Here is a 57,671-nt window from a genome sequence, read left to right as displayed (position 1 = left end):
CTTTGATGTCAAAAAAGAGGATCAACATTACGGCCACCACCATAGCCAGGACTCCCGCCTGGAAGGAGCCGCTCCATTGCTGGAAGGTGGCCCCGCTCCCCGCCACCATGACCAGGGTGCTGGTCAGGAGGAAGAAGAGTACCAGCACATCAAAAATTTTCGCTAGCTTGGGCCCGATCACCACATCGAGGACTTCGGAATAATGGCTCGTCTTCTTTTCCCAACTGATTAGTAAAATCACCACACTGGCAGCGAAAAAAAGCAGCATCGCCAACAGTATGCTTCCATTACTCCCTTCTCCATAAGAACCGAAGAACTCCCAGATTTCCCGGCCGGAGGCGAAGCCGGCCCCAATTGTCGTTCCGACGATCGTCATACTGATCTTGACGGACTGCCACAGGTTGAACCGCATATCGATCCCCCTTGTCCGGGTTGTCCCTACATGTATATTTCTTCGTTCGTTTCCGTATACTGGTAAGGATCTTATTTCCTTTCGGAGGTCGACTGCCATGCACGAGCCGATTCCCCCCTCGGGTGCCCTTTTTTCCACACCGCCAAGGGTTAAGTTTACCCATCCCAGTGCTGAACACCAATGTGCCGATTGGTTATCCCAAGCGATTCATCTTTTTCCGACGACCCGTGAACTGGCTGTAATTTGTATCGGAACAGATCGATCGACGGGGGATTCCCTGGGGCCTCTAGTCGGATCTCAATTGGAACAGGACGCTCACTCCCATTTGAGGATTTATGGAACCTTGGACGAGCCCGTACATGCCGTCAACCTCCGCAATACCCTGCTCAAGATGCAGAAAGAGTTGAAGAACCCCCGGGTGATTGCTGTCGACGCCTGTCTAGGCCAACTCTCCAGTGTCGGCTGGATCCAGGTGGGAACCGGACCTCTGAAGCCTGGAGCCGGTGTCAACAAACAACTTCCGGAAGTAGGCCAAATCCATATCACCGGCATTGTGAATGTCTCCGGATTTATGGAATATTTCGTTCTCCAAAACACCCGGCTTAGCATTGTCATGAAAATGGCGACCATCATCTCCTCCGCCCTTGCTAGAGCGGCACACGCCTGTGCAGTAAAGCAAGGCTCGTAGGTTCCTTGAAAAGAGGGCTGAGTTCCGATGAAGTCCTATTTGTACATAGAGTACAAGTCGTGCCGAGGATTTTTTCACTCTCCGGTCATGCTATGACTCCCACTTAGCGAAGCTCCAAAGGCACCGGTCCTTGAGTAGAAAACCCGCTTTACCCTTTTGTCCGTTGGCCCTCACCCCATCCATAGCCCTTCAGTCGGTTCTCTGATACAGGGAGCCGGCTTTTTCCTGTTTACAGAAAATGATTCTAAAATGTCATGTTCGACTCGAGGGGGCATCGAACACAGAAAACCGGCTCCCCATAGAGAGCCGGTTCGGGTGAAATCCCATTTTCAAAAGATCCCTGCTAACAACGGATTGTAAACGGTAGAATCATACCTGGGCGGGTTCTTCTTCGGGTTCCACTGTCGGTTTCAATGCTTGATCGATCGCTTTTTCCTCCTCTTTGGACAATCGGTAGGAAGACTCTCCTTTTGCCACAGGTTTGGCGTATATGTAGGACTGCCCCTGGTTGCTAAAGAGACTGCTGATTACCACCCCATCCTTTCCTTCGTCGAGGATCGCGAGGGAAAAGCTCATCTCCGTAGCCCGTTCCCCCATGGCGTTGTAACGCACCAGTCCAATTCGCCCTTTCAATTGTTCCAGGTTTTCATTTAAACCCCGGAGATAAGTAATCAGCTTCTCCCCGTCAACTTCCTCCGATTCCAGCAGAGACTTTAGCCGATCACCGTCTCCCAACTTTTCCGTTAGGCTACAGATCGCTCTTTTTTGCCGCCCGAGCCGAATTTGGGCTGTTATCCATAAGAGCAGCAAACCTACTTGAATCCCCACGCACCCGAGAATAACCTCCGAGGTATAGAGGTTCAACATTTTATACACGTATTCCACTGTGACAACCTCGTTTCTGCCTATGTTTGTCTCCACATGAATCGGAGTGTTAAAAATCAATCCAACAGCAAGGAGGTGCAACCACTTGAATATTCGTTCCGTCCCTCCGAACACTCCGCTGGGTATGTCGGTACCAACAGGCACTTTGCCGGAAACCGGTCTACCTTCGTGGTATGGAAGGAGCTTGCCAGCAATCTCCACATCTGTTGAATATCTTTACCCCATCCGTTATTGGCAGCTTCCAGTCATTCGGGACATCCCCAGCTGACCCTTTTGGTTTTCCTTCCATTACAAAAGAGGCCCGGCAGAGCCGGACCGTAGCGACCGTTCCGTCGGTAAGATTGTATGCGGCCATTACGGCCTTCCCCTTACCATCCTGAAAACGCACCGGCTATCTCGTCCACCGCTTGCAGAAAGGTTTGAATCTCTTTATCGGTATTGTAATATCCTGGACTGACACGGAGCGTCCCTGATCCTGCTGTCTCGTTGGTGCGATGGGCAAGAGCCGCGCAGTGATACCCTCCCCGTACGGCAATTTCGAAGTGCTGATCCAAGAGGACTGCCGCTTCTGTGGATTCGATTCCTTCGATATTAAAGGAGAGAACCGGCAGTTCGAAGCGAAGCGGCGGGTAGAGACGTACCCTTTCCATCGACTCCAAGCCGGACCGGATCGCTTCCGCATGTACCATTTCTCTTTGGTGGATGGATTCCAGGCCGGTCCCTTCAAGGAAACGGATTCCCTCCCCCAAACCAGCAATACCGGGTGTGTTCAATGTTCCGCTCTCAAACCCTTCTGGCCGTGTGACGGGATGCTCCAGCTCTTCCGACTTACTCCCTGTACCTCCCTGGAACAAGGGTTTCAGCGGGAATTCCGGACTCACATAGAGTCCGCCCGTTCCTTGGGGGCCAAACAGTCCCTTATGGCCAGGAAAGGCTAGCAGATCGATTCCCCATTCCTGGACATCGATGGGAAGAATACCCGCCGTCTGAGCGGCATCCACCAGTGATGGAACTCCATGCCTCCGAGCGATTTCTGCCACTTCTTTTACCGGAATGACCGCTCCCGTTACATTAGAAGCATGGGTAATTGCGATCAAGCGGGTAGAGGGTCGGATCGCCGCCTCCAGCTGATCCAGATCGATGCTCCCCCGCTCCCCCGGAAAAATCCGGGTCACCTCAATTCCCGCCTCCCGCTTTAGATATTCCAGTGGGCGGGCGACAGCATGATGTTCCCAACTCGTCGTTATCACATGGTCTCCGCGGGAAAGCCAACCCTTTAGTGCCTGGTTCACCGCATGGGTTCCGTTATGACAGAAGAAAACATGTTTTGGATCTTCCGCATGAAAAAAACGGGCCAGTAAGCGTCGGGTCTCTTCCACGACTCCACTCGCTTCCCGGGCCATCCGGTGTCCTCCCCTGCCCGGGTTGGCTCCCAGGTCCTCGACCATTCGTTTCATCGCCTTGGCCACACCCGGTGGTTTAGGCCAAGTAGTCGCTGCATTATCCAGGTAAATCATCCGACCCCTCCGTCAATCCAGGATCCGGTCATTCTGTAGCATTTCAATTAATCGTTCCAGTTCCCGTTGGGAGAAATACTCGATCTCAATACGGCCTTTTCGTCGTCCCTGCCGAATTCGCACCGGAGTGCTGAAAGCTTCCTGTAGCATATCTTCATATCGTTTATAGGCTGGGTTACTTTCTTCCTTGGCCTTTGGTTTTTTCTTTTTTTGCTGAACCTGATTGATTTGTTGCACCCATTCTTCCAACTGACGGACACTGGCTCCTTCTTTTTCTACCTTCTTCGCAAGCTTCAACAATATCTCTTGATCCTTGATGCCTCGTAAAGCTCGGGCATGTCCCATGGAGAATGTTCCACGTGAAACATTCTCCTGAACTTCCGGAGGAAGTTGCAGCAATCTTAGATAATTAGTGACATGGGGCCGGCTCTTCCCTACACGTGCCGCCAAGTCCTCCTGAGTAATCGAGAAATGATCCATTAACTTTTTATAAGCTTGAGCAATTTCAATCGAGTTAAGATCTTCCCGTTGGAGATTTTCAATGAGAGCAATCTCCATCATCTGTTCATCGGTGAAATCCTTTACCACTACTGGAACATAGGAGAAGTTCGCTTCCTTCGCTGCACGGAAGCGACGCTCTCCAGCCACGATTTCAAACCCGCGAATGCTTTTCCGCACAACCAGTGGTTGGACAATCCCATGTTCTTTGATGGAGGAGACCAGTTCCTCCAAAGCTTCAGGGTCGAAATGTTTGCGTGGTTGATAAGGATTGGGTCTCAATTCGGCCAGGGGAACCTCATTCACTACATCCGCTTCATTAACTTCTGCCGTCGGAAACAATGCTCCCAGACCTTTTCCCAACCCTTTATTGGCCATGTTGGATCACTTCCTTCGCCAATTCTACATAGCACTCTGCACCGCGGGATCGTGCATCATAAGTCAAGATGGGCTTTCCATGACTAGGCGCCTCGCTGAGTCGGACATTCCGGGGAATAACGGTATGGTAAACCTTCTGCTGAAAATATTTCTTCACTTCATCCATCACTTGAATAGATAGGTTAGTCCGCCCGTCATACATGGTTAGAAGAACTCCCTCGATTTCCAACCGTTTATTCAGGTGCTTCTGTACAATGCGCACCGTATTTAACAATTGTCCCAGCCCTTCCAGTGCGTAAAATTCGCACTGGATGGGAATCAAAACTGCGTCCGCCGCCGTCAGGGAGTTAATGGTCAACACACCCAGAGACGGGGGGCAGTCGATCAGAATATAGTCATACTGATCCCGAACGGATTGTAACGAACGTTTCAGTCGGTGTTCGCGGGATAACGTTTGCACCAATTCGATCTCCGCCCCCGCCAGTTCAATCGTCGCAGGCACCAGATCCAAATGGCCTACAGATGTTGGGTAAATCACGTCAGCAACCGGAAGCTCATTGATAAGAACATCATAAATACATTGTTTCACGTCGGCTTTGTTAATTCCCAGACCCGAAGTCGTATTTCCTTGTGGGTCAATATCAACGATCAGCGTTTTTTTCCCTTGGCTGGCCAAGCTGGCACCGAGATTAATGGAAGTGGTCGTTTTGCCGACTCCTCCCTTTTGGTTGGCAATCGCTACTACTCGACTCATCTTTTGCACCTCAATTCAGTCGCTGTGATATCGCATGGATGGGTTGAAGTTATATCAGACAAGGCTCACTGTTTCACAAATGATTGTACACCCTTTATTTTGGAATGCGAATAACGACTTCGTAAAAATCATCAAATTCCTGTTCATCGGCGGAAACGGACATCCCCGTTTGCTTCACCATATCGACGGATTGGCGGATCGTATTCATCGCAATTCGTATATCCCGTGAAAAAGATTTACGACGCGGTTTCGGTGACTTTTTCCGCTTTTCCAACAGATTACGGATTCGTTCCTCTGTCTGCTTAACATTTAGCTCTTTCTCGATAACCTCACCCAAAATCTTGATCTGAGTTTCCTGATCCTTCAGGGAAAGGAGTGCCCTAGCATGACGTTCCGTAATCATCCGCTTCATTAACGCTTGGCACACCTTTTCCGGTAACTGAAGAAGCCGAAGCTTATTAGCAACCGTTGACTGCCCTTTCCCCAATCGTTGAGCCAGGCTTTCTTGTGTCAAACCGTGAAGATCGATCAGTTTCTGGTAGGCGACCGCTTCTTCAATAGCGGTCAATCCTTCCCGTTGAAGATTCTCAATCAATGAAGCGGAAGCCGCTTCTGTGTCGTTCATATTTCGGATAATCGCCGGGATGGTTTCCAAACCCAATTTTTTGACAGCACGGAGGCGCCGTTCTCCGGCGATTAATTCATACCCTCCGCGAACCTGCCGTACAACAACCGGCTGGATGACACCGTGGGTCCGGATGGATTGGCAAAGCTCTCCAATCCGCTCATCTTCAAAAACAGAGCGCGGTTGATAGGGGCTAGGCTGGATCAGATGAACGGCTAACTGTTTGACTTCATCCTGTTCTTCCTTGTCTACCATGCCGAACAGACGAGTGAACGGCTCTTTCATTCTCATGGACACCACCTAGATTGATATAAAAAAATGTCTCTCAGACTGCTGACAAAGCAGTAGTGTGTCAGAAAAAAGGGATCGATTTTCGGTGGGGTGCTGCCTTGACGATCCGCCCCCCGGTCACGCTATGCACTCAAAACACCACAAATCGTGCCTTGGGTCGCTTTTCTCCCCGGTCATATGTACTCGTTTAACGGAGGGGTTATGGGAGCCCGGGGGTTATCCGCTTGTCGGAGCCGGAACGGACAGTTTGTCCTTCATACTATATTACATATTCGCCCTTTTACCTAATCTACCTGCTGATTCCCCAGTGAACATCTGTACAACACAGGAAGGTTTCACGTGGAACATTTGTCGATCAGACTGCTTCCCCACAGGTTTTAACCCCGTAAAAAGCCCTCCCTGAGGTTGCCAGCATACCCCGATCAGAGGCGCGTGTCCGGATTTTAGACTCCATGACAGATGTTCCTCTCGCAGATTTCAGGCTTATCCGCTCCGTCTACATATCCAAACAGCGGCCAAAGAAAATCGTCTGTGGCCGCAAAACGATTGGAGCCTCCGAGAACTTCGTTGGGGTTCGGTGCCAACAGGCGCTGTCCCGAAAACCGGCCCACCTTCATGGTAGAAGGATTTTATCAACAATCTGTTCCTTCTGTTTCCACGTTTATCTTTCTTGATCTTCTTGGTGAATAACGGAAGATCTTTCAGGAACGAAAGAACTTGGTCATGGAAAGATACGGTTTTTTCTGTCAAGGGAAACATCCTCCAGGCCCCAATCGTTGAACAAGTGGGACAAGATTTGATGGGCGTTTCCACAAAAATCGTCATTTCACGTTTAGTAGGTGTCAAAACTCGTCGGAATCGCTGAAAGGTTGCTTCCTTTTTATTGACCCCCCTTACAAAGCCCTGATAGAATCAAGGAAGGAGCTATCTGACACCCTTCGACAACAAATGGGAGGAACGACGAATGAGCACACCGATTTACATAGGAAATGACCAAGGTTACTATGGTACCAAAGTGGTTAGCCGCAATGGAGACAAGTTCCTGAAAATGTTCATCCGCAATATGGTTGTTCCCAACCGGGTAGGGGAAATCACTTATAACAACGACCCCCACAATATTATGTACCGGGACAAAGAGGGCGACCGGGAATGGTTCGTCGGAAAGCTGGCCATCGAGCAATCGGCTGACGACGAGTTGTTTGATTCCCATGAACGCCGTTTGTTCAGCCCCACATGGTTCCGTGAACAGGAATACCTGGTGATGTTTCGGGTCAGCACCGGTCTGATGCTACAAGGAAACCCGGACTGTGAACCGGTTGTCTCCGTTGCCTTGCCCACGGATAGTTATATTGACTACAAAGAGGAATTGAAGCGCCGCCTCGTAGGTAAACACAGCTTCGAGGTAAAACAAGGAAACCTACCTTACCGGAAGATCGAATTTGAAATTAAGCGTGAAAACTTGTATGTCATCAGCCAACCGATGGCCACCCTCTTCCACATCGCTCTTGATCGGGAAGGCCAGCTCCTTAACGAAGACCTTTTTATCCAGAAAGTAAGCATCAACGATCTTGGTTTCGGAACCTCGGACGTGGAGACCCTTCATGGCGAAACAATCATCAAACGGCAAAGCTTCACCTCTCGCCACGCCATGATCAACGTCTACCATCTCCTCTCTAAACGGCTGACCGACTTTTCCCGAGACGTCGATCCGGACAGCACTGGTAAGGAATACCCCATCTGGAGTTTGAACCGGGTTATCCGCTCTGGTGAGATCAGCTTTAAAGGTAAAGTATACGATGTATCCGAAATCGTCAAAAACGCCATTCAGGAAGTGGGTATTTCTCTGGTAGATGAGGTGTGGAATCGACTGGACTATGCCGACGATATCACCTATATCATCCTCACCGGCGGGTCATCCATCCCATTCAAGCCTCACTATCGGGATCGCTTCGGGGACAAGCTGATCTTCGCGGAGGATTACGGGATCGATGCTCAGTTCGCCAATGCCTTCGGTCTATGCAAGTTCACCCAATCCAAATCCAAATCTGTACCGCTTAAGTCCCAACAAGAAGTCGCATCGACCATCCAGGAAGAGTTCTCCGTTCCGGCTTCCGCCGAAAAACCGGTTAGCCGTGACAAACGAAACAATAAAAAATAAACCGCTGCATCTAGATACTTCCCCCCAGAGTGGTTGCTCTGGGGGGTTCCATAGCGAACCTCCGTTTTTCATAACGGCTATCGAGGGATCGCTTTTTTTATCCGACCGTTCCCTCCCCGATGAGGGAATTGTTCGTCCGGGATCAATCAATCCACGAAAAAGGAGGGGACACCATGGCTTATTCGGGCGGAGATTATGACGTCATCGTCATTAGTACCGATCCGGCGGGCAGCCAGGCGGCCAAAGAAGCCGCCCGTTCAGGCAAAACCGCTCTCCTGCTCCAACTGAACCCGGGGTCGGTCGCATCCGTGATGTGCAGCACGCCTGTCCACGGCTCGATCGATCCGAAGCAACCTGTGGAAGGTGTGGACGCCTATCTGATTCACCCCGGGGATCCGGGAGATGACGAATGGTCTGAGGTGCGGACAACTCAACAAGAAACAGATTCCCACCATTCCGTCTACATCTTGCAGTCTTTGCTGACTCAGTCGGAGCACGCAGCCGAGGACCCGGGAGACTCGTCTGTGACGGAAGTGGAAAAAGGTGTCGCCCCGGAAGAATCAGAGGAATCGGAAGAGGAATACCCGTATACAAGGACTGTGTGGAACAATGAAGGTTTGCAGGAGGAGGAAAGGGAACCATTTACAGCGGCAGACATCCGACGGGAAAGAGATCTAAAAGCTCGTCGACGGTTGCTTCACCGCCCGGTGCCCCCTTCCCCCACTTCGGAAAAACGGCTGGAGACCGAACAGGAAGAAGATCAAATGGAAGCCCCCCAACCTGTCTTACGGGAACGGGATATCGATCTCCGTAGACGCCTTAACGGCGCTTATCGGCGTCCTGTGGACAATTTCCGGCCGAAGCAGGAAGAACGTCAACCTTCTCCTCCCCCGGAAGAAAAGGATTCCTTTCTTTCCTCCTCTTTTACAAACAACCAACCTTTCTTTCAAGGAAAAGAAGAGGAGGAAGCGGTTCAAGAAGAACCGTTCCAGGGAGAACGCCACGGAGGCGACCACACCGACAGAGGCTATTCCTCATCCGTCATTCCCATGAACCAAGGCCGATTAAAATCCAAGCGGCAAGGGCGACCGAAAGAAACCTCTTCGCCAAAAGAGGCCTCTTCTCAACCAGTGAATAATAAATTAGAACCCTTCTCCCAAAAGCAACGGCAATCAGCCAAGCAAACGGAGGAGGAGATTCCGGGCCCCATGGTCTGGGAAGCCAAGCGACCCCGATCCAAAACCGAGAAGCCCGCCCCACCGAAAAAAGAAGAAACTGCTGAAGAAAGAGCCCCTTTCAGCGGCATGACTTATGAGCCTTTCTCTCGTAATCGCCGAAGCGGAGAATCACAACAGACCGAACGGAAGGAAGCTACCTCAAAAGGGCCGCTATCCTACCAACCTCCGACATCCGGAAAAAATGACGGAATCCGTCTCCGCTCCCATGAGTCGATTTCGGAAAAAGGGCCATTCTCCCAACGTCAAAAAAAACAAATAACTCCCAGGGAACCCGCCAAAGAGACTCCTCCGCAGCGGCAACCCGTTCGTCAAAACGAGGAAAGTCAACGGGATAACCGCTCCTTTATGAGAGAAGAAGCGGCCCGGAATATCCTGCAGAACACTTCGGACCACCAGGGAGGTCTGAAGCGGGATAACATAGATATCGAAGATCCCTATGGCCAATCCTATGAGGATTTCCTTGAGCCCTTTGCCCATAACAATCCTCAGACCGAGCAACTGGAGAGGCGAAAACTCGCCTTACGAGGGTTACACAACCTGATTAATAACCTAGGATGATGACCTTCTCCCGGGTAAAAGAAACAAATCCTGCAAAACCCTGAGAATGCAAGCATTTCCCCGGAAATATTGGCGGTATTTCCCGCCGTAAATAAAAGCCCGAATCCTAGACAAGTAGGATTCGGGCCCGTTTATTTTTCAAAAGGAAGTTAAATAGGTTTTCGGAGGGGGGTTCCTGGCTTCCGTGGATAGGCTTTCGGAGTCGACACCTTTTTCTCGATCAGGATGAGGTGGCGTTCTCCCATGCCTTCCGGCAAGGACAGCGAACGCTCCTCTATTTCTTGCCCCCCCAGTTTCTCCACTGCTCTTTTCCCTTCTTTCATTTCCTCTCGGAGGCCGGGCCCCTTCATCGCCGCAAAGCACCCCCCCACGCGGACAAAAGGCAGACAATACTCAGCCAGTACATTGAGCTTGGCAACAGCTCGGGCCGTCGCTAGATCGAAGCGCTCCCGGTATTCCGATAAACGTGCTGTCTCCTCCGCCCGACCATGAATCGTCTCCACCCCGGCAAGATCCAATTCCTCCGCCAATTCCCGCAGAAAAACTACCCGTTTGTTAAGGGAATCCAACAAAGCCAGTCGGATATCAGGGAAAGCAATTTTGAGGGCTAATCCGGGGAACCCCGCTCCTGTGCCCACATCGATGAGGGATTTTAGCTCATGGAAGGGAAGGTAATGGGCCAAAGTAAGGGAATCGTAAAAGTGCTTAGCGAACACCTCTTTCTCTTCGGTGATCGCCGTCAAGTTCATCTGTTGATTGATCTCCACCAACCGGCGGTAATATCGGTGAAACTGATCCAGTTGGGCACCGCTCAATTCCACACCCAGATCCTCAGCCGCCCGTTCCTGCAACCACTCCCGGTAATCCATTTACATCCCCTTCCTTATAACGAGTCTTGCCTCTCTGTAGCCACCATGATTCCCTTTTTCCGGCCATGGCCAACCAGCTCGGTAAAAATCCGGCCACAGCTGACCGGATCGATCATCATGGGTTTTGGACACCGGCCTTTGATTTCCCTCCCTGCTCGATAAATACCAGCAAGATCGAGATATCCGCCGGGTTTACTCCCGAGATACGAGAGGCCTGCCCCAAAGAAAGAGGACGAATCCGTGCTAGTTTTTCCCGGGCTTCGGAAGAGAGGCCGGTCACCCGGTCGTAATCCACCCATTCCGGGATGCGCTTGTTCTCCATTTTTCGCATCTTTTCTACCTGTTGCAGCGATTTCTTGATATAACCCTCATATTTTAATTGAATTTCCACCTGCTCCCCCACCTCGGGAGAGACCAGTGTCTCAGGAGGAGCTATCTGTTCAATATGCTCGTATTTGATCTCCGGTCGCTTGATCAGTTTGGCCAGTTCCACTGCGTTATCCACTGAACTGGAACCCTGCTCACTCAGGAGTGTTTGCAGTTCTTCCGTCGGCTTAACCTTGGTGTTCCGCAGGCGGTTGATCTCCACTTCGATCGCTTCCCGCTTGGTGGTAAAACGGCGATAGCGTTCTTCGGAGATCAGCCCGATTTCATAGCCGAGGTCCGTCAATCGGAGGTCCGCATTGTCATGACGAAGAAGCAATCGGTATTCCGCCCGGGAAGTGAGCAATCGATAGGGTTCATTCGTCCCTTTCGTCACAAGGTCATCGATCAGAACGCCAATATATGCCTGAGACCGATCTAAAACAACCGGATTTAATCCCTGTACTTTCCGCGCAGCATTGATTCCGGCCATAATTCCTTGAGCCGCCGCCTCTTCATAACCGGAAGTGCCGTTGATCTGGCCAGCGGTAAACAAGCCTTCCACCCGCTTCGTCTCCAGGCTGGGCCACAGCTGGGTAGGAACGATCGCATCATACTCGATGGCATACCCGGTTCGCATCATCTCTACCTTTTCCAGGCCGGGAATCGTCCGCATCAGGGGTTGTTGCACGTCTTCAGGCAAGCTGGTGGACAACCCCTGAACATACATCTCCAGCGTGTCCCTTCCCTCAGGTTCCAGGAAAATCTGGTGGCGGTTCTTATCTGCGAACCGGACGATTTTATCTTCAATCGATGGGCAGTAGCGGGGCCCCTGGCCTTCAATTTGCCCGGAGTACATCGGGGCCCGGTGCAAGTTATCCCGGATATATTCGTGGGTTTTCTCATTGGTATAGGTCAGCCAGCAAGGAAGCTGATCCATTCGATACTCCCTCGTCTCGTAGGAGAAGGCCCGGGGTTCCTCATCCCCCGGCTGAATCTCCATCTTGTCCGTATCCACGGTCAGCTTGTTCACCCGCGGAGGAGTCCCCGTTTTAAAACGGACGGTATCAAAACCTAATTCTTGGAGATTCCGGGCCAAGTTAATAGCGGGCTGCTGGTTGTTGGGGCCGCTTTCGTAGGAGAGGTCCCCAATGATGATCTTGCCGCGCAAATAAGTACCGGTGGTCAAAACGACTGTGCGGCTGTGGTACTCCGCCCCTGTCCGGGTGACGACGCCCTTGCAGACGCCTTCTTCCACAATCAGTTTCTCCACCATATTCTGATGGAGTGTGAGGTTGGGCTCGCTCTCCAGCGCTTTTTTCATCTCTTTTTGATAAAGCACCTTATCTGCCTGGGCACGGAGAGCGTAAACCGCAGGTCCCTTTCCGGTGTTGAGCATCCGCATTTGAATATGGGTCTTGTCGATGTTCTTCCCCATCTCTCCACCAAGGGCATCCACTTCCCGAACCACATGCCCTTTGGCCGGTCCCCCCACCGAAGGGTTACAGGGCATATACGCGATCGTATCCAGGCTGAGCGTCAACAACAGCGTGGAGCACCCCATCCGGGCCGAAGCTAGGGCCGCTTCACAACCCGCATGACCGGCACCGATGACGATTACATCATAATGTTGTCCCGATACGGGCATCTCGTTTCCCTCCTCACTTACCCAGACAGAACTGGGAAAAAATCTGATCGATCAAATCCTCCGCCACGGCATCCCCGATGATTTCCCCGAGGGACTCCCATGCATTCTTCAGGTCGATTTCCACCATATCCAAGGGCATTCCGCTTTCAATCCCTTCGATGGCGTCATGGACGTGCTTGCGGGCTTCTTTCAGGAGATGGACATGGCGCGTATTACTGACATAGGTGGCATCCGCCGTCTGAGTCCGGCCCTCCATAAACAGATCAGCGATTGCCTGCTCCAACTCATCCAGCCCCTTCTCTTCTTTCACCGAGGTCGTCACCAGTGGAAGCCCTCCGATCAGGGAAGTTACTTCTTCCAAGTCAAGGCGGGAAGGCAGATCCGTCTTGTTAACGATCACGATGGTCGTATGTTCTCTGGCCAGCTTCAGCAGTTTTCGATCATCCTCGCCCAATTCCTCGGCGTGGTTGAGGAGGAGCAATACCAGATCCGCTTCCGCCAGGGCCTGGTGAGAACGCTCCACCCCGATCTTTTCCACCAAGTCTTCCGTCTCCCGGATTCCGGCCGTATCCACTAAACGGAGGGGGATCCCCCGCACATTGACATACTCCTCGATCACGTCCCGAGTCGTTCCCGGGATGTCCGTCACAATCGCTTTGTTTTCATGAGCAAGAGCATTCAAGAGGGAAGATTTCCCCACATTGGGTCGTCCGACGATCACCGTGGCGATCCCTTCCCGCAAAATTTTCCCCTGGCGAGCCGTGACCAGCAAATGATCGATTTCTTGCTCCACCTGCCGGGATTTTTCCAGCATCTTTTGCCCCGTCAACTGCTCCGCATCATACTCGGGATAATCCACATTGACAGCCAAGTGAGCCAGGCTCTCCAAGATCTCCTGCCGGAGGCGTTGAATGAGGCGGGACAAACGTCCCTCCGCCTGGTTAACAGCCACCCGGGCCGCCCGATCCGTCTTGGAACGGATCAGATCCATGACCGCCTCCGCTTGGGAGAGGTCGATCCGGCCGTTGAGGAAAGCACGCTTCGTAAACTCTCCCGGTTCCGCCAATCGCGCCTCAGAAGCAAGCAAAGCCTCCAGAACAGCCTGGACAGGAATCATGCCCCCGTGACAACTGATTTCCACCACATCTTCCCGGGTGAAGGTCCGGGGAGCCCGCATGACCGTCACCAACACCTCATCGAGGACTTTCCCTTCCGCAGGATCTAGGATTCGCCCGTAATGCACCGTATGGGTGGGGACTGCGTCAAGGGGTTGCTTTCCTTTATATAGACGATCCACGATTGCGATCGATTCCGGGCCGCTGACCCGGATCACCGCAATCCCCGCCTCTCCCATCGTCGTGGAGATGGCTGCAATCGTGTCCGTTTCCATCTCGGTTCACCTCAAACCTTCACAGCTGATCCTCTGACAGCCCAACCCGCCCAGCATTCCGCCTCGGGTCTCGGGACTACCGATTCAACAGGGTTCTGACAACTAATGATAGCATACGGTTATTGGAATACAAAACAAACCGCTTCATGTAAAAAAACTCCCCAAATGGGAGTTTTCTCGTGATACCGCAACGGTTTTCAGCGTGAAGCCTTCCACAGGACCACCACTTTGCGGTGAGGGTCTTCCCCTTCGCTGGTGGTGGTCAACTCCTTATATTTCTGGATCTGCGTGTGGATCACTTTCCGCTCCATCGGGTTCATCGGTTCCAGTGTGACTGGCTTTTTGGTCCGGATCACCTGTTTAGCGATCCGGTCTGCCAACGCCAACAGGGTGTCCCTGCGCCGGTTGCGATACCCTTGGGCATCCAGAATAAACCGGACGTAGGCGCCTTCCGCCTTATTGGCGATGATGTTGGTCAGATACTGGAGGGCATCCAAGGTCTGGCCTCGGCGTCCGATCAGGATCCCCAGCTGGTCCCCATGGAAATTGATGCGGACATGGTCGGACTCCTCGGTCGTTTCCAGGTCAATCCCCTGCAGGCCCATCGTGTCCAGCACTTCCCGCAGAAAGCGGTGGGCCTCCTCCCGTGGGGTGGGGTTCTTCTCCACTTCCACCTTGGCGTTCCGCACCCCGATCCAACCGAAAAACCCTTTGCTGGGCTCCTCCAAAACCGTGATTTTTACCTGATCCCGTGAGGCGGAAAGGCGGGCGAGGGCCTCCTCGACCGCCGCTTCCACGGTTTTCCCCGTTACGGTCACTTTTTTCAACGGGTCACACCCTCCCGCTTTGCCTTGAATTTATCGCCGATGAAATAATACTGGATCATCGTGAACAGGTTGCCATACACCCAGTACAGGGCGAGAGCGGAGGGAAAGCTGAAAGACAGGACAAAGATCATGATCGGCATAATAATCAGGAAAGCCTTGGCCTGGGGATTGTCGCTCATCCCCATCATCACCGACTGCAGGTAGGTGGTGACGGCAGCCAAGACGGGAAGGATGTGGTAGGGGTCCGCCTCACCCAGCTGCAACCACAGGAAATCCGCTTCGAAAAGGGGGGTATTATGCATGATAGACTGGTAGAAAGCGATCAGGATCGGCATCTGTACCAATATCGGCAAACACCCCGCTAGGGGATTGACGTTGTGCTTTTGAAACAGCTTCATCGTCTCTTCCTGCAACTTCTGCTGGTTGTTCTTGTACTTCTCCCGCAGTTTGGTCATTTCCGGCTGCAGCGCCTGCATCGCCTTGGAGCTTTTCATCTGCTTCAGGGTAAGCGGTATGATCAGCAGACGGAGCCCCACGGTAACAACAAGGATTGCCAACCCATAGCTACCTAGCGCACGGGCAGTGGCATCCAGAATATCGATCAAGGGTATTACAAAGTAACCATTCCAGAAGCCCGGGTCAGTCCGGTCAATCGGTTTCATCTGGTCCGGATTCGGCACACAGCCGGCGAGAGCCAGCACCAGCAGCACCAAAACCAGACCCCCTATCACGCGTCGTCTGGTCAAAAAATACTCCTCCTTCGAATCCAATCCGTTTCGATGGAAGGATTACAGGTGGTTTCAGGGGACAGGGTCACAGCCCCCAGGGTGAAACGGATGGCACTTGACGATCCGTTTGGCTGTCAACCACCCTCCCTTCCAGAATCCGTACCGGGAGATGGCGATCAGGCCATATTGGGAACAGGTAGGAGCGAACCGGCAAGTGGGCGGCAACAGGGGAGAGATCAACCGCTGATAAAACCGGATCAACAATAATGCCAGGATTTTCACGGCTCCCTCACCCCGATCCTTTGTCCGCGGGTTTGTCGACGGTATCCGACTCCTTGGAAAGGAGTTTCGCCTTTCGCAGAAGGTGACGGAGACTGGCCTTCACTTGGTGATAATCCATCTCCGCCGCCGGTTTGCGGGCGATGAGGATTAAGTCCGTATTGGGCGGTAGCCGGTCGACCCATTGACGGGTCACTTCCTTGACCAGCCGTTTGATCCGATTCCGTACGACAGCGTTTCCCACCTTGCGGCTGACGGAAATCCCGATCCGCACGGGTCCCGTCTCAGCCCGTCGGCCCCGGTAAACGACAAATTGCCGGTTGGCTGTGGACGTCCCGATCCGGAAGGTACGCCGAAAATCGTTCCGCCGTTTCAACCGATACTGACGCTGCACGGAAATCCCCCTCTCCGCCAAGCTCTGGTACCAGTATAGAGCGGCTGTGGACCAAATTAAACCTACCCCGGAATGACTTCTTTGCGCTCCGGTGATTGAGAACGCTTGTCCCCCGGCAGGAAATAGGAAAAAAGGCCACTTTGGAAGGTGGCCTCAAGCAGACAGGACTTTTCTGCCTTTTCGACGGCGGTTGCGCAAAACTTTGCGCCCATTTTTGGTGCTCATACGCTGACGGAAGCCGTGCACATTCTTGCGACGGCGGTTGCTCGGTTGGAAAGTCCGTTTCATATGGTTACACCTGGTCCTCTCGCGGACAGCGGTCGGGAGTCCACCCCCCGCAACGCCGGCAGCCCGCAGACCAGGCTGCCTCCTTTCTCATATGGGTGTTTCGCCGAACCAATCGCTCGGTTGACATTCCTAATCATTATAGCGGTGTCAACAAAAGGTTGTCAAGAAAATAGGGGGCTCCATCCACATGTGGATAAGTATTGGAGGCCTCTTTTTATCCCCAGATTTATCCCGAGGTTTTCCCCGTCTTATCCACAACATTCACCCCTGTGGATGAAAGTTATCCATAGCCCTGTGGGTGTTGGGGAAAGATTGCTGAATCCATTGTGATGTCTGGACAAATTTGATAAGATATTTGTGTTTTCCACAGTGGATAACTCCCACAGCGAACTCTTTTATACACAGGCTGTGGATAACTTTGTGGACAATCCACAACCTGTTGGGGGAAGAATTATCCACACCCTTGTGGATCCTGTGAAGAAAGACCGAATCCGCCGCGGGTATACCCTTTCTCGTGTGGATATCTCTGTTGAAAAAAGGAATTTCCGTCAGAAAGGAGGAATCCCATGGTGGATACCCATATTCAGGAGTTATGGGCCCAAGCATTGGAGCACATTCAGGGAAAGCTCTCCAAACCGAGCTACGAAACGTGGCTTCAAGCAACGGAAGCGGTGGATTATCGAGATGAAACGTTAATCATATCCGCCCCCAATGAGTTTGCCAGGGATTGGCTGGAGTCCCGCTATGCCAACTTAGTGCGGGATACGTTACAGGAAGTAACCGGGGCAGTGATCGGGGTTCAATTCATCACCCATTCAGCGGCACGCCCGGAAGTCGAAGAGGAAAGCGCCCCCACCCTGGAAAAACCCCAGGCGGAACCGGAATCCCCGAAAACGATGCTCAACTCCCGCTACACCTTTGACACCTTTGTAATCGGCTCCGGCAACCGCTTCGCCCATGCGGCCTCCCTGGCCGTGGCGGAAGCGCCGGCCAAGGCCTACAATCCACTCTTCATCTATGGTGGAGTGGGGTTGGGGAAAACCCACTTGATGCACGCCATCGGCAACTACGTTCAGTCCCACCCGTCTCATACCCGAGTGGTTTACCTCTCCTCGGAGAAGTTTACCAACGAATTTATCAACTCCATTCGGGACAACCGGACCGACGATTTCCGCAATAAGTATCGTTCTGTGGATATCCTGTTGATCGATGACATCCAGTTCCTCGCCGGGAAAGAGCAGACCCAAGAAGAGTTTTTCCACACCTTTAACGCCCTCCATGAAGAATCGAAACAGATTGTCATATCCAGTGACCGACCGCCCAAAGCCATTCCTACGCTGGAAGACCGGCTGCGTTCCCGGTTCGAATGGGGGCTGATCACCGATATCCAACCCCCTGATCTGGAAACGCGGATCGCCATTCTGCGAAAGAAGGCGATTGCTGATAAACTGGATATCGACAGCGAAGTGATGGCCTTCGTCGCCGACCGAATCGACACCAACATCCGTGAGCTGGAAGGGGCCCTGATCCGGGTGGTCGCATATTCGGCGCTCATGAATCAACCTGTTTCCACAGAGTTGGCTGCTGAAGCCCTGAAAGACATTATCGGCAACGCCCAGCCGAAAGTGATCGGAATCCCCGACATTCAGCAGGCGGTCAGTTCCTATTACCACATGCGTGTAGAGGATCTAAAGGGGAAAAAACGGACCAAAACCGTCGCCCTTCCCCGTCAGATCGCTATGTACCTCTCCCGTGAATTGACCGATTGTTCCCTGCCGAAAATTGGTGAAGAATTCGGGGGGCGGGACCATACCACCGTTATCCACGCCCATGAAAAAATTTCCCGCACGCTGTCCATGGACACCAGCATGCGGAAGGCCGTGGAAGACATCCAAAAGCGGTTGAATCGCCGCTCCTAAAAAGAGAGACAATCGCGGACTGTGAATAATGTGGACAACCTGTACCTACCTATACACAGTCTTTCCACAGGGCTCGCAGGTTGGTACGTCTGGGAAAAAAGCACTTATACACATATTCACAGCCCCTATTACCACGACTATGATCTTTAAAATATAATATATATGTTATAAGCGCCCTGATATGACTCCATCTTCGTTCCTATTTTCCTTCCGGCATCTTTTCCCGGAGGGCGGTTCCATGATTGAATGTCATAGGGGCTCTTTATCTTTGTTCGACGGCTTTCACACATCTGCGGCCCTGCCTGTCTGTGCAAGCCGCCGGATGGATCTCATGGAAAGCGAAAAGATGAGGAGGACATTCCCAATGAAATTTCGGATCTCCCGTTCCGCACTGACAGAAGCCGTATCCCAGGTTTCCAAAGCCGTATCCCAAAAAACCACGATTCCCATCCTCACGGGGATCAGAGCGACAGTGGATGAAGAGGGCCTTTGGCTGACCGGGAGCAACTCCGACCTGACGATCCAAGTGGCAGTTCCTGCCCAGCGGGATGATAAAGATCAGGTAAAAGTGGAAATAATAGGAAGTGTCGTCCTGCCTGGCCGTATCTTTGCCGATATTGTACGAAAGCTGCCGGGAGAGGAAGTGGACTGGGTTGTGGATGAACGGTGGAAAACCACCCTCCGTTCCGAGCAAGCCCAATTCGAGCTAAAGGGGCTGGACCCCGAGGAGTACCCGCGCCTCCCTCAACTCCACGAAGACCAGATGTTCAGCTTGCCTTCGGAGTTGTTAAAATCCATGATCCGGCAGACTGGGTTCGCCGTTTCAGCTTCTGAAGCCCGCGGTGTTCTCACTGGGGTCTTGTGGCAATTGAAAGAGGGGAAACTCAACTTTGTTGCGACGGACAGCCATCGACTTTCCCGGCGCCAGGCCGAAGTGGAGGCTCCGGCGGATTTTACGGTGGATAACGTGGTCGTACCTGGAAAGAGCCTGTCGGAGCTTGCCAAAATCCTTCAAGAGTCCAACGGATGGGTCGACGTGGTTCTTTCTGAAAACCAGCTCCTGGTTCGGACGGAAAACCTGCTATTCTTTTCCCGTTTGCTAGACGGTACTTACCCTGATACCAACCGGGTTATCCCCCAAGGGGGAAAGACTGAAATCGTCCTGTCTACCAAAGAATTGCTTCAGTCGGTGGACCGTGCTGCTTTGATCAGCAGGGACGGACGGGATAATGTGATAAAATGGACAGTGAAGGAAGAAGGAACCGTTCAGGTCCATTCGGCTGCACAAGATGTGGGGAGCGTGTTGGAAGAGGTGACAGCCAAGGTATCGGGTGAGGAAATGGACATCTCTTTTAACGCCCAATACATGTTGGACGCCCTGCGCGCTGTCGACTCCGACGAGATCCAGATTGTGTTGACTGGCACGATGACGCCCTTCGTTATCCAACCGGCGGACCGGGACGACTCCCTTCACCTGATCGTACCGATCCGTACTCGGTGAATCCTGAAACACGGGAGGACATGAATCGAATGCAGGAGATCACCATTCACACGGAGACCATCACCCTCGGTCAGCTCCTCAAAAAGCTGAATATCCTCGGAACCGGCGGCCAGGTAAAGATCTTCCTGGCCGAGTATGAGGTACGGGTCAACGGCGAACCGGAGGAGCGGCGCGGCCGAAAGCTTTATCCACAGGACATTGTGGAAATCGAGGGGATGGAATCCCTTCGGGTGGTCCGGGCCTGAGGAGAGGGAGGAATCCGATTGCACGTGGAAGAGCTGGAACTCTTCCAGTTCCGTAATATTACCCACCTGGAGTTAAAATGTCCCGAAGCGCTCCATCTCTTTGTGGGACCCAATGCCCAGGGAAAGACCAACATCCTGGAGTCCCTTTACCTTCTCTCGATCGGAAAATCCCACCGGACGAGGAAAGATAAGGAGATGATCCGCTGGGAGGAGACGGCGGCAAAGGTGAAGGCTCGTGTAGCGGGGGAACATGGGAGCCATCGGCTGGAGGTTCGCCTGACACCTCAGGGAAAAAAGGTGGTAAAGAACGGCCTGGAACAACGTCGTCTCTCTGAGTACATCGGAACCCTCACCGCGGTTCTCTTTGCTCCGGAGGACCTCACTATCATCAAAGGTAGTCCTCAGGTTCGGCGTCGATTCATCGATATGGAGATTGGTCAGGTAAGCCCAGCCTATATCTATAACCTAACCCGCTACCATAAGCTCCTTACCCAGCGCAACCATCTGCTGAAAGAGATGAGTAAACGGCGGCAACGGGAGAACCCCTTGCTCGATGTACTGGATGAACAGTTGATCGAGTTGTCCACACACCTGTGGAAAAAACGGACCGCTTTCATTCGGCTCCTTGCCCGCTGGGCTGGGGACATTCATCAGTCGATCACTCAAGGCCGGGAAACCTTAAGCATTGATTATCAACCTTCCGTCCCCGTAGAAGAGGAGGCGGATGCCGGGGAATTCCAGACGGCCCTGGTACGAGAACTGGCCCGCCTCCGCGGACAGGAAATTCAACGGGGAAGCACCCTGGTCGGGCCCCATCGGGATGATCTACGCCTGTTTGCTGAAGGGGTAGATCTACATCGATACGGATCTCAGGGGCAGCAGAGGACGGCGGCTCTTTCTCTCAAACTGGCGGAAATTGAGTTGATCCGCCAGGAAACCGGTACTTATCCGATTCTTCTTTTGGACGACGTCCTTTCCGAACTGGATGATTTCCGGAAGACCCACCTCTTGGAGGCGATCCGGGGTAAAGTACAAACATTCGTTACAGCCACCGGATTGGAAGGGATCGATCGGGAAACGAGGGAAAGAGCTCGAATTTACGGTGTGCGGCAAGGCAGGATCTCGGAACAGAGGTGAGACCGTGTTTATCCATCTAGGCGGCAATAAAATGATCCGAATCAGTGAAGTGGTGACCATCCTGGATGCCGGTGGAAGGCGTTCCCCTTCCACCTTGGCACCTTACTTGGAGGCGGCCCGCAATCAGGGCCGTTTGGAGTGGATTACTACCCTGGAAGAGATCAAGTCTTATGTGGTGACGGAGACGGTCATTTACGCTTCGCCCATCTCTTCCCTGACGCTCCTGAAACGGGCACAGCAAGGGGGGAACCGGGTCTTCGGGCTTTCCGGTCCCAAAGAAGTCAAAAAGGAACAAGAGTAGGTGAGCGTTTGTGTCCATACAGAAGACAAATTACGATGAATCTCAGATTCAGGTTCTGGAAGGCCTGGAAGCTGTCCGCAAACGGCCGGGCATGTATATCGGTTCAACCAGCAGCCGCGGGCTGCATCATTTAGTGTGGGAAGTTGTCGACAACAGTATCGACGAAGCGCTGGCCGGTCGTTGTGACACCATCGAGGTGAAGGTGCATGAAGACAATAGTGTGACCGTCACCGATAACGGCAGTGGGATCCCCGTCGGGATCCACTCCAAGATGGGTCGTCCTGCCGTAGAGGTGGTAATGACCGTCCTTCACGCTGGGGGGAAATTTAACTCGGAGGGTTACAAGTTTTCCGGCGGTCTCCACGGGGTGGGGATTTCTGTCGTCAACGCTTTGTCCGAGTGGCTGGAAGTCGAAGTGAAGCGTGAGGGCAAGATCCACCGGCAGCGCTATGTTCGGGGCATTCCTCAGGCTGACCTGGAAGTGGTGGGAAATACCGACGAAACCGGCACCATGATTACGTTTAAACCGGACCCGGAGATTTTCACTGAGACCACGGATTATGATTTTGAAACCCTGGACAAACGGGTGCAGGAGATGGCCTTCCTCAACCGGGGTATCCGTCTCAGCCTGATCGACGAACGCGGAGAAGGGAAATCCCGGGAATACAAATACGACGGAGGAATCCAGTCCTTCGTTGAACACCTGAACAAAAATCGGGAAAGCTTGCATGAGCCGCCGATTTTCTTTGAAGGTGAAAAAGACGATATCATCGTCCAGATCGCTCTCCAGTATAACGACAGCTATTCAAGCAATCTCTATTCTTATGCCAACAATATCCACACCCATGAAGGAGGAACCCACGAAGCCGGGTTCAAATCGGCTCTCACCCGGGTGGTAAACGATTATGCCCGCCGTTACAACCTCCTGAAGGAGAACGACAACAACCTGTCCGGGGACGATACCCGGGAAGGGTTGACAGCGATTATCAGCATCAAGATTCCGGATCCCCAGTTTGAGGGACAAACCAAAACCAAACTGGGAAATTCCGAAGCCCGGACGGCGACGGAATCCCTGTTTACGGAGCATTTCCTTACCTTCTTGGAAGAAAACCCGGCTGTTGCTAAAAAGGTGATCAATAAGTCGGTGATGGCCGCCCGAGCACGGGAAGCGGCCCGAAAGGCTCGAGAGCTGACCCGTCGTAAAAATGCCCTTGAGGTCAGCTCGCTTCCAGGGAAGTTGGCTGACTGCACGTCGCGGAAAGCGGATATCAGTGAACTTTATCTAGTTGAGGGGGACTCCGCCGGCGGTACCGCCAAACAAGGGCGGGACCGTATGTTCCAAGCGATCCTTCCTTTGCGGGGGAAGATTATCAACGTGGAGAAAGCCCGTCTGGATAAAGCTCTATCCAACGATGAAGTACGGACAATTATCACGGCTCTCGGCACGGGGATCGGCGAAGATTTCCACCTGGAAAAGGCCCGCTACCACAAAATCGTCATCATGACCGATGCCGATGTAGACGGAGCCCACATCCGGACTCTTCTCCTGACCTTCTTTTACCGCTATATGCGCCCTCTGATCGAGGAGGGTTATATCTACATCGCCCAACCGCCTCTGTTCAAGATCTCCCAAGGCAAGACTGTCTTGTACGCTTACAGTGAACGGGAGAAAAACAAGCTTACCGGGGAACTCTCCGGCAAAGGCAAAGTAGATATTCAGCGGTACAAAGGTCTTGGAGAGATGAACGCTACCCAGCTGTGGGAGACGACGATGGACCCCGAAAGCCGTACCCTCCTCCAGGTCTCCCTGCAGGATGCGATGGATTCGGACCAGGTCTTTGAAACCCTGATGGGAGACAAGGTGGAGCCTCGCCGGGAATTCATCCAGGAATACGCCAAACAAGTGCGCAACCTGGATATCTGACGTGGAGCCAGTGCCCCTTTAAATCACCGACCCGGCCCCTTTCGCAGCGGGAGGTGATAGCCGGGGGCACCAGAATCGAGCGGAGGGAAGCGAATGCCTGAAGAAACCAATCGAGTTAACGAAATTAATATCAGCCAGGAGATGCGTAACTCCTTCCTGGATTATGCGATGAGCGTCATTGTCAGCCGGGCCCTCCCCGATGTTCGGGATGGCTTGAAGCCTGTGCACCGGCGTATCATCTATACCATGAACGAACTGGGAATGACCCCGGACAAAGGTTACCGCAAATCGGCCAACGTGGTGGGTAATGTGCTCGCCTCTTACCACCCCCACGGGGATGTGGCCGTTTATGACACGATGGTCCGGATGGCCCAGGACTTTTCTTACCGGTACCTCTTGGTAGACGGACACGGCAACTTTGGTTCTGTCGACGGGGATTCCCCTGCCGCCATGCGTTACACAGAGGCTCGGATGGCTTCCATCACCATGGAGCTGCTGAGGGATATCCAGAAAGAGACCGTCGATTTCGGTCCGAACTACGACGGTCGGCTGGAGGAGCCGCTGGTTCTCCCCTCCCGGTTCCCCAACCTGCTTGTCAACGGGGCGGCGGGGATCGCCGTCGGGATGGCCACCAATATTCCTCCTCACAACCTGGGAGAAGTTATCAACGGGTTACTTGCCATGATTGAAAATCCAGATATCGATATCGACGGCCTGATGGAATACATCAAGGGACCGGATTTCCCCACCGCCGGCCTCATTCTGGGCCGCGAAGGGATCAAGAAGGCTTATAAGACCGGGCGCGGCAGTATCCGTCTTCAGGCGAAGACCCGGATCGAAGAAGCCAATAACGGCAAGATGCGGATTGTCGTCGAGGAACTTCCCTACCAGGTGAACAAGGCGAAGCTGGTGGAAAAAATCGCCGAGCTGGTGCGGGATAAGAAATTGGATGGCATCACCGACCTCCGGGACGAATCCGACCGGAACGGAATGCGGGTGGTTATCGAGCTGCGCCGGGATGTTAATCCCAAGGTTCTGCTCAATAACCTGTATAAGCAAACAACGCTTCAGACCAGTTTTGGCGTCAACATGTTGGCATTGGTGGATGGCAAGCCTTTGGTACTCAACCTAAAACAGGTGTTATACCACTATCTGGAGCATCAGAAAGTCATCATCCGCCGCCGGACCCAATATGAACTGCGGAAGGCGGAGGAACGGGCCCACATCCTCGAAGGACTCCGAATCGCCCTGGATCATATTGACGAAGTCATCGAACTGATTCGTGCCTCCCAGACTGCTCAGGAAGCCAAGGACGGTTTGATGGAGAAATTCGGTCTGTCGGAAAAGCAGGCTCAAGCGATCCTGGATATGCGTCTCCAGCGTCTGACCGGCCTGGAGCGGGAGAAGATCGAAAACGAATATAACGAACTCTTGAAAACCATCGCCGAACTGAAGGCGATCCTGGGCTCGGAAGAGAGGATCCTGGGTGTCGTGCGGGACGAGCTGGTGGAGGTCAAGGAGAAATACGCAGACGATAGAAAGACTCGGATCAGTTTCAACGCCGGGGACATTGAAGATGAAGACCTCATTCCCGAGGATGAGGTAGCGATTCTCCTGACTCATCGGGGCTATATCAAGCGTATGCCGCTGTCTGGCTACCGGGCTCAGCGCCGGGGCGGTCGCGGTGTCTCCGGTATGGGGATCCGGGAGGATGATTTCGCTCAACATCTTTTCGTCACTAACTCCCACAACCATCTCCTCTTTTTCACCAACAAGGGGAAAGTGTATCGGATGAAAGCTTATGAAGTACCGGAACTTTCCCGGGCTGCTCGGGGAACGCCGATTATCAACCTGATTCAGATCGATCAGGATGAATATATCGAAGCGATTATCCCGGTCAAAGAATTTACCGCGGATAATTACCTCTTTTTCGGAACGAAACACGGGGTGGTCAAGAAGACGCCCCTGGAGGAATTCGGCCATATCCGGCGGAACGGTCTCTTTGCCATCAACCTTCGGGAAGGGGACGAATTGGTAGGGGTTCGGCTGACCGATGGAGAGCAGGAGATCATCCTGGGAACCCGCAACGGGATGTCGATCCGTTTCCCCGAGCAGGATGTCCGAAAAATGGGACGTACAGCCACCGGGGTGAAAGGAATCGCGCTTGGCCAGGATGATATCGTGATCGGTATGGAAGTTGTCGTACCGGGGCTGGACGTGGCCCTTGTCACATCCAAAGGATATGGAAAACGTACTCCCCTCTCCGAATACCGGACACAATCTCGAGGCGGCAAAGGAATCAAAACGCAGAACGTCACTAAGCGCAAGGGCAAAGTTGTCGGACTCAAAGTGGTCTCCGAAGAGGAAGACCTGATGATCATCACCACCTCCGGCGTCATCATCCGGATGAACATTTCCGGAATCTCTACTCTGAGTCGTTACGCCCAAGGGGTCAAACTGATCTCCGTCAAAGAGGACGAAGAAGTGGCCACCCTTGCCCGCGTCGCTAAGGAAGAGACAGAGGAAGAAGAGGACGATTGAGGGCAGCAATGAGAGGAGACTCCATCCTATGGGATGGAGTCTCTTTTATATCCTGATTTAAGAACGGATGAACAGGATCTTTTCCTCGAAGAGGGCGTTTAGAATCAAATTGGGGAATTTACGAAGGGTCACCTGAAGGAACTCTTCGATCAATACGATTTCCTCAGAGATGGAGCCTCCGATCATTTCCCCCCATAGAGGGGCTTCGTAGCGGCAGAGCATACTGAGGGAAAACAAGAGAAGATAGTGGACGAACAGTTCCGGCAACACGGGGGCGGAACCATGGGCTGGGGGGAAAAGATAGTGGTTGCCGTGTAGATCTTCTCGAAACCAAGGGTGTGAAAATCCCCGGTTCCAATGGTTCACATGGAGGGAATCGGGATGACTCCATAACAGGCGCACCCGTCCCTGGGGCTGGGCGGATGGTCCGCAGGAAAATCGGGCTCCTCCTTCCCTACCTGCTCCGTTGAGCCGTTCCGCTAGTCTGCGAGGAGGAAGGTGGAGTACCTCCAGGACTCTCTCTTCAAAGGTGAAGGGCATTTCGGGAGAGATCACTGGGATCCGCTCAGGCACAGCGATGGGATAGAGACTTACTTCATGGAAGATCTGACGGAACCCATCCTGCAGTTCCGGGACAAGGGCGAGCAGGGACTTCATCGTCCAGCTTTCGCCGGTGAGAACCGGTCGCCCCGTCTTTCGTGCCAATTCAGGGAAGAGTCCGTCCCTTTGTGCCCGAACCTCATCGGAAAAGAAGCGATAATCGCTCCGCTTCCGGCGGCGGGTGGAGGCCCCATGGCGCATCACCGAAGCGTTCCGGGGGAATTCCGGGTCGAAGGAGAGCATCCATGCTTTGGATAAGTTCATGACACCGTAGTAAGCCAGCAGCGGGCTGACGAGAAGTTGGCTTTCCCGAGCGGCCCGATACAATTCCCGGGCTTGACGCACATGGGAGATGAGGGCATGAGAGGCACGGAACGCGGCCCGTTCCGGGTGTTCCACGCCGTTTCTTCGGTATTTTTCCGTGAGGAACCGTTTGGCCGTTGTCTCGTTTTCCAGGAGCAAATATAAGTTCCACATTTTTTGTTCCGGTGATTCGCAGGGGATCCGGCGGACCGTTCCCGTCTCCATCCTGTTCCCTCCCCTCCGCTATCCCAAGGTGGCGCCTATGTTCTATTGTGGTTGACAAGCTGCCCGATTATGAGGATGTCTCTTTTCCTGGACAGTGTGGAGATCGCCTGTGGATAACCTGTGGATAAAGGGGATAACTTCGGATGGATCAGGCTTTTCAAAAGCAAAGTTCACTTTTGTTTCCTTAAAATGGTTGAAGGAGGCAGGAAAGGATCGGTTAAGGGGATAGATATCCTTCCCCTGGGGGAAATGGATGAGCCGATGGGAGATCGGTCATAGTAAATATGGGTTTTCCTTGTACTAAGTCGGTGGTGGTCAATTCCATGTTAGAAAACGGACTTTTTTCCGAAAAACAAAAGGGCCCATATGCCAGCAATAGCGCGACTTGACAGGCATTAGGCCGTCTGATAAACTTTGCGAAAACCTTCGTGGCAAGGCTACGGATCTCAAGGGAAAAGGGGATTGGAGAGTCCAATGTGGGAAGATAAATTTTCCAAAGAAGGTCTGACGTTTGACGATGTGCTCCTGCTGCCTGCGCGGTCGGAGATTCTCCCCCGGGATACGGACATATCCACCCGGTTGTCGGAGACAGTTCATTTGTATACACCGCTTTTGAGTGCTGGGATGGATACTGTGACTGAGGCTCCGATGGCAATTGCCATGGCTCGTCAGGGCGGAATCGGAATCATACACAAAAGCATGGAAATCCATGAACAGGCCGAAGAAGTGGATCGGGTGAAACGGTCAGAGAGCGGGGTCATCACCAACCCCTTCTATCTTCACCCAGACCATAAGGTATACGATGCTGAAGCGCTGATGGCCAAGTACCGTATCTCCGGTGTTCCAATCGTGGATCAGGATAAAAAACTGGTCGGCATCTTAACCAACCGGGATCTGCGTTTTGTTCACGATTATTCCATTCCGATTCGGGACGTCATGACTCGAGACAACCTGGTTACCGCTCCGGTGGGGACAACCATGCAGGATGCTGAAGGGATTCTGCAACGCCATAAGATTGAGAAACTCCCCTTAGTGGACGGGGATGGCATCCTAAAAGGGCTTATCACGATCAAAGATATCGAAAAGGCCACGCTGTTCCCCCATGCTGCCAAGGATGCTCAAGGCCGCCTCCTCGCTGGAGCCGCAGTAGGCGTTTCCAAGGATACGATGCAGCGGGCTGCTGCTCTCGTGGAAGCGGAAGTAGACGTCTTGGTCGTCGATACCGCCCACGGTCACTCCAGGGGCGTATTGGAAGCCGTTGCCCAACTGCGTAAGGAATATCCGGAGCTTCTTATCATCGCTGGCAACGTGGCCACGGGTGAGGGGACTCGCGACCTGATCGAAGCTGGGGCGAGTGTCGTCAAAGTGGGAATCGGACCGGGTTCCATCTGTACAACCCGCGTCGTCGCCGGGATCGGTGTTCCTCAAATCACGGCAGTGTATGACTGTGCCAGCGTTGCCAGGCAATACAACGTCCCGATTATCGCTGACGGCGGGATCCGATTCTCCGGCGATATTGTGAAGGCGCTGGCCGCCGGGGCTGACGCTGTCATGATGGGTAGCATCTTTGCCGGGACTGAAGAGTCTCCCGGCGAGACGGAAATTTACCAGGGCCGCCAGTTCAAAGTGTACCGGGGAATGGGCTCCATCGGTGCGATGAAAGCCGGAAGTAAGGATCGTTATTTTCAGGAAAACGAGCAGAAACTGGTGCCCGAAGGCATCGAGGGTCGTGTTCCCTACAAAGGTCCCCTTGCCGACACCATCTATCAACTGATGGGCGGGTTACGGGCCGGTATGGGCTACTGTGGAACCCGGAACCTCGATGAACTGAAGAATCATTCGCGCTTCACCCGGATCACCAACGCTTCTTTGCGGGAAAGCCACCCCCATGATATCCAGATTACCAAGGAAGCACCCAATTATAACTTTTAACAAGCCTTTGCAAGGCGATGCCAGTAAAACGGTATCGCTTTTTTTTCGCCAGGAAGTCGACTCGTGTCCGCTTTTTCGTTTACCATTCCCTTTTATTCTTGTAAACTGATTATTGCGGGATTCGGCATTTTTTTCTATTCAGATTTTATGAGATGAACGGGGATGGTATTTAGTTGTTCGGGAAAGTGAAAAAATCCGTCATCCTGTGTTGTTGCTTTTGTCTTTTTTTTGGATGGTTTGTACCCACAGAGATGGCGGAGGCGGCTTCCACCGTACCCGTCAAGGTGGAAGCCCGCTCCTATATTCTCTTGGAGATGGATTCGGGCCTCGTCCTGGCGGAGCATCATTCCGGGAAGCCCTACGCTCCGGCCAGTATGACGAAGATTATGACAGAATATCTGATCCTGGAACGTATCAAACAGAATAAGGTGTCTTGGAAGGAAAAGGTCCGGGTAAGCAAAAACGCTGCAAGGATTGGGGAGGCCCAAGTATTCCTTAAAACGGGGGAAGAACGGACCATCAGGGAGCTATTCACAGCCATGGCTGTTTATTCGGCCAATGATGCCGCCGTTGCTCTAACTGAGCACATTGCGGGAAGCGAAACCGCTTTTGTCGACCTGATGAACCGGAAAGCAGCAGAGCTAGGCTTGATTCATACGCATTTCACCAACTGCACGGGTCTACCTCGAAGAAGTTACCCGGATTACCCGGACGTGAAGGGGAAACATCAGATGTCTGCGGAGGATATCGCCCAGCTCACCCGCCGAATCCTGACAGACTATCCCGAGGTGATTGAGACAGTCTCCCTTTCGCACTATACCTTTCGCTCTGGGGAGAAGGACGAGAGAAAACTGATCAACTGGAATAGGATGTTGCCTGGCCTTTCCCGCGCATACCGGGGATTGGATGGCTTCAAAACCGGCTATACCCGGGAAGCGGGCTACGGCTTTTCCGGTAGCGCCAAGCGGCATGGTATGCGATTGGTATCCGTGGTGATGGGCACAAACTCCAAAGTCAAACGCTTCACTGAGACCCAAAAACTACTGGATTATGGCTTCGACCATTACGAAAGAAAAAAAATGATTGAGTCCAGGGTACCGATTCCTGGCCATCGAAAGGTTCCGGTTAAACACGGAGCGGAAACTGAGGTACCCGTGGTTGCTGAAAGGAGCCTCACCCTGCCCATCATCCGGGCAGACGCAGGGAAGTATCGTTATAAGGTGGAATTTCCCAGTGATTTGAAAGCCCCCCTCAAGGCGGGGACAGTGGTGGGAAAAGCCAAGATTTTGTATGATGGAGAAGAGATCCCCGGGTTGAAACCAGTCCGGCTGATTGTCCAGAAAGATGTCGATAAAGCGGGATGGCTAACGAGCCTGTTTCGATCCGTAACCGGATGGTTCTGAAAGGCCTGACGTGCGGGTGTGTTGTCAACCCGTCTCTCTTTGGTTACAATGAGTCTTATCAAGATTGGGATTCCGGGAAAACTAGGAAGGTGACGTGGGATGAGCCGAGATAACATGTTTGAGACTGGTACGGACCGTGTAAAACGGGGAATGGCAGAGATGCAAAAAGGCGGCGTGATCATGGACGTCGTGAATGCTGAACAGGCGAAGATCGCAGAAGAGGCCGGGGCAGTTGCAGTTATGGCGCTGGAACGGGTACCGGCCGATATCCGAGCCGCCGGTGGAGTTGCCCGCATGGCCGACCCGACGGTGGTTGAAGAAGTGATGAGTGCTGTTACCATTCCGGTCATGGCCAAAGCACGGATCGGCCACTTTGTGGAAGCCCGTCTCCTGGAGTCCATGGGTGTCGACTATATCGACGAAAGCGAAGTCCTTACCCCGGCTGACGATAAATACCATATCGATAAGAGTGCTTTTACCGTACCCTTTGTATGCGGAGCTCGTGATCTAGGGGAAGCCCTTCGCCGGATCGGTGAAGGAGCGTCGATGATCCGGACCAAAGGGGAGCCCGGTACCGGAAACATCGTTGAAGCGGTAAAGCACATGCGTATGATGATGGGGCAGATTCGCCAGGTACAAGGCATGTCCCGGGATGAACTCATGGCGGAAGCCAAGAATATTGGGGCTCCATTTGAGCTTCTTCTCCAGATTCACGAAACAGGCAAACTGCCGGTAGTTAACTTCGCGGCAGGCGGGGTAGCCACCCCGGCAGACGCAGCTCTGATGATGCAGCTGGGCTCCGACGGCGTATTTGTCGGTTCCGGTATCTTTAAATCGGACAACCCGGAGAAATTTGCCCGCGCCATCGTTGAAGCCACCACGCATTACGAAGATTTTTCCCTGATCGCCGAACTCTCCAAAGGTTTGGGTGGGGCGATGCAAGGGATTGAGATTTCTACGTTGGAAAAGAAAGACCGGATGCAAGACCGCGGTTGGTAATCGAGGAGGGAATGGCCGATGAAGGTCGGTGTACTCGCCCTGCAGGGGGCGGTTCGCGAACATATACGGATGCTGGAGGCGACCGGGGTCGAAGCGGTATCCGTCAAACGGCGAGAGCAGCTGAATGATCTGGACGGCCTGGTCATTCCCGGTGGAGAATCCACCACCATCAGCAAAATGATGGGGAAATATGATCTGATGGAACCGATCCGAGAAATGGGCCAACGAGGGGTTCCCCTCTTTGGAACCTGTGCAGGCCTCATTCTGTTGGCGGAACGGATTGAAGGCGTGGAAAACGCCCATCTGGGACTGTTGGATATTACGGTTCGGCGTAACGCCTTCGGACGCCAGCGGGAGAGCTTCGAAGCTCCTCTCATGATCGACGGAGTAGCAGAGGACTTTGAAGCGGTCTTCATCCGTGCACCGCAAATCACGGAGGCAGGGGCTCGGGCAGAAATCCTATGCACAGTGGATGATCGAATTGTGGTCGTCCGCCAAGGCCATTTGCTGGGGGCTTCCTTCCATCCGGAATTAACGGATGACAGCCGGCTTCATGCTCATTTTGTCGAGATGGTGAAAGAGGCGAAATCGGCCCATACCGTCTAAAGTGGATCGTTGAACCAAAGGTGTTGATGAGAACAAGTACCCGGTGGAGATGGTGCAGAGAGGCGGTGGCTGGTGTGAACCGTCCCGTCTCCCCGGGGAATCCCTCTCGGAGCCGCGCGTGATAAGCGGGTTTCCGCCCAAGCGCCGCCGGTTGGCAACCGTTATTCCTGCCGAAGAGAGGATCGTCTATTTATTACGGTCAATGAGGGTGGCAACGCGGAACCTTCCGTCCCTTGGGATGGGGGGTTTTTGTATGGGCAGAACCCCTTTGACGGAACAAAGGAGGGATTTGACATGTTGGATCTGAAGATGCTTCGCAACCAGATGGAAACGGTACGGGAGAAATTGACTCATCGGGGAGAGGACATTGGCGGGCTGGATTCCATTCTCCGCCTCGATGAGCGGCGAAGAGAACTGTTGAAGGAAACGGAGCAGTTGAAGAGCCGACGCAATACGGTTTCCAAGGAAATCGCCCAAAAGAAAAAAGCGGGGGAAGATGCCGCTGACAGTATCGTTGAGATGCGGCAGGTGGGAGATCGGATCAAAGAGCTGGACGGGGAAACCCGCAAAGTGGAAGAAGAGTTGGATCAGGTACTGCTCACCTTGCCGAATATCCCGCATGAAAGCGTGCCCATCGGTGAGAGGGAAGAAGATAACGTTCCGATCCGCCACTGGGGGGAGCCAAAGGCCTTCAGCTTTACTCCAAAAGCGCATTGGGATCTAGCGAAGGATCTGGATCTCCTTGACTTTGAACGGGCAGCCAAAGTGACCGGGTCTCGTTTTGTTTTCTACAAAGGGGCCGGAGCCCGGTTAGAACGCGCTCTGATGAATTTCATGCTCGACCTGCACACGGAGGAACATGGATATACCGAAATGATTCCTCCCTATATGGTCAATCGGGGAAGCATGACCGGAACGGGACAGCTGCCCAAGTTTGCGGAGGATTCTTTCGCGGTGGGCGGGACGGATTACTTCTTGATCCCGACGGCGGAAGTCCCTGTTACTAATTACCATGGGGGAGAGATCCTTCCGGGTGATGAACTGCCCAAGAAGTTTGCTGCTTTCAGTTCTAATTTCCGTTCGGAGGCAGGATCGGCGGGCCGGGACACCCGAGGCTTAATCCGTATGCACCAGTTTAACAAAGTTGAACTGGTCAAGCTGGTGAAACCGGAGGAATCCTACGAGGAGTTGGAAGAGCTGGTGGGAGAAGCCGAAAAGGTGTTACAGCTCCTGGAACTCCCGTATCGGGTTCTGTTGATGTGCACCGCTGATCTGGGCTTTACCGCTGCCAAAAAATATGACCTGGAAGTTTGGATGCCCAACTCGAATACGTATCGGGAGATCTCTTCCTGCAGCAATTTCGAAGATTTTCAGGCCCGCCGTGCAGGGATCCGCTTCCGCCGGGAACCGGGGGCTAAACCGGAGTTTGTCCACACCCTGAACGGTTCTGGCTTGGCCATTGGGCGGACAGTAGCCGCCTTGTTGGAAAATAACCAACAAGAAGACGGCAGCATCCGCATCCCGAAGGTCTTGCAGCCCTATCTGGGCGGGTTGGAGAAATTGGAGTACCAGGGATAAGGAGAGGTACCCCTCGGGTGTCTTTGAGATTGCTGACAAACCACGCGGGGTGCGGGGCCGGATTTCCGACTCCGCACCCGATGTTCCTCCCGCAGATGCCGAGCCTGTCCGCTCCATGCCCTCCGGTTCCAACCAGCGGCCAAAGGAAAAGCGTGTGTGGCCGCAAAACGGTTGGAGCCTCCGGGCACTCCGCTGAGTAGTCGGTGCCAACAGGCGCTTCGCCGGAAACCGGCCCACCTTTGTGGTGTGGAAGGGACTTTGTCAGCAGGCTTAGACACCCATCGGGTGTCTTTTTATTTTGTCTGCTATACATCGGGTCGTGACCTTCAGCCCTTGACTGAAAGGAAATCTCCCCGTATAATTGAACGGGCAGTTATCCACAGGCTGGGGAGAGGTGGCCGAGTGGTTGAAGGCAGCGGTCTTGAAAACCGCCGTACCTTTGCGGGTACCGTGGGTTCGAATCCCACCCTCTCTGCCAATCGAGAAGGAACAGGAAGTCGTCCCATTTGGGGCGGCTTCTTTTTGCATGTTCCCCTTGCTGTAGGAGAAAGGTATTACAAAGTGGGGCCGGGGCCGCGCTTCTCCGAAGTGGATAAAAAAGCGTGTGCCGCCTTCCAGCGTGACCAAGGATTCACCTGGAGCAGTGCGGATGGCTATCCAGGGCCAGTAACCTGGAAGCGTCTGATGGAGGAGATAGAAAGAGAAGAAAAAGCCCACTCCGAAGAAGAAGGCGAAATACCGAGTCATTACCGGGGCGTATTACGACCGAGATAATGCCGACTATCAGGTAAAAGCGTTGAAGTCCAAGGGCTTTGATGCTTTTATTTTGCCCATTGAATAGCCATAGCAAAGCCGGGCTAGGGAATTGCTCCCCTGCCCGGATTTTTTCATACATATTTTTTACATTTAAGATTGCTTAGGGTCAGACTGAAAATAGTCGCCAGAAACGATTGTTTTGTCATGACTGTAGTGAGCGGAAGGAACAGCCAAAACGGCAAGGCAGGCTGCAAGGAGGATAATCTTTTTAAGCGCCGTCAAGTATTTGTGCCCCCTCTTTTGCGAGTTTTCTCTGTACCTCATACATATTAGCTGTTGCTTTTGAAAATTCCTCCTTATTTTGGCCCTCCCAGCACTCAGCCAACCGAAATACAGCGGCATACTCTCTTTTTAGCAAGTCGTGTTTTCTAGATAGCTCAAGAGCTTGATGATATTGCTCTATCGCTTTTTCTGCTTCCCCCCTTTCTCTGTAGTAATCTCCCATGACATGGATCGCTTGAATATATCGGGGGACATCGTTATGTTTTTTACCTAGAGAAAGAGCTTTCTCTAAGACTGGAAATGCTTTATTCCATTCTTTTTGATTTATGTAGAGCATGCCCAACCAAGAGAAAGTCTGTATAAATTTATGCTCCTTAACCCCATCCAGGGACAATGCTTGCTCGAAACAAAATTCAGCCTCATCCCATTTTTCTTGGTTTATATATGAACTTCCCATTACTGTCCACAGATCAAATAACAAATTAAAGTCGCTGTTTCTGCGGGCAATATCGATCCCCTCAAGAACATACTCTTCTGCTCCCCGGTGTTGGCCCAATCGTCGTAGCAATTCCGATCTTAACCAATAAAAGGTCAAGACAGTATCGCTTTCATCCAAGCAGTACAGAGAATCCCAAACTTCTGTGACAACATTCATGCTTTCATTTAATCTACCCAAACGCTCCAGGAATATAGCCTTGTTAAGAGTCAGAAGATAGTAGAGATACTGCCGTTCCCTCTCAGTATCAAATGCGTCGATGCCGCTTTCGATAAATTGCAGAGCATTTTCTAGATCGTTTTGAGAATAATAGATGATAGCAAGCTCATTAAAACCAGCCGCCTCGATGTTTTCTACATCTGCTTGTTGACTTGCAAGCTGAATCGCTTTGTGCAGCTCCCTTTCAGCCTTTTTCCACCTTTTTGCTTTGATGAGACATTTTCCTTTTAAATAATAAGCCTTAGGCGCAAGCAGGTGACTATCCTCCAGCTCAAGTGAATGGAGGATCTCCAGTGCTTTTTCCCATTTACCATTACTAAATAGGCTTTCTACTCCGAGAAGTTTGAAATTTAACTTTCGGATTTCTTCTCGTTTTCTCTTTAGCATCTGAGGGACTTGATCCAACCCAATATTCAGTTTTTTCAATAGATACAAAGCCTTATCAGTACTTACGTGGGGGACGCCTCGTTCAACGTTGCTAATAGTGGCGGGTGAGATGTTATCATCTGCAAGGTCCTCCAATCGCAAACCCCGCTCTTTACGGACTTTTCGGATGATTACACCTAGCTCTGAACTTGGATAACTATTCATGTATTTCCTCCTCCCTCAATACCTAACAGATTCAACCATGATCATTCTACAACAATTATTCTGGGTTGGGAATACTCTATCTTTGTTTTTTTCGGCTTTGAGATCGTGTTTTAAATGGGAACGTCAAAAAATCTTGATATACATGGGACATGGAACTTACTAGCCAATATTATAATTATAATTTTTTTTAATTAGCCAAAACCTATTCACATGAATGATATTTCATGCTAGACTCTCATTGCAACAAAATACCAATCAAGGAGTGATGTGTATGTGAAAGAGGTTTTGCTCTCTTGCTTTGGCAACGGTCATGACCTTAACAATTAGAAGGCTTGAAGGCAATGCACAGCAACCGTCGAGTTCTGTCTGCTAATCGGGAATAATCAAGTTGTCCAGAACAAAATCATTGCGAAGTTACAGTGTGGCGAAATACTTGTGGACGGACCCGCTATAAAGTTGGAATATTCCCAGAGTTAAGTTCGCTTCAAGGGGAGGGAATTGGACATGAAGAAATTGATCTCGTATGTTGTTGCTGGTGCACTTTTGTTTGTAGGCTTAATTCCTACAGCTCGTGGAGAATCTACCAATAATCCTCATTACACGGGTAAGGAGATTTTTGCAGGGCTCGTTTTTGCTCAAGGACCAGTCGCTAAGCTTTTCCCTGAGGTGTGGACGGATGATGTACTAGAAAAAGCAAAAGATCCGAAAAGCACAGCATTTGTAAATCGCTTACTGGACAGAATCGAATCAAAGGATCCTTCCTATTTCAACGAATTACAAGCTGCTATACAAGCGAAGGATCATGTCAAGGTAGATGCTTCCTTAGCCAAAGGTGGAGAATTGCTTGATCAGGCAATGAAGGAAGAGAATGCTACTATTGTAAATGTGGATAACGGAACAGGTAACGGTAGATGTGCTGTTGCTTATGCTGTAGCAGCGATAGGAGCAGCGGTAGTATATAGTCATGTCGCTGCTGTAACTGTAGTAGCGGCTGGATTTGCTTACCTTTATGCAGCAGCACATACCAAGGTCAAAGTAAAGAGTGGTGCTCCAGGGCGTGATGATGAGGGTTATGGTGATTCTTTATTAAGGGAGCAGTATATTGACAACATCGTAACCAGATTAGCATATTGATAAGTGAAAAGATTTTTCATGGTTATTCAAACTGGGAACTACCAGTTTGAATAACCATATATTCTTAGCTCATAATCTCCAATAGAAAGTGAGGATTCTTATGGAAAAACGTCCGGCTTTATCTATTCCAAAATCAAAGGTTGAATTGATCATTGATATTTTGTCTATCATAGTGATTGTTTTTACGCTTTTAAATGTATTAATTGCATGGGGGAATCTGCCAGATCGTATTCCCACTCATGTTAGTGGATCAGGGAATGTAGATGATTGGGGTAGTAAATGGTACATTTTCCTTGAACCTATTCTACAAGTTATATTTTACATTTCTTTAACCATTTTAGGTAGGTTCCCGCATTTATTCAATTATCCTTTCTCTTTCAGTGAAAATAAAGCTGATCTCATTTATCGAAATGGAAAGATGCTGGTAAGTTGTCTCAAGTTGGAGCTGGTTTTCTTATTGGGATACTTGAGTTGGGAGACCATTGAGATTGCGCTCGAGAAGAAACAATTCCTTGGAAGTCTCGGAATTCCAATTGGGGTAGCTTGCCTTATCTTCACAATCATTTACTTTATTGTTCGTTTATCACGTATAAAGTAAAAAATCCGAGTCCGTGAAATCAGAAGGTAGAATTATTGTGGGAACTAACCATCTCAATAATTACAGTGGTTTTTAAAAACTTACTTACTGGATGGTAAAGAAGATACTCCGAATCCCTTGTTATTATTGTGTTTCGTGTCAGACTAAGTAGTCGCTTTCACGGATTCAGCTTCCACCCAAACCCTTAAGATAAAATAATGTCAAGGAGCGGTTTAATGGGATCCCTTCGTAATAACGCATATGGGCGTTTTAGTGTGATATTCTTTCTTGCTAGTTCCTTTTGGATCATTCTCATTACACTATCTATTCTTAGTGCAATGCCATCTAATGCGCTGCGCCCTGCATTATTTAAAGTTGAAGAAAAATTAAATATAAACTCATGGTATCCACAAGGGTGGGGGTTCTATAGTAAAAACCCTAAGGAGGATCAGTTTTTGGTTTATAACGTATCTAAGAAGGAATTTGCAGCTGTGTGGCCTAATATGAGGGCGGAAAATTTATGGGGATTGAAAAGATTTGGAAGAAGTCAAGGGATTGAGTCTGGATTTATTCATAGCAAAATTCCCCCCTCACTTTTTAAAAAATGTGATAAGGACCCTCTGGTGTGTTTAGCTAAATCCAGAACTGCTTTTGAAGTAGAAAACCCTATACCATTCCCAACTATTTGTGGAGATATTGGGTTTGCCTCTCAACCTCCAGTTCCTTGGGCTTGGAGTAAAAGTAAGAAAAAAGTTGTAATGCCATCAAAAGTGGTTAGGGTGAAAATCACATGCTCGGAATAATAGGACAGAGGGTATATAACTGGGCAATTTCAAATGATCCTTGGACAAATGTTTACGGACTAGCAAGGTCGTTAATGGCTATATCTTTGGCAATGACATTAATACTTAACGAGGCTCGGATTTTGTTCCTCCCTGCTGCAGGTCAAGAAGAATACCCCCAGTGCAAGGGGAATATTAGTGTCTTTTGTATGGTTCCTCCTGATTATTTTTACTTGGATATAGTTCGATGGCTAGCAATTGTATGTTTGATAGTGGTTGCTACTGGGTGGCGTCCAAGGATTACAGGAATGATTCATTGGTGGATCTCATATAGTGTACAGGTATCTGCTATAGAATTAGATGGAGGGGAGCAAGTGGCTGCTGTTTTAACACTATTAATTCTCCCCATTGTTTTAACGGATCGCAGGAAATGGCACTGGGAAAAAGGAGAAGAGAAAGGCTTGTACAGTGATCGATCGATCTACTCACGAATTGTTGCGCTCTCTTCTCTAATGGCTATTCGAGTACAAGTTGCGATATTATACTTCCATTCATCTGTGGCTAAAATGTTTGAGCATACATGGATTAATGGAACTGCAGTGTACTATTTCTTACAAGATCCTATGTTAGGTCTAAACTCGTTCTTTTTATATCTTTCCAAACCGATACTTACTTCTGCAGCTGTTGTAGTACCAACATGGGGAACGTTGATTCTTCAACTTTTCTTATTCGGTGCTTTATTTGCGCCCAAGAGATATTGGAAATATTTTTTTATTGCTGCTTTGCTATTACATGAGGTTATTGCGGTTATGTTAGGTCTAATTAGCTTCTCAATCGCAATGATTGCTGCTTTGATTTTATATCTCCGACCTATTGAAGAAGAATTTAAGTATCTAAACAGGTTACATGGACTTGGGAAGATCATTAAGGTTCTAGAAATGATTAGTAGAAATAAGGAACCACGGGAGTCTAAATCAATACCAAATATGTAGGATTCAACGAGCTGGTGGGTTCGAATCCTACCCTCTCTGCCAATCGAGAAGGAACAGGAAGTCGTCCCATATGTTTTGTATATTGGGTATCTCGTGAGAATAAGGGACGCTTTTATTTTGACCATTAAATAGCAATAGGAAAGCCAGGTGGGGGAACAAGTCCTTTGTTGGCCTGCATAGATACTACCTAGTTATCGATTTGACCACATTTTGACCACACACTTAAGGTAAGTAGAATGCACTAGAAAACACTAGAATGCCAAGGGAAAACCTCGTTTCATGATTGGGGATTTGGCCTATCTAATGGATGTCGTCAAAAATGTGGTCAAAATACATAGTCATCATAAAATAAATAATGTTTAAGTAACTCACTAGTAAGGTCGTCTATTCACCTCATACGCAGCATGTATCCCTGATTGTATTGCTCCCTGAATCCAAGAACGAGCATTTGAAGCATGTTCACCAGCAAAGTAAATCCTTCCTTCAGGTTTGAGTATATTAGGAAAAAGCTCTGTTTCCTGTTCAGGTTTGAACATCGCGAAGGCTCCAGCGGAATATGGGTATTGAACCCAACTATGTGCAATTCCGGTTACAAAGTCACGCATGATATGTTCACCATGAATAACCGTCATGTTTTCCAGGGCAAGCTGAACCTGATCTTCTTCTGACATGCTGTCCCATATCAAAGCATCATCCTCCCATGTATAACTGGCCAAAACAATGCCACTTGGTTCACCAAAACCATGGTTGGGGTAATACGTGTATCGGATGGGCAGGTCAGTAATGGTTCTCCCGCCATACATGCCTTCTTTTTCCCAAAACCGGCTGTTGAACTGGAGTCCGATTTTTGTGGCGGGTACATAGTGAAGTCCGCGAATCGCTTTCCATTTGTCATGTGAAAAGGAATGATGAGGTTCCACTTGAATCGTTCTCAATACGGAAAAAGGAATCGTTATAATTGCGACATCACCAGTCATTTTGAAGGGCTTTTTCGTTTGTGTGTCGATCGAATAAATCGTCACCTTATCGTTGTGCTGCTCTATTTTCGTTATTTTTTTCTGAAACAGAATGTCTTCTCCCAATTGGGGGAGAAACGCTTTTGGCAATCGATCAAACCCCCCTGTGATCTCATAGAAGGGAATTCCTCTCCTTACGATAAGAAGGTATTCTCTTAATATTTCGGTGAAAGACAGTTCTGATAATCCTTCTACATCACTAATAACTTTAATCATTTCAATCGCACCCGGAGATAATGTCGCACCAACAGGGTTATGTCTAAAAAAAGTATCTAACGAAAATGGCTCAAGTTCTTTTACTACAACACGCCAATTTCTCTGTGGATCTTGGTTGATATAATCCATAATCGGCTGTATCGCCGACTGAATTAATTCATCAACCGTTTTCCCTTTTTCGTGTGGCGCCACGGGATAGTTTAGGATATCAGGATTTTGCTGATAAATACTAAGGCGAGTCTTAATTCCATTAACATAAAAGAGGTCATTGGGAGTCACATTGAGAAACGGATTCATGGGCAGGTTAAATTTACGAACATACTCCAAAGTCAAATAATGGATATGCGGAATGCGCATGGGTCCGACATCAAGATATTCTCCACCATTAAAAGGAGATCGTATGGTCAATATACGACCTCCCACTCTTTCAGTAGCTTCAAGGATTTTTACAGAATGTCCGGCATCCTTCAACAGAGAAGCGGCTGCCAATCCAGCCATTCCCGCACCGACGATGATGATCTTTTGTGGTCTTTGTGTTTTAAATAGCCCATTTCTTATAATTGAAATCATTTGATATGTTGATAAATACAGCACATGATCCAACTCCTTATCGTACATCATCATTTTTCAATTTATGCAATGATTGATGATAATAGCCCGTTTATTTCGTTTACGCCTTGCTGGATTTTTTGGCGGCCCTCCCTTGAATATTGGGAATCACATGGCTATAGACATCTAAGATCGTATCCCTTGAGAATATTCGTAAATATTATTCTATATTTGGTCACTTATTGTGAAGAATAAAGTCTACCCGATGGATAAGTTATAGAGGTCTTTGCTCCCCAATCGCTCGATGAATTGAGAAGCTTGCCATTTCAACGGCGAGAGAGTTACGATACACACCTCTTCACCCCGACGACATAGAATGGATATGGGCGTTTATCCACAGGTGGCTGTGGATAAGCGGTATTGATGAAGAGATCTCACCCATGTTGGAGGGGTGCTAATCATGTGCGGAATATCCGGTTGGATCGACTGGGAGCGGGATGTTAGTCAAAAACGGAGTGTCCTGGAACAAATGAATAAAGAGTTGATCTGCCGTGGGCCGGATGCGGAAGGGTTCTGGTTGTCCCGGCGAGCGGGTCTCTCCCATCGTCGCCTGATTGTGATTGACCCGGAAGGCGGCGTGCAGCCCATGGTCCGCCGTTTGCATGATCGGAACCGGATTATTACTTATAACGGTGAGATCTACAATATGGATGAGCTGAACCGAGAGCTCACGTCCCGGGGGCATGTGATGCGGACGCGGTCGGATACGGAATTGATTCTAGCGGCTTATGATGAGTGGGGGGAAGACGCGCCCCGGCATTTGAACGGCATCTTCGCCTTTGCGATTTGGGACGAGGTGGAGGAGAGCCTTTTTATCGCCCGGGATCGGATCGGTGTGAAGCCGCTCTTTTATACCCGCAGGGGTCAAAGCCTCCTCTTTGCTTCTGAGCTGAAATCCCTCCTCGCCCATCCGGAAATCGAACCGGTGCTAGATGAGGAAGGGCTGGCGGAAGTGCTGGTCATGAGTCCTTCCCGCACGCCGGGGCACGGAGTATTCAAAGGTGTAGAAGAATTGCGGGCCGGCTGTTGGCTGAAGGCGACTCGGGACCGGATGGCGATACGGTCGTACTGGAACCTGGAGAGCCAGCCCCATGAAGACGACTTTGAGACGACCGTAGAACGGGTGCGGGAACTCTTTCAGGATGCCGTCCGCAGGCAACTCGTTTCCGATGTCCCGGTGGGTACGATGTTATCTGGGGGATTGGACTCCAGCGCGATCTCAGCTTGTGCAGCTTCCCACTTTCGGGATAACGGTATGGGGCCTTTAGACACCTTCTCCGTCGATTACAAGGAAAATGACCGCTTCTTCAAAGCCAACGAGTTCCAACCAGATCCCGATGCCCCCTGGATTCGACGGATGTCCTCTCACCTAGGCAGCCGCCACCATGACGTGGTGATTGAACAGCGGGAGCTGGTGGATGCGCTGGATGCTGCTCTCAGGGCGAGGGACCTTCCCGGAATGGCTGATGTCGATGCTTCCCTGCTTCTCTTCTGTCAGGCCATTAAACAGGACGCTACGGTGGTTCTTTCCGGGGAGTGTGCAGACGAAGTATTTGGCGGTTATCCCTGGTTTCATCGACCGGAAATGGTTCATGCCCAAACCTTTCCCTGGTCCCGTTACATCCGGGAACGCATACAATTTTACTCCCCGGAGGTAGAATCCCGTATCCTGGGGGAGGAGTACGTGGGGGATCGATACCGGGAGGCGCTCGCTGAAGTGCCGCGACTGGTTGGAGAAGACCCTGTGGAGGCCCGAATACGGGAGATCTTTTATCTCAACTTGACCCGGTGGATGCCCACCCTCCTCGATCGGAAGGATCGGATGAGTATGGCGGTCGGCTTGGAGGTACGTGTTCCCTTCTGTGATCATCATCTGGTGGAATACGTGTGGAATATTCCTTGGTCGATGAAAGCGGTGGACGGGCGGGAAAAGGGGCTTTTGCGCCGAGCCATGGCTGGGGTTCTCCCTGATGATGTGCTTCAACGCAAAAAAAGTCCCTACCCGAAAACCCATAACCCCGCTTATCTGGAGGCGGTACGAAATAAGGCGCTCGCCATCCTGGACACCGGCACTTCGCCGGTTCTACAACTGTTGGACACGGATGCCTTGCGAAATTTCGCGGCTCGGGATCTGGAAAAGGTGAACCTCCCCTGGTTTGGTCAGCTGATGAATGTCCCCCAATTGTTTGCTTGGGTCGTCCAATTGGATCTTTGGATGAGGGAATACAAGGTGCGACTCGCATAGATAGAAAAGGTCCGTTCCACAGGTGGAGCGGACCTTTCTATTCCTTCCGGCCTTAAGGACCAGTTCTCCGAATTCCCTCTTTCCAGTGCTCCCTAAAATTCTTAGCGAGAATAGGCACTATTTTTGTCGAATCACTATTACTTTACGAACGTATGTTCTATAATCGAGACAAGGACGAACCACTAATTCCCGGGAGCCGCCTCCGAAAAGGGGGAATGCGAAATGGAAAAATGGGTTCAACTGTTGGTTGCGTGCGTCTCTCTGCTACGGATTTTGATGGAACTGCCGGAAGCCTTTTTCCGATGGAGGGAAAGGATCCGTAAACAAAAAAAAGAAAAGAAACGGCGCAAGAAAAGGGATCTTGTGTAGATCCCGTGTTTTGGCCGGCTGCCCTCATCGAGGGCAGCCTTTTCGGGTGAATCCGGTTGCGGGAGGAGCAAAGACTGTGCTACAATCATTGTTGAATTTGTGCGCCCGTAGCTCAGTGGATAGAGCAGCGGTTTCCTAAACCGCGTGTCGGAGGTTCGATTCCTCTCGGGTGCGCCAACGGATGGGACGTCTTCCTTTTCTCGGGTGAGAGGGGAGACGTTTTTTCTGTAAAGAATGGGGTATAAGGGGGTAGAAGACATGGGACAGGAAACAGTGGAACATCTCTTTCGTGCGGCTGTGAAAGTATTCGCCGAGCAGGGATTCGAACGGGCGAAAATGGATGATATCGCCCGGGAGGCCGGGGTGGCCAAGGGAACGATTTATTATCATTTCAAGGGAAAAGACGAGTTGTTCGTCGCCTTGATGAATGACGGGTTGGAGAAGATGATGGCGTATGTCCGCCGCCGGACCGAGGTGGAGGAGGATCCTGCCCGCCAGTTACGCGGTCTTCTGGAGGCGGAAGTGGATTATCTCTTTCAAAACGGTACCTTTGCTAAACTGCTGCTTACAGAAGTATGGGGGTCCAAGGAGCGGCAGATTGAATTTCGGGCCCGGATTCGCGAACTAGAATCGATCATAGAGGAAGTATTGGAACGAGGTATGAATGCAGGACGGTTCCGACGACTCAAGGGATCGGAAGCCGCCGTCGCTATCTTCGGTGCGGTCAGTGTGACGGTTTTACAGGAGATTTTCCGTTGCCCGGAGGTTACGGGAGCGGATCTTGCGGAACATCGGGCTCCCCTGGTGGTGGAAACACTCGAGAGTCTTCTTTACCAAGGTCTTCTTTTACCAACAAAATAGGTCAAAAGCCCCCCTTTTCAAAAAAGTTGGGAGGCGTTATAATCATTTTTGTACTGACCGGTCAGTTTTTCTCCTGATACGATTGAATGTCAGTAATCCGACTTGTAAGTAGAAAGGATGTTCAATCCATATGAAACGGAGAAAAGAGACGCTCGCTCTGTATGAGATTTGGCGGCACCGCCCGCTCATTATTGTTTTGCTTGGGATTTTGATGGTTCCACTGGTCTACAGTGTCCTGTACCTAACCGCCTTCTACAATCCCTATGGGAAGATGGATAACCTTCCGGTTGCTGTGGTCAATGAGGATCGGGGGGCCACGGTTGATGGAGAAAAAATCAACGTCGGCGACGAGTTGGTTGCGAATATGAAGGAAGATCCCAAACTCCAATGGATCTTCGTCAGCCGAGATGAAATGAAAAAGGGATTCAAGGAGAACCGTTATTATCTGGGGATCGTCATTCCCGAGGAGTTCTCTGAACGGGCAGCCAGTGTGAAAAATCGTCATCCTCAAAAAGGGCATATTCAGTATTATGCCAATGAGGGTTCCAACTACCTCTCCTCCCAGATGGGAAAACGAGTGATTCAATCGCTTCAGGACGAGGTGGAACGGAACCTGACAAAAACCTATGCCCAAGGGATATTTGACAAGTTAAGCAAATCGACCACCGACCTTGCCAAAGCTTCCAACGGGGCTGACCAGCTGGAGGGGGCGACGAAGAAGGCAGCCGGTGCAGCCGGTAAACTGGAAAAAGGGACATCAACCATCCAGGGCGGAGTCAATCAATTGGGGCAGGCGATTGGTCAACTGCAGACGGGTGCGGGTAAGCTGGTTCAAGGCCAGCAAAAGGTGAAGAATGTCATCGGTCAATTAGCGGATGGTTCCTCCCGAGTGACGCAGGGAATTGGAACCATGCGGGAGGAAGTGAAGGAGAAAGGTCAAGACCTTCCTCAGTTAAAAAGTATTGCCGAACAAGTTCAGCAGGGAATCGGGGAGATCCGCAATAAACTCGCCAACCCGAAATTGAGCGAAGGAGCTGCTTTTATTTCCGATTTGGCCCGCCGCATTCAGGCGGGGAGCGGGAAGACAGACGAGGCATACAACCGTCTGTTGGAAAAACACCCGGAATTGAAGGACGATCCGGATATGCAGCGACTGAAAGGAGCCCTTGATCAACAACGGGCTGAGCATCAGAATCTGCTGAATCGGGCCGTCTCGCTGGAAAACGATCTGAAAAAAGCCCGTTCTGACGTGGACCGAATGTATAAAGGACAAAGTATCGTCATTGGCGGGCTCGGTCAGATTCAGACCGGATTTGACAAACAGATCGCCGCGTTTGATCAACTTCAGGCTGGGTCTTCCAAGGTAACAGATGGTCTGAACCAGGTGAATACAGCGCTGTCGAACCTCCTTACCGGTGCACAGCGATTGAAAGGTGGCCTGGATCAGCTGGCTCAGGCCCCAGGAAAGCTTTCCAACGGTCTTTCCAAGTTGGATGGCGGAATGCAGAAGTTGGGGGATGGTTTGCAGAAAATCTGGGACGGCCAAGGGACGCTGGCGGATAAACTGGCTCAAGGCGTAAATGATGCCAAAGACCAACTGATGGGTAAGGACAAAAAAGCCGATCAGATTGCTAATCCTGTAGCGGTGGACAAAGATACCGTCAGTGAGGTTCCCAATTATGCCACCGGTTTTGCGCCTTACTTTATCTCCCTTTCCCTCTGGGTGGGAGCTATGATCCTATTCACGGTCCTTGATTTGAAACGACCGATTCTGGGTAATCACCAACCCCTTTCCATCCCCTCTGCCCTCGCAGTGGGGGCAATGCAGGCCATTCTGCTGGTGGCTGCCCTCATCCATCTCGTGGGGATTCGTCCCGAGTTAACAGGCTGGCTTTACCTCTTTTCTGTACTCACGGCCTTCACCTTTACAGCGATTAACCACATGTTGGTCACCCTGTTCAAAGATGTGGGGCGTTTCCTGGCGATCGTGATTCTGATGCTTCAACTCACTTCCAGTGCAGGAACCTATCCTGTGGAGATGTTACCTTCCTTCTTCCAGGACATTCATCCCTACCTGCCGATGAGTTACTCTGTGGAAGGACTGCGTGCCGCGATTTCCACCGGCGATACATCCTTGTTACTTCACCACAGCGGTGTGTTATTGGGTTACCTGGTAGGAGCTTATCTGCTTAAAGAAGGCTTCTCCTTCATCTGGGGTCGTTGGATCTCTCCGCGAATACGGACATCGCAATGATTACGGTGTGTATTGACGAAGCCAAGGACGAGAGAAAGGCGATCAAGTCCCGCCTAATTCAAAATAACCCTTATGATAATTGCCGCCCGGTCAGGGTGGCTTTTTTATCGGGTAGAAGCAAAAACGTAATTCTTCCGTTTTACAAAAAGATGGGATTGCTTTATAATGGGCTACAACAACTTGATCGGGCGCAACAGAAAAATTTTCCCTGTCTGGGTTTCAGCCTGTAAAAAAAGGAGGGCCTGGCTGCCTTACTCTTTGAATCGGAATCAAAAAGGCAGCCAACTGTCATGGATAACATGCTGGAATTGAAAGAACTTCATTTTTCCTATGAAAACCAACCTGTTTTGGAAGGGGTAAACTTGACCTTAAAGCGGGGTGAATTCCTCGGCCTCGTCGGCCCCAACGGATCGGGTAAATCAACGCTGATCAAGTTGGCGTTGGGTTCTCTTTCCCCAGATTCGGGGGAGGTGAGACTCTTTGGTGAGCCCCTTCGCCGCTTTCGTTCCTGGTCCCGGATTGGGTATGTATCCCAAAAGGCCAATAGCTTCAACTTAGGCTTTCCAGCGACTGTGCGGGAAGTGGTTGCCTCGGGGCTTTCCGGCAAGTTAGGGCTTTTCCGCCGCATGAAGCGTATTCATTGGGAAGCGGTGGATAGGGCGATTGAACAAGTGGATCTGAGTGGGTTCGCCCGCCGGAATATCGGAAAACTCTCCGGTGGTCAGCAGCAGAGAGCCTTTATCGCACGGGCGTTGGTTTCAGACCCGGACTTGTTGATCCTCGATGAACCGACGGTGGGAGTGGATGCACGGGCAGCGGAACGTTTTTATCGGTTGCTTGCAGATTTGCACCGGAGACAGGGGCTTTCCCTCTTGTTGGTTACGCATGATATCGGGGCGATCACCACGTATGTCGACCGGATTGCCTGTCTGAACCGGCAACTCCATTTTCACGGAGATGCTGAGGAATTTTCCCGAGAGCGGGAACGGATTTTGACCGCTGCTTATGGTCATCGCGTACAGGTGATGGAACATGATCACGAGTCTCCTGTCGGCTGAATGTCCGATGCCGTCGGACTGAAAAAGGAGGTAGGAGATGCCTTCCCGGCGTCGCCATGGGATATGATTGATTTAATTTTACATTATGGGTTTATGCAACGGGCGCTGGTCGCGGGGCTCGTCATCGGCCTTATTTCGCCGGTCGTCGGTGTTTTTTTGGTGGTGCGTCGGCTGTCTCTCATTGCCGATGCCCTGGCCCACGTCACTCTCTCCGGTGTGGCGGCAGGGCTCCTGCTACAGAAACATGCTGCTTTTGCCTCAATCAACCCGCTTTATATGGGGATGGGGTTTTCCCTGACTGCCTCGGTTTTTGTGGAACAGCTCAGAAGGCTTTACCGCTCATACCAGGAGTTGGCCATTCCGGTGATCCTCTCTGGAGGAATCGGACTCGGTGTGGTGTTGATCAGTGCGGCTGACGGATTTAATGTGGATGTGGCGGGGTATCTTTTCGGCAGCATTCTCGCAGTCGGGAAGTCGGAAATCGGTGCCATCGTTGGGGCTGGCGTATTGGTATTAGCGATTGTAACGGTATTTTACAAAGAGCTCTTTGCTCTTTCCTTTGATGAGGAGAGCGCAGTTCATTCTGGAATCCCTCGCCGTTGGCTCAACCTGCTTTTTAGTTTGGCTGTGGCGATGGTAATTACGGCTTCGATTCGAGTAGTGGGGATTCTCCTCGTTTCCGGATTGATCACGCTTCCGGTGGCGGCCAGTTTGCAGATTGCCAATAGTTTTCGGCAAACCATCCTCTATTCCGTCCTTTTTGCCCAGACGGCAGTTCTTACCGGCTTGATGGCAGCTTTTTACCTGGATTGGGCTTCGGGAGGAACCATCGTATTGGTGGCAGTAATGATTCTCTTGGTGGTCATGGGTGTGAAAAGGCTCGCCGGTATCCGACGCAAACGGTCGGTCGGCGATTTGACTACGTAAATATGGGGCGATTGCCATGAATATGGAACGTGCGTTGGATACACTGAAAACCCAAGGGTACAAATATACGGGGAAACGGGAAAAGATGGTGAAAATCTTCGCCAACGAAGATCGTTATCTCACAGCCAAAGAAGTGTTGGAAGAGATGCAGGAAGAGTACCCGGGTTTGTCCGTAGATACGATTTATCGCAATCTGTCCCTTTTTGAAAAACTCGGGATCATCGAAGGGACCGAGTGGGAAGGCGAACGCCGTTATCGCCTCCACTGCGGCGGGGACCATCATCATCATCATCTGATCTGCAAAGAATGCGGCAAGACAAAACGGCTCAATCTATGTCCGATGAACGCTCTGCTGGGCGAACCTGATGATTTTAAGATCACTGGCCACAAATTTGAAATCTACGGGTATTGTCACCAGTGCGAGCCGGAACAGGCGGGGACGGAGAAGGGCTAAGGCGGTGCAACATATGGATACTTACATGAGAGAAGCGATTCGGGAAGCGAAAAAAGCAGAGGCGATCGGTGAAGTTCCGATCGGGGCCGTCATCGTCAGGGATGGAGAAATCATTGGTCGGGGATACAACTTGCGTGAAACGGAAAAAGACCCGACCGCCCACGCCGAAATGGTGGCTATCCGGGAAGCGGCCCAGCGCCTGGGTGAATGGCGGCTTGCCGGGTGTACCCTCTATGTGACCCTGGAGCCTTGTCCCATGTGTTCAGGGGCGATCCTCTTGTCGCGCATCGACTGCTTGGTTTATGGCGCCTACGATCCTAAAGGCGGCTGTTCCGGTACCTTGATGAATCTGCTGAACGATCCTCGTTTTAACCATCAGGTGACGGTGATGGATGGGATCATGGAAGCGGAATGCGGGGAACTGTTGACCTCCTTTTTCCGGAATCTGCGGAAGCAACGCAAAGAGGGATGAAGTAGCGCTGTAGCTAAATCCTAAAGATTTTTGATTAAGGCAAAAAAATTACCAAAGGGAAATTTTTTAGGAGCGCTTGCTAAAGGCTCTCTTTAGGGGTTTTAAGGTTGTACCCCCTATTTCTGGGGTGAAGAGTCGGATAAATACCGATAGAACCGAATGTCTTGACGGAGGAAAGCGGATCGGTTACAATGGTCTTCGTATGTGGAGAGGTGTCCGAGTGGTCGAAGGAGGCGGTCTCGAAAACCGTTGTGCGGTTCACGCCGTACCGTGGGTTCGAATCCCACCCTCTCCGCCACATACCGGCCTTGCCCGAAGTTTTCGGGTAAGGCCTTTTTGATGGGTGATCCATTCCTTCCTTGTGAGGGGAGGCATTCTGTGGTACAATGAAAAAACCGTGCTAGATGGGGAGTTAGCGGTGCCCTGTAACCCGTAATCCGCTATAACGGGATTGAATCCCTGCCTGAGGTCCCATTCGTGTGGGGCCTGGTCCATGTGGACGGTGCCGACGAACAGGTCCTGCGCAATGGAAACCTCTGAACCGTGTCAGGTCCTGACGGAAGCAGCACTAAGGAGATTTTTCTGTGTGCCGCAGGGGCGCCTGATCTGAGCCGGCCGCATGGAGTCCGCCCAGGCGGGTCGGATCGATGGCAGGTGCACGGTACCCTTACATAAAATGGTTAACGAAAGAGGGTTCTGACCCGTTTTTTCACGGGTTAGCAGGACCTCTTTTTTAATTTGTTAAATTTTATAAATAGATCTTTCTTTATCGTAAATTTCCAATCTAGGGAAGGAAGATGAAGTTCAAAAGCGAATAAAAAATCTAAGGGAGAAACCATAAGGGATCATGTTGTCTCTGGTTCAATCACGAAGCAGGGTCACGGTGTGGAAGATTACGGAATCTCTTTTTGCCTTAGAGAGGGTGCTGGGAAATGAAGTATAAGGAGGATGGAGGAGATAACAAAGTGCCCATCGCGTTTCATCTCGACATGGAGCTAGACCAGTTGGCATCTTGGGTGGAACGGATGCCTCAAGCTGTAATGCTCGTGGACGACCGATGTGAAGTGGTGGCTGTCAATAGCCGTTTGCTGAAGGCATTGCGGTTTGACAGAGAGGTAATCCTGCGACAGCCCTGCACTCATTTTTTAGCGCTTCCAAAGCGTGTGGAAGATTATCTTACCCATACGGATCAGCAAGAGGACCAGATGCAGTCGGTCCAGGGAAGTTTGCTGGTGAAAGGATCTCCTCCGCATCCCACATCGATCCAGGTGATCAGCGGAAAAAGCCGGGGCGGTTGGTACCATCTCCTTTTGCTGATCCCTGCACCCAAGGGCATCAGTCTTGTGCAACAGTTTGCCGATACGTTGATTACGGACCTCCATTTCGGTATTGTCGTGTTGGATGATCGCGATAGGGTGACCGAAATGAACCGCGCTGCATGCCGGATGTTCGGTTTGAACCGAAAAGAGGTGCTGGGCGGGCCAGCCTCGGGTCTTTTCCGATGCATCTCCCCAGATCCGACTCGCACCTCCTTGGAGGAAAAAATGGCTGCAGAATCTTCTTTCCGCAACTTCACCACCGCCTGGGAGGTGGATGGACGGCATTTGGAGGTTAGTGTCGATTATCAGCAATTGATCGAATTCTCCGGCGGAAAGGCCGGGTCCTATCTCGTAGTCAGGGATACCACCCAGCTCTGTTCCTTGGAGTTGCAGGTCAGGCGGACAGATCGTCTGGCTATGATCGGTCAAATCGCCGCCGGAACCGCCCATGAGATCCGTAACCCCCTGACATCGATTAAAGGTTTCCTTCAAGTGATGAAACATGCTCTCCGAGAAAAAGGGGAATTAAAGGAACAAGGATACACGGAAATCATGCTGCGGGAGATTGACCGGATCAACGACCTGGTGAGTGAGTTTCTGCTTCTGTCCAAACCGCGCAGTGTCCGTATGCATCCGGTCCAGGTGGAGAATGTGTTGCAGGAGTTGCTCCCTATTATCGAAAATGAAGCCATCCTCCACAATACGGAAGTTCGCCATGAGTTGGAGGCTACTCCCTGTCCGGAAGTGATGGCTGACGGGGAGCTTCTAAAACAGGTTTTCCTCAACCTGTGTAAAAACGGGATCGAAGCGATGGGGGATGGAGGGGTCCTTACGATCCGAGTCCGCTCTCATCCGAAAGAAGGGAAACTGGCCGTCGAGGTTCATGATACGGGCCCTGGTATTCCCACTTATGCGATCGATAAGATTTTTGATCCGTTTTTTACTACCAAAGAAAACGGGACGGGGCTTGGACTGTCCGTCTGTCAGCGGATCGTCCATGATATAGGAGGAAACATCCATGTTTCTGCCGATGGGTTGGGGACGACCTTCGCTGTATTTCTTCCGTGTATAGATCGGTAATCCGTCGCCGCCAGGCGGCGGGCGTTTTTTATTTTGTAGCGGCTTTGGAAAATCATCTTCAACTGTAGTATCATTAATTCATCATTAATTGTATCCTCAGACGGCCTAAACCCAGTACTGACGGTCGAATCCGGGGAGTTGGAGTGTTGCTGGTGTCTTACCGGGCCTTGTATCGCGTTTGGCGGCCCCAGAGGTTTGAGGACCTTGTCGGGCAGGAGCATGTGACGAAAACGCTGAAGAATGCGCTTGATGAGGGGCATTTTTCCCATGCTTATCTGTTTAGCGGGTCGAGGGGGACAGGGAAAACCAGTGCTGCCAAGATTATGGCCAAAGCGGTCAATTGTCTTCGCGGGCCGGCTCCCGAACCTTGTAATGAATGTGAAACCTGCCGCAAGATCACGGATGGTGCCCTGATGGATGTGGTGGAAATCGACGCTGCTTCCAACCGAGGCGTCGACGAGATCCGGGATCTCAGGGACAAGGTGAAGTACGCTCCCAGTGAAGGGCGTTACAAAGTGTATATTGTGGATGAAGTCCATATGCTGACGACGGAGGCTTTCAACGCCTTGTTAAAAACGTTGGAAGAGCCGCCTGCTCACGTCATTTTCATCCTAGCGACAACCGAACCACACAAACTGCCCTCGACGATCCTTTCCCGCTGTCAGCGATTCGCCTTCCGCAGGATCGCCATGGGTGCCATGCTGGCTCATCTTCGCAGCATCTGTGATTCCCAGGGGGTAAAAGCTGATGATGCCGCCTTGGCGGCGATTGCCCAAAAAGCTGATGGAGGGATGCGGGACGCTCTCAGTTTGCTGGATCAGGTTCTTGCCTTTTCCGGGGATCAGGTCGATGAAGGGTCGGTCCTGGCGGTGACGGGATCCGTTTCACGCCAAGCTTTAGCGGAGATTATGGAATCGATTCTTCGCCAAGATGCCTCAGGAGCGTTGGATAGCATGGATCGTCTACTGACCGAAGGGTTGGAGGCGGAGCGGATGGTTCAAGATCTGATCCATCTTTCCAGGGATCTGTTGTTGTTGTTGGCGGCCCCTGAGCTGGATGAGGTTGCGAACCGTATATCGAGCTATGACAGCTGGACCCATCTCTCGGAAGAGAGCACTGTGGACAATCTGGGCTGGATGCTGGATACCTTGATCGAAGCTCAACAAAAGATGAAGTGGGCATCCCAGCCTCGCATTCTATTGGAAATGACAATCGTACGGCTTTGCAAGTTGCCGGAAAACGAAGCATCAAAACCGCAACCGACTGGAAACGGAGAGAATGAAGCGATAGCTCTCCTGCAAAAGCGGGTGGATCAATTAGAGAAACGACTGGCTGAGCGTAACCAGGAGCCTGTGCCTCCCTCACCACGGATAGCCAAAGAGGTAGATTCCGGGGCTTTTCCATCCGCTGAGAGCCGCTCTCCTGGTAAAAGGAAGGAGCAAAGAGGAGGAGGAGCTTCACGAGTTCCTGCTTTTCTCAAACAAAGCTCTGCTGAACACCTAAAGCAGGCCAAACAGCACTGGCCTGAGTTATTGGCGAAGGTAAAAGAACGCAAAATTACCGTTCATGCCTGGCTGATCGATGGAGAACCAGTTGCAGCCTCCCCGGATGGCGTTTTGGTTGCATTCAAGAACGCGATTCACAGGGAGACGACGGAAAAGGAAGCGAATAAATCCCTCATTCAGCAGATCCTGGGGGAACTTTTTGGTTCTCCGCAGGAATTAGTGACCGTGATGCGTGCCGAATGGGAACAATACCGGGCTTCGGAAGAGGTTTCCGCCACTCGGGAACAGCCATCCGCTTCTGTCTCCGCCTCCAGCAGCGCAAAGGAGCAGGAGGATGAAGACCCCGTCCGGCGAGCGGTGGATTTATTCGGTAAAGATCTGATCGAAATCACCGATTGAGATGAACTTTCAGGAGGGTGTCAAAATGAAAAACATGAACCAGATGATGAAACAGATGAAAAAAATGCAGGCTCAGATGGCCAAAGCTCAGGAAGAATTAGGCGATAAAGAAGTAGAAGCTGCAGCGGGGGGCGGGATGGTCAAAGTTCGGATGAACGGTCACAAACAAGTGCTGGCCGTTGAAATCGCCCCGGAGGCCGTCGATCCTGAAGATGTGGATATGTTGCAGGATTTGGTGACGGCTGCCATGAATGAAGCCATGAAGCAAGTGGATGATTTGGTCGCCAAAGATCTCGGGAAAATGACCGGTGGCATGAACATTCCAGGCCTGTTCTAATACCGAGGCTAAATCAGCTTGTTATGTGGGAAATCGGATCACGGGGAGAAATTGGGCCTGTTCTAAGGAACAGGCCTTTTTTCTGACACACGTGTGAAAGGGGAGTCACCATGTACGTACCTGAACCCATTTCAAAACTGATAGACGGATTTATGCGTTTGCCGGGGATCGGTCCCAAGACCGCCCAACGGCTGGCTTTTTATGTCCTCGGTATGGAGGAAGAGGACGTGATGGATCTGGCCAAAGCCCTTGTTCGAGCCAAACGGGATTTAAAGCGTTGCTCGATATGCAGCAATATCACGGATCAGGATGTTTGTAACGTTTGTAGCGATAAAAACCGGGACCACTCGGTTATCTGTGTGGTACAAGATCCACGGGATGTCATCGCCATGGAGCGAACCCGAGAGTATTATGGACGATATCATGTTCTCCATGGAGCCATCTCTCCAATGGAGGGGATCGGCCCTGACGAATTGTCCATTCCCGATCTTTTGAAACGCTTGGAAGACGAGACTGTACAGGAGTTGATTCTGGCCACTAATCCCAATATTGAAGGGGAGGCCACAGCCATGTATTTACAACGCCTTGTAAAACCCTTCGGATTGAAAGTAACTCGGATTGCCCATGGCCTGCCAGTCGGGGGGGATCTGGAGTATGCGGACGAAGTGACTCTGAGTAAGGCCCTGGAAGGGCGAAGAGAGCTGTAAGTGCTTGTTTTCTTTCGGAACTATAGGGGAAGAGGGAAAGACACTCTTGAGAAAATGGAGGATTGCCCGTGATGGAATTGCAGAAAGCCCGCCCCATTTCCGGCCCGAAACAGCGCCCTCCTTTTTCTCATCGGTTGCGGAACGGGTCGGCTTGGTTATTGTGCTTGAGTTTTTTCTTTATGATTCCCATTGAATTTGCCTCTCTTGAATGGAAACAGACCACAGAAGGATTATGGCGGATCGAGAGTGGGGAAAACACGGGCGTGTGGTTTACGCTGAGTTGGTTTCTTTGGGCCTTGATCACCCTGGCCGGTATCCTCGGATTTACCGTAGGAGGTCTTATCAGCCGTTTTGCCTACGAACGGAAGCGCAATAGAGGGGTGGAAGGACGGGATATCGCCTATTACTTTGCTTGGATCCAACTGCTGACATTGGTCGTGACACTTCCTTATTATGCGCTGAATCCGGAAGAAGGGAACAGTTGGATCGATTACTTTCCGCACATCCTTATGCTCGGGATAGCCGTGTTCCTGTTTCGAGGCCGGCTGTCGGATCTGGGGCTTCGATTGCCCTCTGTAAAAAATACCTTGGCCCTTCTCGCCTCTGTCGCCATTTCCTACGTGGTGGTCTACTTTTTCTTGGATCCCTTGGTAACGGAACCTGTCGCCCGTTTCTTCCATTTAGAGTTGAACTCATGGAGAGAGGATAGTATTTCTAAGGGGATAGACAACGCCCTGAAAGCAGGGTGGGTTGCCGTATTTGGTCAGATGGCCCTCATCGGGATCATTGGCCCGATTGCGGAGGAAGTGGTTTTTCGAGGACTCTTGATGAATGCCTTGATGAAGCGGGGTTGGGTTGTGTTGAGCATTGTCCTTTCCAGCTTAGTCTTCGCTTTGTTCCATGCCGATATCACTTTTTTGGCCCCCTTGTTTATTCTGGGAATGATCCTCGGTACGCTCTATGCGGTATTTCGGAATTTATGGGCCCCGATCTTGTTTCATATCGTCAATAATACCGCTTCGGTTATTCTGGATATCCTTCACAAGTAAAGGCAGCCCCAAAATGCTTGCTCCTGATTCCGTGATCCCGTTCTAAAGAGGTTTCCTTCCTTCATATGCTTGTACCAAGCAAAAGTGGAACGAGGGAAGGGGTTGTGAAGGATGGAAATCGGATGGTGGACGGTTGCGGCTGCAGGTGGTGTTGGTCTGTTTATGTTGATGAGCCGGTCGGTAATCCAGCCCTTGCGATGGCTTTGGTCTGGGATCCTGTATACGGCTGTGGGGGCGTTGGTGTTGTTTCTGTTGAATCTGGCGGGGGAGCTGTTTGATTTCCGCATCCCTGTGAATCCCATTACTTCTTTTATCGTCGGGATTCTGGGGATGCCAGGGTTAATCTATCTGATCCTAGTGAAGGTATTCCTGATCGGCGGATAAAAACTTGAAAAAAGGGGTTGACGGTTGTCCCAGTCCGTGATAAATTATTACTTGTCGCTGCGACGGCGCCACAGGCAAAAGGCGCGAGAACGGCGGGACCGAAGCCTTTACGGATCGGTTTGGGGGAAGCTTCCCCGCAAAAAGAAACGAAAAAAAGTTGTTGACAGGATCCGATAGATTTGATAAGATAGATCTTGTCGCCGTAAGAGAGCGGCACCGCCAAAACGGCGGGAACAACAAAGCGTTCCTTGAAAACTGAAGAGCAATTGATTCGACCTTGTTAATTCATTTGAGCGTTTCAAGCTCACCTTTATCGGAGAGTTTGATCCTGGCTCAGGACGAACGCTGGCGGCATGCCTAATACATGCAAGTCGTGCGGAGGTCAGGGGAGCTTGCTCCCTTGACCTTAGCGGCGGACGGGTGAGTAACACGTGGGCAACCTACCCGCAAGACCGGGATAACTCCGGGAAACCGGAGCTAATACCGGATAGGACATTCGATCCCCTGATCGGATGTGGAAAGGCGGCTTTTGCTGTCACTTGCGGATGGGCCCGCGGCGCATTAGCTAGTTGGTGGGGT

General features: G+C 51.2%; 52 protein-coding genes, 3 tRNA genes, 1 rRNA gene, 1 other RNA gene and 1 other annotated feature (1 of these 58 running past the window's edge). Of the genes, 40 read left to right on the top strand and 17 right to left on the bottom strand.

The genetic code is table 11. From position 1 onward, the window contains the following. Nucleotides 1-412: the 5' portion of a YkvI family membrane protein gene (locus ACFOUO_RS10510; RefSeq protein WP_380704970.1), read on the bottom strand. 638 nt of this gene lie to the left of the window's left edge; 412 of the gene's 1,050 nt are visible here — the first part of the coding sequence; it begins with the start codon at nucleotides 410-412; its stop codon lies beyond the left edge, outside the window. A 97-nt stretch (nucleotides 413-509) separates the two neighbouring features. Between ACFOUO_RS10510 and yyaC the strand changes: the two genes are divergently transcribed. Next, a complete protein-coding gene (gene yyaC / locus ACFOUO_RS10505) occupies nucleotides 510-1,100 on the top strand; it encodes a spore protease YyaC (RefSeq protein WP_380704968.1) in 591 nt (196 codons plus the stop codon). 369 nt (nucleotides 1,101-1,469) lie between these two features. On the opposite strand, the gene ACFOUO_RS10500 is transcribed toward yyaC, so the two are convergent. The 5 genes from ACFOUO_RS10500 to noc form a co-directional block, all read right to left on the bottom strand. Continuing rightward, the gene (locus ACFOUO_RS10500) at nucleotides 1,470-1,985 is read right to left on the bottom strand and encodes a DUF4446 family protein (protein WP_380704966.1); all 516 of its coding nucleotides are present in this window, start codon (nucleotides 1,983-1,985) and stop codon (nucleotides 1,470-1,472) included. A 368-nt stretch (nucleotides 1,986-2,353) separates the two neighbouring features. Further along, nucleotides 2,354-3,502, bottom strand: coding sequence for an aminotransferase class V-fold PLP-dependent enzyme (locus ACFOUO_RS10495; protein WP_380704964.1), 1,149 nt, complete (start codon nucleotides 3,500-3,502; stop codon nucleotides 2,354-2,356). 12 nt (nucleotides 3,503-3,514) lie between these two features. Next, complete coding sequence (locus ACFOUO_RS10490) at nucleotides 3,515-4,378, bottom strand: ParB/RepB/Spo0J family partition protein (RefSeq protein WP_380704962.1); 864 nt, start codon at nucleotides 4,376-4,378, stop codon at nucleotides 3,515-3,517. Then, nucleotides 4,368-5,132, bottom strand: a complete 765-nt coding sequence (locus tag ACFOUO_RS10485; protein WP_380704960.1) for a ParA family protein — start codon at nucleotides 5,130-5,132, stop codon at nucleotides 4,368-4,370. The genes ACFOUO_RS10490 and ACFOUO_RS10485 overlap by 11 nt, the downstream gene beginning before the upstream one ends. Before the next feature lie 94 nt (nucleotides 5,133-5,226). Further along, nucleotides 5,227-6,048, bottom strand: coding sequence for a nucleoid occlusion protein (gene noc, locus ACFOUO_RS10480; protein WP_380704958.1), 822 nt, complete (start codon nucleotides 6,046-6,048; stop codon nucleotides 5,227-5,229). A gap of 964 nt (nucleotides 6,049-7,012) precedes the next feature. On the opposite strand from noc, the gene ACFOUO_RS10475 reads away from it, so the two are divergent. Continuing rightward, the gene (locus ACFOUO_RS10475) at nucleotides 7,013-8,206 is read left to right on the top strand and encodes a ParM/StbA family protein (protein WP_380704956.1); all 1,194 of its coding nucleotides are present in this window, start codon (nucleotides 7,013-7,015) and stop codon (nucleotides 8,204-8,206) included. A gap of 173 nt (nucleotides 8,207-8,379) precedes the next feature. Next, the gene (locus ACFOUO_RS10470; protein WP_380704954.1) at nucleotides 8,380-10,002 is read left to right on the top strand and encodes a hypothetical protein; all 1,623 of its coding nucleotides are present in this window, start codon (nucleotides 8,380-8,382) and stop codon (nucleotides 10,000-10,002) included. A gap of 149 nt (nucleotides 10,003-10,151) precedes the next feature. Here the strand turns inward: ACFOUO_RS10470 and rsmG are convergent, their stop codons facing one another. From rsmG to rpmH, 8 genes are all read right to left on the bottom strand, one after another. Beyond that, complete coding sequence (gene rsmG, locus ACFOUO_RS10465) at nucleotides 10,152-10,871, bottom strand: 16S rRNA (guanine(527)-N(7))-methyltransferase RsmG (protein ID WP_380704952.1); 720 nt, start codon at nucleotides 10,869-10,871, stop codon at nucleotides 10,152-10,154. Nucleotides 10,872-10,986: 115 nt separating this feature from the next. Then, nucleotides 10,987-12,882: a tRNA uridine-5-carboxymethylaminomethyl(34) synthesis enzyme MnmG gene (mnmG, locus tag ACFOUO_RS10460; RefSeq protein ID WP_380704950.1), complete on the bottom strand. Its 1,896-nt coding sequence runs from the start codon at nucleotides 12,880-12,882 to the stop codon at nucleotides 10,987-10,989. A 13-nt stretch (nucleotides 12,883-12,895) separates the two neighbouring features. After that, the gene (mnmE, locus tag ACFOUO_RS10455; RefSeq protein ID WP_380704948.1) at nucleotides 12,896-14,272 is read right to left on the bottom strand and encodes a tRNA uridine-5-carboxymethylaminomethyl(34) synthesis GTPase MnmE; all 1,377 of its coding nucleotides are present in this window, start codon (nucleotides 14,270-14,272) and stop codon (nucleotides 12,896-12,898) included. 197 nt (nucleotides 14,273-14,469) lie between these two features. After that, the gene (gene jag / locus ACFOUO_RS10450; protein WP_380705551.1) at nucleotides 14,470-15,090 is read right to left on the bottom strand and encodes an RNA-binding cell elongation regulator Jag/EloR; all 621 of its coding nucleotides are present in this window, start codon (nucleotides 15,088-15,090) and stop codon (nucleotides 14,470-14,472) included. Nucleotides 15,091-15,095: 5 nt separating this feature from the next. Beyond that, nucleotides 15,096-15,845, bottom strand: coding sequence for a membrane protein insertase YidC (gene yidC / locus ACFOUO_RS10445; RefSeq protein WP_380704946.1), 750 nt, complete (start codon nucleotides 15,843-15,845; stop codon nucleotides 15,096-15,098). A 54-nt stretch (nucleotides 15,846-15,899) separates the two neighbouring features. Further along, the gene (gene yidD, locus ACFOUO_RS10440) at nucleotides 15,900-16,109 is read right to left on the bottom strand and encodes a membrane protein insertion efficiency factor YidD (RefSeq protein ID WP_380704944.1); all 210 of its coding nucleotides are present in this window, start codon (nucleotides 16,107-16,109) and stop codon (nucleotides 15,900-15,902) included. 7 nt (nucleotides 16,110-16,116) lie between these two features. Beyond that, nucleotides 16,117-16,500 carry a ribonuclease P protein component gene (rnpA, locus tag ACFOUO_RS10435; protein ID WP_380704942.1) on the bottom strand — a complete coding sequence of 128 codons (384 nt, stop codon included), beginning with the start codon at nucleotides 16,498-16,500 and terminating at the stop codon, nucleotides 16,117-16,119. A gap of 153 nt (nucleotides 16,501-16,653) precedes the next feature. Beyond that, nucleotides 16,654-16,788: a 50S ribosomal protein L34 gene (gene rpmH / locus ACFOUO_RS10430; protein ID WP_380704940.1), complete on the bottom strand. Its 135-nt coding sequence runs from the start codon at nucleotides 16,786-16,788 to the stop codon at nucleotides 16,654-16,656. A 566-nt stretch (nucleotides 16,789-17,354) separates the two neighbouring features. Between rpmH and dnaA the strand changes: the two genes are divergently transcribed. The 7 genes from dnaA (at nucleotide 17,355) to gyrA (ending at nucleotide 26,356) form a co-directional block, all read left to right on the top strand. After that, entirely contained in the window at nucleotides 17,355-18,707 is a 1,353-nt protein-coding gene (dnaA, locus tag ACFOUO_RS10425; protein WP_380704938.1) for a chromosomal replication initiator protein DnaA, read from the top strand. A gap of 364 nt (nucleotides 18,708-19,071) precedes the next feature. After that, nucleotides 19,072-20,208: a DNA polymerase III subunit beta gene (gene dnaN / locus ACFOUO_RS10420; RefSeq protein WP_380704936.1), complete on the top strand. Its 1,137-nt coding sequence runs from the start codon at nucleotides 19,072-19,074 to the stop codon at nucleotides 20,206-20,208. Between the two features lie 29 nt (nucleotides 20,209-20,237). After that, the gene (gene yaaA, locus ACFOUO_RS10415; RefSeq protein ID WP_380705550.1) at nucleotides 20,238-20,453 is read left to right on the top strand and encodes a S4 domain-containing protein YaaA; all 216 of its coding nucleotides are present in this window, start codon (nucleotides 20,238-20,240) and stop codon (nucleotides 20,451-20,453) included. Nucleotides 20,454-20,471: 18 nt separating this feature from the next. After that, complete coding sequence (gene recF, locus ACFOUO_RS10410) at nucleotides 20,472-21,590, top strand: DNA replication/repair protein RecF (protein ID WP_380704935.1); 1,119 nt, start codon at nucleotides 20,472-20,474, stop codon at nucleotides 21,588-21,590. Next, nucleotides 21,556-21,891, top strand: a complete 336-nt coding sequence (gene remB / locus ACFOUO_RS10405) for an extracellular matrix regulator RemB (protein ID WP_380704933.1) — start codon at nucleotides 21,556-21,558, stop codon at nucleotides 21,889-21,891. The genes recF and remB overlap by 35 nt, the downstream gene beginning before the upstream one ends. Nucleotides 21,892-21,901: 10 nt before the next feature. Continuing rightward, entirely contained in the window at nucleotides 21,902-23,815 is a 1,914-nt protein-coding gene (gene gyrB / locus ACFOUO_RS10400; RefSeq protein WP_380704931.1) for a DNA topoisomerase (ATP-hydrolyzing) subunit B, read from the top strand. 93 nt (nucleotides 23,816-23,908) lie between these two features. Continuing rightward, entirely contained in the window at nucleotides 23,909-26,356 is a 2,448-nt protein-coding gene (gene gyrA / locus ACFOUO_RS10395; RefSeq protein WP_380704929.1) for a DNA gyrase subunit A, read from the top strand. Between the two features lie 57 nt (nucleotides 26,357-26,413). On the opposite strand, the gene ACFOUO_RS10390 is transcribed toward gyrA, so the two are convergent. After that, nucleotides 26,414-27,484 (bottom strand): YaaC family protein, encoded by a 1,071-nt coding sequence (locus ACFOUO_RS10390; RefSeq protein ID WP_380704927.1) that lies wholly within the window; start codon nucleotides 27,482-27,484, stop codon nucleotides 26,414-26,416. A gap of 474 nt (nucleotides 27,485-27,958) precedes the next feature. Between ACFOUO_RS10390 and guaB the strand changes: the two genes are divergently transcribed. The 8 genes from guaB to ACFOUO_RS10350 all read left to right on the top strand — a co-directional run bounded on the left by guaB (nucleotide 27,959) and on the right by ACFOUO_RS10350 (nucleotide 34,843). Next, nucleotides 27,959-29,416, top strand: a complete 1,458-nt coding sequence (guaB, locus tag ACFOUO_RS10385; protein WP_380704925.1) for an IMP dehydrogenase — start codon at nucleotides 27,959-27,961, stop codon at nucleotides 29,414-29,416. 173 nt (nucleotides 29,417-29,589) lie between these two features. Continuing rightward, on the top strand, nucleotides 29,590-30,819 hold the full coding sequence (locus tag ACFOUO_RS10380) for a D-alanyl-D-alanine carboxypeptidase family protein (protein WP_380704923.1): 1,230 nt from the start codon (nucleotides 29,590-29,592) through the stop codon (nucleotides 30,817-30,819). 114 nt (nucleotides 30,820-30,933) lie between these two features. Beyond that, nucleotides 30,934-31,818 carry a pyridoxal 5'-phosphate synthase lyase subunit PdxS gene (gene pdxS / locus ACFOUO_RS10375; protein WP_380705549.1) on the top strand — a complete coding sequence of 295 codons (885 nt, stop codon included), beginning with the start codon at nucleotides 30,934-30,936 and terminating at the stop codon, nucleotides 31,816-31,818. A gap of 18 nt (nucleotides 31,819-31,836) precedes the next feature. Next, nucleotides 31,837-32,424 (top strand): pyridoxal 5'-phosphate synthase glutaminase subunit PdxT, encoded by a 588-nt coding sequence (pdxT, locus tag ACFOUO_RS10370; protein WP_380704921.1) that lies wholly within the window; start codon nucleotides 31,837-31,839, stop codon nucleotides 32,422-32,424. Nucleotides 32,425-32,438: 14 nt separating this feature from the next. Then, nucleotides 32,439-32,661 (top strand) — a binding site (T-box leader). A gap of 57 nt (nucleotides 32,662-32,718) precedes the next feature. Then, nucleotides 32,719-34,002 (top strand): serine--tRNA ligase, encoded by a 1,284-nt coding sequence (gene serS / locus ACFOUO_RS10365; protein WP_380704919.1) that lies wholly within the window; start codon nucleotides 32,719-32,721, stop codon nucleotides 34,000-34,002. Nucleotides 34,003-34,390: 388 nt separating this feature from the next. After that, a tRNA-Ser gene (locus ACFOUO_RS10360) sits at nucleotides 34,391-34,480 on the top strand. A gap of 44 nt (nucleotides 34,481-34,524) precedes the next feature. Further along, entirely contained in the window at nucleotides 34,525-34,776 is a 252-nt protein-coding gene (locus tag ACFOUO_RS10355) for a peptidoglycan-binding protein (RefSeq protein WP_380704917.1), read from the top strand. Further along, a complete protein-coding gene (locus ACFOUO_RS10350) occupies nucleotides 34,748-34,843 on the top strand; it encodes an SPOR domain-containing protein (RefSeq protein ID WP_380705548.1) in 96 nt (31 codons plus the stop codon). The genes ACFOUO_RS10355 and ACFOUO_RS10350 overlap by 29 nt, the downstream gene beginning before the upstream one ends. A 183-nt stretch (nucleotides 34,844-35,026) precedes the next feature. On the opposite strand, the gene ACFOUO_RS10345 is transcribed toward ACFOUO_RS10350, so the two are convergent. Continuing rightward, on the bottom strand, nucleotides 35,027-36,346 hold the full coding sequence (locus tag ACFOUO_RS10345) for a helix-turn-helix domain-containing protein (RefSeq protein ID WP_380704915.1): 1,320 nt from the start codon (nucleotides 36,344-36,346) through the stop codon (nucleotides 35,027-35,029). A gap of 504 nt (nucleotides 36,347-36,850) precedes the next feature. On the opposite strand from ACFOUO_RS10345, the gene ACFOUO_RS10340 reads away from it, so the two are divergent. The 4 genes from ACFOUO_RS10340 to ACFOUO_RS10325 all read left to right on the top strand — a co-directional run bounded on the left by ACFOUO_RS10340 (nucleotide 36,851) and on the right by ACFOUO_RS10325 (nucleotide 39,831). Further along, nucleotides 36,851-37,480: a sporulation delaying protein family toxin gene (locus ACFOUO_RS10340; protein ID WP_380704913.1), complete on the top strand. Its 630-nt coding sequence runs from the start codon at nucleotides 36,851-36,853 to the stop codon at nucleotides 37,478-37,480. Between the two features lie 100 nt (nucleotides 37,481-37,580). Further along, nucleotides 37,581-38,078 carry a DUF1648 domain-containing protein gene (locus ACFOUO_RS10335; protein ID WP_380704911.1) on the top strand — a complete coding sequence of 166 codons (498 nt, stop codon included), beginning with the start codon at nucleotides 37,581-37,583 and terminating at the stop codon, nucleotides 38,076-38,078. A gap of 215 nt (nucleotides 38,079-38,293) precedes the next feature. Beyond that, complete coding sequence (locus tag ACFOUO_RS10330; RefSeq protein WP_380704909.1) at nucleotides 38,294-38,860, top strand: SdpA family antimicrobial peptide system protein; 567 nt, start codon at nucleotides 38,294-38,296, stop codon at nucleotides 38,858-38,860. After that, entirely contained in the window at nucleotides 38,848-39,831 is a 984-nt protein-coding gene (locus tag ACFOUO_RS10325) for a sporulation-delaying protein SdpB family protein (protein WP_380704907.1), read from the top strand. The genes ACFOUO_RS10330 and ACFOUO_RS10325 overlap by 13 nt, the downstream gene beginning before the upstream one ends. 371 nt (nucleotides 39,832-40,202) lie before the next feature. On the opposite strand, the gene ACFOUO_RS10320 is transcribed toward ACFOUO_RS10325, so the two are convergent. Next, a complete protein-coding gene (locus tag ACFOUO_RS10320) occupies nucleotides 40,203-41,666 on the bottom strand; it encodes a flavin monoamine oxidase family protein (RefSeq protein WP_380705547.1) in 1,464 nt (487 codons plus the stop codon). A 406-nt stretch (nucleotides 41,667-42,072) separates the two neighbouring features. Between ACFOUO_RS10320 and asnB the strand changes: the two genes are divergently transcribed. The 18 genes from asnB to ACFOUO_RS10230 form a co-directional block, all read left to right on the top strand. Then, a complete protein-coding gene (gene asnB, locus ACFOUO_RS10315; protein WP_380704905.1) occupies nucleotides 42,073-43,917 on the top strand; it encodes an asparagine synthase (glutamine-hydrolyzing) in 1,845 nt (614 codons plus the stop codon). Nucleotides 43,918-44,139: 222 nt separating this feature from the next. Next, nucleotides 44,140-44,286 carry a hypothetical protein gene (locus ACFOUO_RS10310; protein ID WP_380704903.1) on the top strand — a complete coding sequence of 49 codons (147 nt, stop codon included), beginning with the start codon at nucleotides 44,140-44,142 and terminating at the stop codon, nucleotides 44,284-44,286. A 101-nt stretch (nucleotides 44,287-44,387) separates the two neighbouring features. Then, nucleotides 44,388-44,463, top strand: a tRNA-Arg gene (locus tag ACFOUO_RS10305). Between the two features lie 81 nt (nucleotides 44,464-44,544). Further along, a complete protein-coding gene (locus ACFOUO_RS10300) occupies nucleotides 44,545-45,147 on the top strand; it encodes a TetR/AcrR family transcriptional regulator (RefSeq protein ID WP_380704901.1) in 603 nt (200 codons plus the stop codon). Nucleotides 45,148-45,277: 130 nt separating this feature from the next. Then, entirely contained in the window at nucleotides 45,278-47,401 is a 2,124-nt protein-coding gene (locus tag ACFOUO_RS10295; RefSeq protein WP_380704899.1) for a YhgE/Pip family protein, read from the top strand. 290 nt (nucleotides 47,402-47,691) lie between these two features. Then, a complete protein-coding gene (locus tag ACFOUO_RS10290; protein WP_380704897.1) occupies nucleotides 47,692-48,459 on the top strand; it encodes a metal ABC transporter ATP-binding protein in 768 nt (255 codons plus the stop codon). A gap of 63 nt (nucleotides 48,460-48,522) precedes the next feature. Continuing rightward, the gene (locus ACFOUO_RS10285) at nucleotides 48,523-49,386 is read left to right on the top strand and encodes a metal ABC transporter permease (protein ID WP_380704895.1); all 864 of its coding nucleotides are present in this window, start codon (nucleotides 48,523-48,525) and stop codon (nucleotides 49,384-49,386) included. A 16-nt stretch (nucleotides 49,387-49,402) separates the two neighbouring features. After that, on the top strand, nucleotides 49,403-49,840 hold the full coding sequence (locus tag ACFOUO_RS10280; protein ID WP_380704893.1) for a Fur family transcriptional regulator: 438 nt from the start codon (nucleotides 49,403-49,405) through the stop codon (nucleotides 49,838-49,840). 13 nt (nucleotides 49,841-49,853) lie between these two features. Beyond that, nucleotides 49,854-50,312: a tRNA adenosine(34) deaminase TadA gene (tadA, locus tag ACFOUO_RS10275; protein ID WP_380704891.1), complete on the top strand. Its 459-nt coding sequence runs from the start codon at nucleotides 49,854-49,856 to the stop codon at nucleotides 50,310-50,312. A 206-nt stretch (nucleotides 50,313-50,518) separates the two neighbouring features. Then, nucleotides 50,519-50,610, top strand: a tRNA-Ser gene (locus tag ACFOUO_RS10270). A gap of 97 nt (nucleotides 50,611-50,707) precedes the next feature. Then, nucleotides 50,708-50,974: signal recognition particle sRNA large type (gene ffs / locus ACFOUO_RS10265), an RNA gene on the top strand. Between the two features lie 270 nt (nucleotides 50,975-51,244). Further along, nucleotides 51,245-52,711 carry an ATP-binding protein gene (locus ACFOUO_RS10260; RefSeq protein ID WP_380704889.1) on the top strand — a complete coding sequence of 489 codons (1,467 nt, stop codon included), beginning with the start codon at nucleotides 51,245-51,247 and terminating at the stop codon, nucleotides 52,709-52,711. Between the two features lie 152 nt (nucleotides 52,712-52,863). Continuing rightward, the gene (dnaX, locus tag ACFOUO_RS10255; RefSeq protein WP_380705546.1) at nucleotides 52,864-54,615 is read left to right on the top strand and encodes a DNA polymerase III subunit gamma/tau; all 1,752 of its coding nucleotides are present in this window, start codon (nucleotides 52,864-52,866) and stop codon (nucleotides 54,613-54,615) included. A 1-nt stretch (nucleotide 54,616) separates the two neighbouring features. Next, nucleotides 54,617-54,952, top strand: a complete 336-nt coding sequence (locus ACFOUO_RS10250; protein ID WP_380704887.1) for a YbaB/EbfC family nucleoid-associated protein — start codon at nucleotides 54,617-54,619, stop codon at nucleotides 54,950-54,952. A gap of 110 nt (nucleotides 54,953-55,062) precedes the next feature. After that, the gene (gene recR, locus ACFOUO_RS10245) at nucleotides 55,063-55,659 is read left to right on the top strand and encodes a recombination mediator RecR (protein ID WP_380704884.1); all 597 of its coding nucleotides are present in this window, start codon (nucleotides 55,063-55,065) and stop codon (nucleotides 55,657-55,659) included. Between the two features lie 71 nt (nucleotides 55,660-55,730). Continuing rightward, nucleotides 55,731-56,708: a CPBP family intramembrane glutamic endopeptidase gene (locus ACFOUO_RS10240; protein WP_380705545.1), complete on the top strand. Its 978-nt coding sequence runs from the start codon at nucleotides 55,731-55,733 to the stop codon at nucleotides 56,706-56,708. Between the two features lie 111 nt (nucleotides 56,709-56,819). After that, a complete protein-coding gene (locus ACFOUO_RS10235) occupies nucleotides 56,820-57,092 on the top strand; it encodes a pro-sigmaK processing inhibitor BofA family protein (protein ID WP_380704882.1) in 273 nt (90 codons plus the stop codon). Between the two features lie 310 nt (nucleotides 57,093-57,402). Beyond that, nucleotides 57,403-57,671 (top strand): 16S ribosomal RNA (locus tag ACFOUO_RS10230); the annotation flags it as partial.

Origin of the sequence: Salinithrix halophila (genome assembly GCF_042650125.1) — a bacterium.
Taxonomy (GTDB): Bacteria; Bacillota; Bacilli; order Thermoactinomycetales; family DSM-45169; genus Salinithrix; species Salinithrix halophila.
The sequence above is the reverse complement of the archived record's forward strand: the minus strand, read 5'-3'. Positions and strand labels throughout refer to the sequence as shown.

What these genes read in the sequence shown, in the direction of transcription:
- ACFOUO_RS10490 (WP_380704962.1), bottom strand. Translation starts at nt 4,378, where the DNA reads ATGGCCAATAAAGGGTTGGGAAAAGGTCTGGGAGCATTGTTTCCGACG.
- rsmG (WP_380704952.1), bottom strand. Translation starts at nt 10,871, where the DNA reads ATGGATTACCGGGAGTGGTTGCAGGAACGGGCGGCTGAGGATCTGGGT.
- ACFOUO_RS10330 (WP_380704909.1), top strand. Translation starts at nt 38,294, where the DNA reads ATGGGATCCCTTCGTAATAACGCATATGGGCGTTTTAGTGTGATATTC.
- mnmE (WP_380704948.1), bottom strand. Translation starts at nt 14,272, where the DNA reads ATGGAAACGGACACGATTGCAGCCATCTCCACGACGATGGGAGAGGCG.
- ACFOUO_RS10285 (WP_380704895.1), top strand. Translation starts at nt 48,523, where the DNA reads ATGATTGATTTAATTTTACATTATGGGTTTATGCAACGGGCGCTGGTC.
- rpmH (WP_380704940.1), bottom strand. Translation starts at nt 16,788, where the DNA reads ATGAAACGGACTTTCCAACCGAGCAACCGCCGTCGCAAGAATGTGCAC.
- ACFOUO_RS10295 (WP_380704899.1), top strand. Translation starts at nt 45,278, where the DNA reads ATGAAACGGAGAAAAGAGACGCTCGCTCTGTATGAGATTTGGCGGCAC.
- ACFOUO_RS10300 (WP_380704901.1), top strand. Translation starts at nt 44,545, where the DNA reads ATGGGACAGGAAACAGTGGAACATCTCTTTCGTGCGGCTGTGAAAGTA.
- pdxT (WP_380704921.1), top strand. Translation starts at nt 31,837, where the DNA reads ATGAAGGTCGGTGTACTCGCCCTGCAGGGGGCGGTTCGCGAACATATA.
- yyaC (WP_380704968.1), top strand. Translation starts at nt 510, where the DNA reads ATGCACGAGCCGATTCCCCCCTCGGGTGCCCTTTTTTCCACACCGCCA.
- gyrA (WP_380704929.1), top strand. Translation starts at nt 23,909, where the DNA reads ATGCCTGAAGAAACCAATCGAGTTAACGAAATTAATATCAGCCAGGAG.
- ACFOUO_RS10290 (WP_380704897.1), top strand. Translation starts at nt 47,692, where the DNA reads ATGGATAACATGCTGGAATTGAAAGAACTTCATTTTTCCTATGAAAAC.
- ACFOUO_RS10340 (WP_380704913.1), top strand. Translation starts at nt 36,851, where the DNA reads ATGAAGAAATTGATCTCGTATGTTGTTGCTGGTGCACTTTTGTTTGTA.
- ACFOUO_RS10495 (WP_380704964.1), bottom strand. Translation starts at nt 3,502, where the DNA reads ATGATTTACCTGGATAATGCAGCGACTACTTGGCCTAAACCACCGGGT.
- recR (WP_380704884.1), top strand. Translation starts at nt 55,063, where the DNA reads ATGTACGTACCTGAACCCATTTCAAAACTGATAGACGGATTTATGCGT.
- ACFOUO_RS10475 (WP_380704956.1), top strand. Translation starts at nt 7,013, where the DNA reads ATGAGCACACCGATTTACATAGGAAATGACCAAGGTTACTATGGTACC.
- asnB (WP_380704905.1), top strand. Translation starts at nt 42,073, where the DNA reads ATGTGCGGAATATCCGGTTGGATCGACTGGGAGCGGGATGTTAGTCAA.
- yaaA (WP_380705550.1), top strand. Translation starts at nt 20,238, where the DNA reads ATGCAGGAGATCACCATTCACACGGAGACCATCACCCTCGGTCAGCTC.
- ACFOUO_RS10325 (WP_380704907.1), top strand. Translation starts at nt 38,848, where the DNA reads ATGCTCGGAATAATAGGACAGAGGGTATATAACTGGGCAATTTCAAAT.
- dnaA (WP_380704938.1), top strand. Translation starts at nt 17,355, where the DNA reads ATGGTGGATACCCATATTCAGGAGTTATGGGCCCAAGCATTGGAGCAC.
- guaB (WP_380704925.1), top strand. Translation starts at nt 27,959, where the DNA reads ATGTGGGAAGATAAATTTTCCAAAGAAGGTCTGACGTTTGACGATGTG.
- noc (WP_380704958.1), bottom strand. Translation starts at nt 6,048, where the DNA reads ATGAGAATGAAAGAGCCGTTCACTCGTCTGTTCGGCATGGTAGACAAG.
- dnaN (WP_380704936.1), top strand. Translation starts at nt 19,072, where the DNA reads ATGAAATTTCGGATCTCCCGTTCCGCACTGACAGAAGCCGTATCCCAG.
- tadA (WP_380704891.1), top strand. Translation starts at nt 49,854, where the DNA reads ATGGATACTTACATGAGAGAAGCGATTCGGGAAGCGAAAAAAGCAGAG.
- ACFOUO_RS10485 (WP_380704960.1), bottom strand. Translation starts at nt 5,132, where the DNA reads ATGAGTCGAGTAGTAGCGATTGCCAACCAAAAGGGAGGAGTCGGCAAA.
- ACFOUO_RS10470 (WP_380704954.1), top strand. Translation starts at nt 8,380, where the DNA reads ATGGCTTATTCGGGCGGAGATTATGACGTCATCGTCATTAGTACCGAT.
- mnmG (WP_380704950.1), bottom strand. Translation starts at nt 12,882, where the DNA reads ATGCCCGTATCGGGACAACATTATGATGTAATCGTCATCGGTGCCGGT.
- ACFOUO_RS10390 (WP_380704927.1), bottom strand. Translation starts at nt 27,484, where the DNA reads ATGGAGACGGGAACGGTCCGCCGGATCCCCTGCGAATCACCGGAACAA.
- ACFOUO_RS10240 (WP_380705545.1), top strand. Translation starts at nt 55,731, where the DNA reads ATGGAATTGCAGAAAGCCCGCCCCATTTCCGGCCCGAAACAGCGCCCT.
- ACFOUO_RS10345 (WP_380704915.1), bottom strand. Translation starts at nt 36,346, where the DNA reads ATGAATAGTTATCCAAGTTCAGAGCTAGGTGTAATCATCCGAAAAGTC.
- ACFOUO_RS10280 (WP_380704893.1), top strand. Translation starts at nt 49,403, where the DNA reads ATGAATATGGAACGTGCGTTGGATACACTGAAAACCCAAGGGTACAAA.
- ACFOUO_RS10235 (WP_380704882.1), top strand. Translation starts at nt 56,820, where the DNA reads ATGGAAATCGGATGGTGGACGGTTGCGGCTGCAGGTGGTGTTGGTCTG.
- pdxS (WP_380705549.1), top strand. Translation starts at nt 30,934, where the DNA reads ATGTTTGAGACTGGTACGGACCGTGTAAAACGGGGAATGGCAGAGATG.
- ACFOUO_RS10310 (WP_380704903.1), top strand. Translation starts at nt 44,140, where the DNA reads ATGGAAAAATGGGTTCAACTGTTGGTTGCGTGCGTCTCTCTGCTACGG.
- ACFOUO_RS10260 (WP_380704889.1), top strand. Translation starts at nt 51,245, where the DNA reads ATGAAGTATAAGGAGGATGGAGGAGATAACAAAGTGCCCATCGCGTTT.
- ACFOUO_RS10335 (WP_380704911.1), top strand. Translation starts at nt 37,581, where the DNA reads ATGGAAAAACGTCCGGCTTTATCTATTCCAAAATCAAAGGTTGAATTG.
- ACFOUO_RS10250 (WP_380704887.1), top strand. Translation starts at nt 54,617, where the DNA reads ATGAACTTTCAGGAGGGTGTCAAAATGAAAAACATGAACCAGATGATG.
- serS (WP_380704919.1), top strand. Translation starts at nt 32,719, where the DNA reads ATGTTGGATCTGAAGATGCTTCGCAACCAGATGGAAACGGTACGGGAG.